The 54,383-nt window shown below is 49.7% G+C and carries 49 protein-coding genes and 2 tRNA genes; 18 read left to right on the top strand and 33 right to left on the bottom strand.

The genetic code is table 11. The features are described 5' to 3' along the window. Positions 1-934: 934 nt before the first annotated feature. From ACN4EG_RS13645 to ACN4EG_RS13665, 5 genes are all read right to left on the bottom strand, one after another. Positions 935-1,180 carry a hypothetical protein gene (locus ACN4EG_RS13645; protein ID WP_431630159.1) on the bottom strand — a complete coding sequence of 82 codons (246 nt, stop codon included), beginning with the start codon at positions 1,178-1,180 and terminating at the stop codon, positions 935-937. A gap of 12 nt (positions 1,181-1,192) precedes the next feature. Then, complete coding sequence (locus ACN4EG_RS13650) at positions 1,193-2,605, bottom strand: hypothetical protein (protein WP_431630162.1); 1,413 nt, start codon at positions 2,603-2,605, stop codon at positions 1,193-1,195. A 74-nt stretch (positions 2,606-2,679) separates the two neighbouring features. After that, the gene (locus tag ACN4EG_RS13655; RefSeq protein WP_431630164.1) at positions 2,680-3,492 is read right to left on the bottom strand and encodes a hypothetical protein; all 813 of its coding nucleotides are present in this window, start codon (positions 3,490-3,492) and stop codon (positions 2,680-2,682) included. Between the two features lie 12 nt (positions 3,493-3,504). After that, positions 3,505-3,987 carry a hypothetical protein gene (locus ACN4EG_RS13660; RefSeq protein ID WP_431630165.1) on the bottom strand — a complete coding sequence of 161 codons (483 nt, stop codon included), beginning with the start codon at positions 3,985-3,987 and terminating at the stop codon, positions 3,505-3,507. Then, positions 3,981-4,358, bottom strand: a complete 378-nt coding sequence (locus ACN4EG_RS13665) for a syntaxin family protein (protein ID WP_431630167.1) — start codon at positions 4,356-4,358, stop codon at positions 3,981-3,983. Before ACN4EG_RS13665 ends, ACN4EG_RS13660 begins: the two co-directional genes overlap by 7 nt. Before the next feature lie 260 nt (positions 4,359-4,618). On the opposite strand from ACN4EG_RS13665, the gene ACN4EG_RS13670 reads away from it, so the two are divergent. The 4 genes from ACN4EG_RS13670 (at position 4,619) to ACN4EG_RS13685 (ending at position 8,979) form a co-directional block, all read left to right on the top strand. Next, positions 4,619-4,879 carry a hypothetical protein gene (locus ACN4EG_RS13670; protein WP_431630169.1) on the top strand — a complete coding sequence of 87 codons (261 nt, stop codon included), beginning with the start codon at positions 4,619-4,621 and terminating at the stop codon, positions 4,877-4,879. Between the two features lie 495 nt (positions 4,880-5,374). Next, positions 5,375-5,644: a hypothetical protein gene (locus tag ACN4EG_RS13675; protein WP_431630171.1), complete on the top strand. Its 270-nt coding sequence runs from the start codon at positions 5,375-5,377 to the stop codon at positions 5,642-5,644. Between the two features lie 160 nt (positions 5,645-5,804). After that, entirely contained in the window at positions 5,805-7,457 is a 1,653-nt protein-coding gene (locus tag ACN4EG_RS13680) for a virulence-associated E family protein (protein WP_431630174.1), read from the top strand. 373 nt (positions 7,458-7,830) lie between these two features. After that, complete coding sequence (locus ACN4EG_RS13685; RefSeq protein WP_431630176.1) at positions 7,831-8,979, top strand: tyrosine-type recombinase/integrase; 1,149 nt, start codon at positions 7,831-7,833, stop codon at positions 8,977-8,979. Positions 8,980-9,099: 120 nt separating this feature from the next. Here the strand turns inward: ACN4EG_RS13685 and ACN4EG_RS13690 are convergent. The 9 genes from ACN4EG_RS13690 to ACN4EG_RS13730 all read right to left on the bottom strand — a co-directional run bounded on the left by ACN4EG_RS13690 (position 9,100) and on the right by ACN4EG_RS13730 (position 15,573). After that, a tRNA-Thr gene (locus ACN4EG_RS13690) sits at positions 9,100-9,171 on the bottom strand. Between the two features lie 11 nt (positions 9,172-9,182). Then, positions 9,183-9,264, bottom strand: a tRNA-Tyr gene (locus ACN4EG_RS13695). An 84-nt stretch (positions 9,265-9,348) separates the two neighbouring features. Continuing rightward, positions 9,349-10,986: an NAD(P)H-hydrate dehydratase gene (locus ACN4EG_RS13700; RefSeq protein WP_431630177.1), complete on the bottom strand. Its 1,638-nt coding sequence runs from the start codon at positions 10,984-10,986 to the stop codon at positions 9,349-9,351. Between the two features lie 48 nt (positions 10,987-11,034). Next, positions 11,035-11,184 (bottom strand): hypothetical protein, encoded by a 150-nt coding sequence (locus tag ACN4EG_RS13705; RefSeq protein ID WP_431630179.1) that lies wholly within the window; start codon positions 11,182-11,184, stop codon positions 11,035-11,037. A gap of 783 nt (positions 11,185-11,967) precedes the next feature. Next, positions 11,968-12,324 carry a hypothetical protein gene (locus ACN4EG_RS13710; protein ID WP_431630182.1) on the bottom strand — a complete coding sequence of 119 codons (357 nt, stop codon included), beginning with the start codon at positions 12,322-12,324 and terminating at the stop codon, positions 11,968-11,970. Positions 12,325-12,891: 567 nt separating this feature from the next. Then, positions 12,892-13,455, bottom strand: coding sequence for a CPBP family intramembrane glutamic endopeptidase (locus ACN4EG_RS13715; RefSeq protein ID WP_431630184.1), 564 nt, complete (start codon positions 13,453-13,455; stop codon positions 12,892-12,894). 301 nt (positions 13,456-13,756) lie between these two features. Then, positions 13,757-14,854: a DUF3326 domain-containing protein gene (locus tag ACN4EG_RS13720; RefSeq protein ID WP_431630185.1), complete on the bottom strand. Its 1,098-nt coding sequence runs from the start codon at positions 14,852-14,854 to the stop codon at positions 13,757-13,759. Positions 14,855-14,861: 7 nt separating this feature from the next. Continuing rightward, the gene (locus ACN4EG_RS13725; protein ID WP_431630187.1) at positions 14,862-15,107 is read right to left on the bottom strand and encodes a hypothetical protein; all 246 of its coding nucleotides are present in this window, start codon (positions 15,105-15,107) and stop codon (positions 14,862-14,864) included. Positions 15,108-15,249: 142 nt separating this feature from the next. Next, on the bottom strand, positions 15,250-15,573 hold the full coding sequence (locus ACN4EG_RS13730) for a 2Fe-2S iron-sulfur cluster-binding protein (RefSeq protein WP_431630189.1): 324 nt from the start codon (positions 15,571-15,573) through the stop codon (positions 15,250-15,252). 191 nt (positions 15,574-15,764) lie between these two features. On the opposite strand from ACN4EG_RS13730, the gene ACN4EG_RS13735 reads away from it, so the two are divergent. After that, positions 15,765-16,940: a transposase gene (locus ACN4EG_RS13735; RefSeq protein WP_431630190.1), complete on the top strand. Its 1,176-nt coding sequence runs from the start codon at positions 15,765-15,767 to the stop codon at positions 16,938-16,940. A 191-nt stretch (positions 16,941-17,131) separates the two neighbouring features. On the opposite strand, the gene rsgA is transcribed toward ACN4EG_RS13735, so the two are convergent. The 5 genes from rsgA to grpE form a co-directional block, all read right to left on the bottom strand. Next, complete coding sequence (gene rsgA / locus ACN4EG_RS13740; RefSeq protein ID WP_431630192.1) at positions 17,132-18,214, bottom strand: small ribosomal subunit biogenesis GTPase RsgA; 1,083 nt, start codon at positions 18,212-18,214, stop codon at positions 17,132-17,134. Next, a complete protein-coding gene (locus tag ACN4EG_RS13745; RefSeq protein WP_431630193.1) occupies positions 18,211-18,462 on the bottom strand; it encodes a sulfurtransferase TusA family protein in 252 nt (83 codons plus the stop codon). The genes rsgA and ACN4EG_RS13745 overlap by 4 nt, the downstream gene beginning before the upstream one ends. Continuing rightward, complete coding sequence (gene dnaJ / locus ACN4EG_RS13750; protein WP_431630194.1) at positions 18,459-19,592, bottom strand: molecular chaperone DnaJ; 1,134 nt, start codon at positions 19,590-19,592, stop codon at positions 18,459-18,461. Before dnaJ ends, ACN4EG_RS13745 begins: the two co-directional genes overlap by 4 nt. Positions 19,593-19,764: 172 nt before the next feature. Continuing rightward, positions 19,765-21,789: a molecular chaperone DnaK gene (dnaK, locus tag ACN4EG_RS13755; RefSeq protein ID WP_431630196.1), complete on the bottom strand. Its 2,025-nt coding sequence runs from the start codon at positions 21,787-21,789 to the stop codon at positions 19,765-19,767. Positions 21,790-22,311: 522 nt separating this feature from the next. Beyond that, positions 22,312-23,043 carry a nucleotide exchange factor GrpE gene (gene grpE, locus ACN4EG_RS13760; protein WP_431630198.1) on the bottom strand — a complete coding sequence of 244 codons (732 nt, stop codon included), beginning with the start codon at positions 23,041-23,043 and terminating at the stop codon, positions 22,312-22,314. A 306-nt stretch (positions 23,044-23,349) separates the two neighbouring features. On the opposite strand from grpE, the gene ACN4EG_RS13765 reads away from it, so the two are divergent. The 4 genes from ACN4EG_RS13765 to ACN4EG_RS13780 all read left to right on the top strand — a co-directional run bounded on the left by ACN4EG_RS13765 (position 23,350) and on the right by ACN4EG_RS13780 (position 28,697). Beyond that, the gene (locus tag ACN4EG_RS13765) at positions 23,350-25,344 is read left to right on the top strand and encodes a GspE/PulE family protein (RefSeq protein ID WP_431630200.1); all 1,995 of its coding nucleotides are present in this window, start codon (positions 23,350-23,352) and stop codon (positions 25,342-25,344) included. 147 nt (positions 25,345-25,491) lie between these two features. Beyond that, positions 25,492-26,598: a type IV pilus twitching motility protein PilT gene (locus ACN4EG_RS13770; protein WP_431630202.1), complete on the top strand. Its 1,107-nt coding sequence runs from the start codon at positions 25,492-25,494 to the stop codon at positions 26,596-26,598. A gap of 213 nt (positions 26,599-26,811) precedes the next feature. Next, entirely contained in the window at positions 26,812-28,032 is a 1,221-nt protein-coding gene (locus ACN4EG_RS13775) for a type II secretion system F family protein (protein WP_431630204.1), read from the top strand. Between the two features lie 59 nt (positions 28,033-28,091). Then, positions 28,092-28,697 carry a hypothetical protein gene (locus ACN4EG_RS13780; RefSeq protein ID WP_431630205.1) on the top strand — a complete coding sequence of 202 codons (606 nt, stop codon included), beginning with the start codon at positions 28,092-28,094 and terminating at the stop codon, positions 28,695-28,697. An 18-nt stretch (positions 28,698-28,715) separates the two neighbouring features. Here the strand turns inward: ACN4EG_RS13780 and ACN4EG_RS13785 are convergent, their stop codons facing one another. From ACN4EG_RS13785 to ACN4EG_RS13795, 3 genes are all read right to left on the bottom strand, one after another. Then, complete coding sequence (locus tag ACN4EG_RS13785) at positions 28,716-29,201, bottom strand: ferredoxin (RefSeq protein WP_431630206.1); 486 nt, start codon at positions 29,199-29,201, stop codon at positions 28,716-28,718. Positions 29,202-29,340: 139 nt separating this feature from the next. Further along, complete coding sequence (locus ACN4EG_RS13790; RefSeq protein ID WP_431630209.1) at positions 29,341-29,727, bottom strand: DUF1257 domain-containing protein; 387 nt, start codon at positions 29,725-29,727, stop codon at positions 29,341-29,343. Positions 29,728-29,839: 112 nt separating this feature from the next. Beyond that, complete coding sequence (locus ACN4EG_RS13795) at positions 29,840-30,049, bottom strand: DUF2997 domain-containing protein (RefSeq protein WP_431630210.1); 210 nt, start codon at positions 30,047-30,049, stop codon at positions 29,840-29,842. A gap of 716 nt (positions 30,050-30,765) precedes the next feature. Between ACN4EG_RS13795 and ACN4EG_RS13800 the strand changes: the two genes are divergently transcribed. After that, on the top strand, positions 30,766-32,379 hold the full coding sequence (locus ACN4EG_RS13800) for a protein kinase domain-containing protein (protein WP_431630212.1): 1,614 nt from the start codon (positions 30,766-30,768) through the stop codon (positions 32,377-32,379). A gap of 119 nt (positions 32,380-32,498) precedes the next feature. Here ACN4EG_RS13800 and ACN4EG_RS13805 read toward each other — a convergent pair whose 3' ends face one another. The 4 genes from ACN4EG_RS13805 to ACN4EG_RS13820 all read right to left on the bottom strand — a co-directional run bounded on the left by ACN4EG_RS13805 (position 32,499) and on the right by ACN4EG_RS13820 (position 36,089). Further along, positions 32,499-32,990, bottom strand: coding sequence for a hypothetical protein (locus ACN4EG_RS13805; protein WP_431630214.1), 492 nt, complete (start codon positions 32,988-32,990; stop codon positions 32,499-32,501). A gap of 65 nt (positions 32,991-33,055) precedes the next feature. After that, positions 33,056-34,462, bottom strand: coding sequence for a DUF4335 domain-containing protein (locus ACN4EG_RS13810; protein ID WP_431630216.1), 1,407 nt, complete (start codon positions 34,460-34,462; stop codon positions 33,056-33,058). 2 nt (positions 34,463-34,464) lie between these two features. Then, positions 34,465-35,142: a DUF3038 domain-containing protein gene (locus ACN4EG_RS13815; protein ID WP_431630217.1), complete on the bottom strand. Its 678-nt coding sequence runs from the start codon at positions 35,140-35,142 to the stop codon at positions 34,465-34,467. Positions 35,143-35,396: 254 nt separating this feature from the next. After that, positions 35,397-36,089 (bottom strand): diacylglycerol/polyprenol kinase family protein, encoded by a 693-nt coding sequence (locus tag ACN4EG_RS13820; RefSeq protein ID WP_431630219.1) that lies wholly within the window; start codon positions 36,087-36,089, stop codon positions 35,397-35,399. A gap of 139 nt (positions 36,090-36,228) precedes the next feature. Here ACN4EG_RS13820 and thyD point away from each other — a divergent pair, with 139 nt between their 5' ends. Then, the gene (gene thyD, locus ACN4EG_RS13825) at positions 36,229-37,155 is read left to right on the top strand and encodes a thylakoid membrane protein ThyD (protein WP_431630221.1); all 927 of its coding nucleotides are present in this window, start codon (positions 36,229-36,231) and stop codon (positions 37,153-37,155) included. A gap of 125 nt (positions 37,156-37,280) precedes the next feature. Here the strand turns inward: thyD and ACN4EG_RS13830 are convergent, their stop codons facing one another. Next, positions 37,281-37,526 carry a hypothetical protein gene (locus ACN4EG_RS13830; protein ID WP_431630223.1) on the bottom strand — a complete coding sequence of 82 codons (246 nt, stop codon included), beginning with the start codon at positions 37,524-37,526 and terminating at the stop codon, positions 37,281-37,283. A 296-nt stretch (positions 37,527-37,822) separates the two neighbouring features. Between ACN4EG_RS13830 and ACN4EG_RS13835 the strand changes: the two genes are divergently transcribed. Continuing rightward, positions 37,823-42,274 carry a S8 family serine peptidase gene (locus tag ACN4EG_RS13835; protein ID WP_431630226.1) on the top strand — a complete coding sequence of 1,484 codons (4,452 nt, stop codon included), beginning with the start codon at positions 37,823-37,825 and terminating at the stop codon, positions 42,272-42,274. Positions 42,275-42,468: 194 nt separating this feature from the next. Here ACN4EG_RS13835 and ACN4EG_RS13840 read toward each other — a convergent pair whose 3' ends face one another. Together ACN4EG_RS13840 and ACN4EG_RS13845 are read right to left on the bottom strand one after the other, a co-directional pair. Next, positions 42,469-42,888 (bottom strand): tetratricopeptide repeat protein, encoded by a 420-nt coding sequence (locus ACN4EG_RS13840; protein ID WP_431630228.1) that lies wholly within the window; start codon positions 42,886-42,888, stop codon positions 42,469-42,471. A gap of 236 nt (positions 42,889-43,124) precedes the next feature. Then, positions 43,125-43,478, bottom strand: a complete 354-nt coding sequence (locus ACN4EG_RS13845) for a HesB/IscA family protein (RefSeq protein ID WP_431630230.1) — start codon at positions 43,476-43,478, stop codon at positions 43,125-43,127. 487 nt (positions 43,479-43,965) lie between these two features. On the opposite strand from ACN4EG_RS13845, the gene ACN4EG_RS13850 reads away from it, so the two are divergent. Continuing rightward, the gene (locus tag ACN4EG_RS13850; RefSeq protein ID WP_431630232.1) at positions 43,966-45,588 is read left to right on the top strand and encodes a DUF6930 domain-containing protein; all 1,623 of its coding nucleotides are present in this window, start codon (positions 43,966-43,968) and stop codon (positions 45,586-45,588) included. Positions 45,589-45,784: 196 nt separating this feature from the next. Next, positions 45,785-46,981 (top strand): Coenzyme F420 hydrogenase/dehydrogenase, beta subunit C-terminal domain, encoded by a 1,197-nt coding sequence (locus ACN4EG_RS13855; RefSeq protein WP_431630233.1) that lies wholly within the window; start codon positions 45,785-45,787, stop codon positions 46,979-46,981. Between the two features lie 16 nt (positions 46,982-46,997). Here ACN4EG_RS13855 and ACN4EG_RS13860 read toward each other — a convergent pair whose 3' ends face one another. The 3 genes from ACN4EG_RS13860 to ACN4EG_RS13870 all read right to left on the bottom strand — a co-directional run bounded on the left by ACN4EG_RS13860 (position 46,998) and on the right by ACN4EG_RS13870 (position 49,030). Continuing rightward, positions 46,998-47,573 carry a Uma2 family endonuclease gene (locus ACN4EG_RS13860; RefSeq protein WP_431630235.1) on the bottom strand — a complete coding sequence of 192 codons (576 nt, stop codon included), beginning with the start codon at positions 47,571-47,573 and terminating at the stop codon, positions 46,998-47,000. Positions 47,574-47,747: 174 nt separating this feature from the next. Next, on the bottom strand, positions 47,748-48,425 hold the full coding sequence (locus ACN4EG_RS13865) for a Uma2 family endonuclease (protein WP_431630236.1): 678 nt from the start codon (positions 48,423-48,425) through the stop codon (positions 47,748-47,750). Positions 48,426-48,463: 38 nt separating this feature from the next. After that, complete coding sequence (locus ACN4EG_RS13870) at positions 48,464-49,030, bottom strand: NADAR family protein (protein ID WP_431630237.1); 567 nt, start codon at positions 49,028-49,030, stop codon at positions 48,464-48,466. Positions 49,031-49,811: 781 nt separating this feature from the next. Here ACN4EG_RS13870 and ACN4EG_RS13875 point away from each other — a divergent pair. The 4 genes from ACN4EG_RS13875 (at position 49,812) to ACN4EG_RS13890 (ending at position 53,397) form a co-directional block, all read left to right on the top strand. Then, positions 49,812-51,782 (top strand): PAS domain-containing protein, encoded by a 1,971-nt coding sequence (locus tag ACN4EG_RS13875; protein ID WP_431630240.1) that lies wholly within the window; start codon positions 49,812-49,814, stop codon positions 51,780-51,782. Positions 51,783-51,887: 105 nt separating this feature from the next. After that, positions 51,888-52,019 carry a hypothetical protein gene (locus tag ACN4EG_RS13880; protein ID WP_431630242.1) on the top strand — a complete coding sequence of 44 codons (132 nt, stop codon included), beginning with the start codon at positions 51,888-51,890 and terminating at the stop codon, positions 52,017-52,019. Then, a complete protein-coding gene (locus tag ACN4EG_RS13885) occupies positions 52,004-52,393 on the top strand; it encodes a RidA family protein (RefSeq protein ID WP_431630243.1) in 390 nt (129 codons plus the stop codon). Before ACN4EG_RS13880 ends, ACN4EG_RS13885 begins: the two co-directional genes overlap by 16 nt. A 116-nt stretch (positions 52,394-52,509) precedes the next feature. After that, a complete protein-coding gene (locus ACN4EG_RS13890) occupies positions 52,510-53,397 on the top strand; it encodes a nuclear transport factor 2 family protein (RefSeq protein ID WP_431630245.1) in 888 nt (295 codons plus the stop codon). On the opposite strand, the gene ACN4EG_RS13895 is transcribed toward ACN4EG_RS13890, so the two are convergent. Beyond that, positions 53,359-54,138: an MOSC domain-containing protein gene (locus ACN4EG_RS13895; RefSeq protein WP_431630246.1), complete on the bottom strand. Its 780-nt coding sequence runs from the start codon at positions 54,136-54,138 to the stop codon at positions 53,359-53,361. The two genes, ACN4EG_RS13890 and ACN4EG_RS13895, sit on opposite strands and share 39 nt — an antisense overlap. Positions 54,139-54,383: the final 245 nt, after the last annotated feature.

The raw sequence follows: 54,383 nt of genomic DNA on the forward strand, positions 1-54,383 counted from the left end.
TCGGGGCGCTATCGCAATCGCAGGAAGCGGTTTGGACTCCGGCTCAATTTGATTGCGGGTCTACTCAATTTTGAACTGGCACAAGCCACTTGATTCATGCAGGAGGTCTACTAAAAAAACATGAAGCCCATGACGAGGATTGAACTCGTGACCTCACCCTTACCAAGGTTATGCTCAATCCTTGCTTGGTGCGGGTTTCAGTCGTCGTATTTCGGGACTGCCCGAAATCTGCCCGTTATCGGCTGAGAAAATAACTGGCGTGACCTGTTTAACAATGTACCCGATGGGGTGTCGTGGTTGGGGCATGGTGCCGATAGAACCCCACTTTTTGCAACCGGACTCATATATCAGTCCGGCAAATTCTTGTAAGGACTCCAAAGTCGCTCCAGTTCCCGGCATTCGTCACTTTTTGCAACCGGACACCTTAGGTCTCCGGTAAATTTTTGTCACTGCTGGCAATCTGGGGTTCTGGATGCCCGTTGTCCTGTGCGGTTTGTCGTCACTTTTTGCGTTTGGACAACCATGGTTGTCGTAACAATTTTTGTCGTAAGCGGTGGACTTCCTGTCTGTCTGTCGGGCTACGGGCCTATAGGTGCGTAGACTGCGAGGCGATAAAACAACACTTTTTGCAACCGGACAACCATGGTTGTCCCGACAATTTTTGTCGTAACTTGCGGTGGGTTCATAGGTGGGTATGTACCCAGCAAACCGCGATCGTCGTTACCAGTTTTTGGACACCTTATGGGTCTACGCATAATCAGGCCGACCAGAGAGAATCATTATCAATTTCCCCGGCCTTTAAAGCCCGTGTGCACCGTAGGACAGCGTAGGACAGCGTAGGACACCGTAGGACTGTAGGACTGTAGGACGGGCGTAGGACACCGTAGGACACCCCCGTCCTACGCCATCAATCGGGTGTCCTACGATCGCTGTCCTACGATCTGTCCATATCTGACTCGGGTTTCTGTTCGGTGAGTGTGGCGTGTAGTTCCTGTACCAGTTCATCCAAAGTAGGGACAAGGGTGTCTAGTTTTTCCAGGGCAAGGTCTATCCCACTCATTGCGGGGTGTTCTCCCCAGTTGTTCTCCATAGAGAGGATCCAGTTCATGAGTCGGTAGAGTTCCCTGACCTGGGTAACATTATCGGCAATGTCGATCGCGATGTGGCTTGGTTTTCTCATCCTGTCCCCCCGTCACGGTTGCAAATTGGGATTGTGGGTAAGCTTGCCTGTCCCATCGTCTAGGAGACAGCCAACCTCTACCGCCGTCGCTAAGTACTGGTCAAACTGGTCACGGGTTAGAGTTCCGGTGATGGACTTGGGGCAATCGTTCCACAGTTCCCGGCCTGTCTTGCCTGCGGGGAAGCGGGTTAGTTTCTGCCATGCCCATTCCCAGACCCGAAATTCAGGGTCATCCTTGCCACTAACAGTACGAACCCTAGGGTCTGTACTTGTTGTGACCGCCGTTCTCTGTCCATCACTCAGAACCTTATCCGGTGTCAGTGTGGGGACGGGGTAACGGGGCACGGCAGCCCAACCGTTATAGGCAGAGTGATAGGCGAGACATCCCACGGGCGATCGGGCGTAGTCCTCCGGCGTGGGAATGGATTTCAGGCTGGATAGGGACTTCTTGGCTGACTCCAAGTGTTCCTGGGTATCGGCCTTTTGCAGGGTCATGAAGGCAAACGCCGATCGGTTCCCCCCACTCATCCCCAAGTCACTGACTAAGGGAGATTGGGTCATCAACCAGAGGAACCGCCGATCGGTCTCCCCACTTGACCCCTCTACCAGACATTGCGGAATCAGAAAATCCTTGTACCACTTGGGCTGCATGGCCTGAAGTTTGACCAGTTCATCAATGATGAGCAAGACCGGGCGATGGGCTTGGGCACGCCATTCTAGGAAAAACTCAGTCAACTGAGTCGCTACCGTCTCGTCATTCTTATCGAAGTCTTCTAGGTTCAGACCCAGGAAGCGATCGCACGCTTGCCAGTATCCCAACTCATCCGGGTGAGGTTTGGGCTGAATCATCCAGACCATGACCCCATGCTGTTGTTTTGCAAGGTGGATGGCGTGACTGGTAATGATGCCTTTTCCCACTCTGGGACGGGCACTGATAATCAGGGGTTTCAGGTTGTGAGCAATGGCACGCGCCACATCAATGACCTGTATCCCTTGCTGTGTCTGGTTTTGGGTTAGCGTCCTGGTCATCACCTGGGCTTGAGGGCTGATATAGGACGGTGGAACCGCTTGCTGTGTCTGAGTTTCGGGTAAGAGTTCCTCAAACAACTGACGATCGTCGTCGGGTAGATACTCAAAAATCTTGCCTTGGGCGATGAACTTGAACCGCTCTAACCGTTCCCGCCGTTGTCCCATGTAGGTGTCCCAGGTGAGGAAGGCCACGGCGATCGGGATGACCAAACTTCCCCCAGTGATTGCCCAGGACAACCCGGTCAGGACGATTCCCGTGATGAGGGTTTCAGAGTAGGTTTCTGATTTGGCGGTATGGAGTTGGGCGATTCTGCGGGCGGCTTCATTGTGGTCAATCTTGCCGTCCTGTAGTTCCTGAATCAGTCGTAGTGTGGTTGTAGACGGTAAACTATTCATGGCTTCACCTAAGAGGGTGGACAGCCTTTTTGGGGGAACCCGTAGACACTCAGCGCCTACGGGTTCTTCCCGTTTTAGGCTTGATTCTGGCTATGGGCTTCAGACATGACCTGAACGGCCATTCTCAGCAGTTTGGAGACGTAGTAGAGAACTTCTAAGCCAAACATCGTGGCAATGGCGGCGGCAATGTTGTAGAGGTCTAGGTCTTGCCAACTGGGAGCAACCAGGAACACGCCTAATCGATCATATCCACCGACGATTGGGGGATAGAACCCGAAGCAAAGTACAGCATCTAGGACATACGCGATCGAACGGGCTTGTTGCAGTTTCTCTATCCATTCCAAGGGGATGTTATTAAACCGTTCCTTGAGCTTCCGTAATAGCGGGGTATCGCTATTGCGATAGCTGATTCCTTTGAACTGGTAAACCCACGCCATCAGAACCAGCAACGCTTCTGGATCATCCATGATGATGACGGGTAACATTTCCAGCCCTTGCAGCAATGCCCACAGGAAGAAACCGGAAACAAACGCGGCGGTCATGCCTGCGTTAGTGAGTAGCCATGCTAACGGCGGGAATGCGGAAACGGCTTGAACGAACTGGACATCGGCAAGCCCTTTCCCTATCCAGATTGAGATATTGATATAGGGCTTGATGTTGGCAATCATCAGGCATCCAGCCACAAAGAACAGACAGAACTGAATGAACTTGACGAGGGCACGGTTACGACGGGGTAGGGGGATGGATTCCGCCTGTGCGGTGGTTTCGTTGTTGGTTTCAAACCCACGGGTTTCTGGATTGGGTGTGGGTTTACGCTTGAACTTTGCGGCTTCTGTCTTAACTTGGTCACTGACTTGGTTAAACCAGTCTTGAAAGGTATTCGCCATGGTGAGTTCCTGTTATTGATTAGGCATGGTGTAGCGGGTTCCCCGGTACCGCTGGACGGCTTTAGCCACGATCGTGCGGTCACTGGTGAAGGCGGTATTGCCTACGACGGGTGTCTTAGGGTCTGAGGGATTGGGTATGATTTCCCCTGTCAGTCCATTGGCGTCACAGACAATATTTCCGACCGATAGCGGAACGTTTCGAGCGGAATCTGTGACGGGCTGACCCTCGGTGATGGCGGTTAGTTTGGTTTTGTCGCTGGAGCTAACCACCATCACACAACCGGATTCATACCGCTGACGGGCGATTTGGTCTTTCTGCTTTGCTGCGTCCTGGGACAGTTGCAACCGGGCTTGTTCCTGCTGCTGCTGGGAACGCTGTTGGCGGTTCGCTTCCCCTTGGGTCTGGAGTTCCCGTAGGCCACTGAACCCACCGCCAAAGAACTGCTGGACGGCAAGGGCACCGCCTAGGATGAGCAAGTTACGCGGGGTTAGCATAGGATTTCCCCCTCTAGGGCTAGGTTGCCGTCGTTCTGACTGTCCGATGGGGGCAAGGAAGGGGATACCGTTTCCCCAGAACCGAAAAAACGGGGCAGTATTAGAGCCTTAATCCGTTGTTCTGCCTTGGTTTGGGCTTCTCTCAGACCTTGCTCGACGATCGCACCGGCGCGATCGGCAAACTGGTCTGAGAGTTCATTCATCCGTTGTTGGAGTCGGGTTAGTTCCTGTTCATGACGGTCAATCGCGGCCTGTAACAGGGCTGACGGTTCCTCTGACGGGGTTGGGGTGTCTTGGATAGGGGTTTCTTCCTGGGACGGGATAGACGGGGTTTCCGTGGCTTGTGGTGCCTTAGTTTTGCGGGTAGTCATGATGCCATCTCTAAAATGAGGGGAATAGAGTGTCGATTAGTGAATCATAGTATTGCATCTGAATTAATGTTGCAACACTTTGAATTCATTAAAACTTATGTCTAGAAACATGCTTTCAAAGTACCTTAAACCCTTTTCTGAAGATGCTATAAGCGCTGTTTTTATTCACAAAAAATGATATGCGGCACTTATATCCGTTGCAACACGTTGATTAAAATGTTTAGATGGTTTCTGAATCTAGTTTTTAATGGAGACGGCTTATGACCTGTACTTTAGATATGCGGAAAACAAAAACCTTCCGACTAGAAGAGAAGCTGTTAACAGCACTAGATGAACTGGCTGAGAAGTCGGGTAGGACTCCCAATGCGTATCTAGAAGAATTGTTGTTCCGTCATTGCCAAGCGCAAGGGGTTCTATCTCTATCAGAGGAACCGCCAAAGAACCAGCGCGGCGGCAAGCGGCCTGGGGCTGGTAGACGTAAGACTAAAAAGACCGACGAACAACCGGACACCGATAATTAGGCAACCACGGGGAAAGTATCGACACCCCGATCAACCAATACGCTCTACAACCATGACCTAGACGGGTTTAAGGGATGGTGTCGTAATTGATTACGGAACCATCAGTATCACCCCATATACACCCCAACTCTAGACCCATCCACACTTACAACGCTTTTGGATTTATCGACACCATCACAAAAGTATCGACACTGCAATTAACCAGTTACCGATATCCTCAGTCATTTTTCTCCTATAGGGGTAATTCTCTCTATTCAGATAATAATCATTTTAGGGCACAGTCTAAATGGTTTATCGATATAGGGCTATCCCTTTCCCCGTATGGACTTCAAGTATTTCCTTAGAACTCATAGATAGGTTTTCTCTAGTAATTTCCCTGCATTTATTCACACGTTGGAAATTTTTTGAAAAACCGCTTGCAAAATGCAAAAAATGCTCTATGCTTTTTAACCAAAGGGCACTGATACAACAGCACTCCATAAACGGTGAAACCCCATGAAATACATGAGTACAACCGCAACGGCGGCGCATTTTGGCGTACCGACTCACACGCTGAAAAATTGGAGACTTGGCAGTCAACACAATCCCCCATTGCTACAGGAAGGCGTTCACTGGGTGAGACGGGGCAAGCGTCACATCCTCTACAACGTGGCACTGCTAGAGGATTGGATTCTGAACAACGAAACCAACCCAGCAGCGCACCAACGCGCGATCGATTCCTTCCTAGAATCACTCCCATCCAATGCAGGATGGGACGGCACATAAACAAATCCCTCAGCGTTTAAACACCGAGGGTAGGAGTAAATAATGGTTTTTGGGAATTCGGACAGAATCAGCATGACTATCACAACGGAACAATATTCACATCATGAACAGCCAAGGAGATTCCATGAACCAGATAGGAAAAAACAACGCTTTGGAAACAATGCAACCAACTTTAGCCGAGTCAGTACAGAACGCTGTTGAAACCCGTGCGATTATTATGACAGAAAACGCTGAAAACCGCAACAGTTCAGGGTCTTTTGACATTCGTGACCACATTGATAAACTCACTCCCGCAGAAGAGAAAGGCAGGTATATCTGCCCTGTTTGTGGTGGTAAGAATTTTTTAATCCATCCTAAAAAGGGTGCGTACAAGTGTTTCTCTAACCACTGTGACAGTGCGGCTATCCGCAACGCGATCGCGCCCTTGACCCCCAAGGCAAAGCGGGAATACCGTCAGAGGAAACACATCCCTAGAACGAAGTCAGAACTGGATGTTAACGCACTCAATAAGGCAATCCACATCGAACTCAAGGTAGATGAGATTTTTGAACTGGTCTTGAAGGGACTTCACACTGAGGGACAAGCTGAAGTTGAGTTAGCAACTTGGTGCAAAGAACACGGAGCAGACAAATTTGCCGCTAGCAAACTACTTCGGGAACGGGTCAAGGAACTGAAGCAGGCTAAGGAAGACGCCATAGAACGGAAGCCTAGACTTCTCAGGGAGTATGAACTAATCCGGTCAAAATATGGCGATCAATTGCGATTCAACTTTCTTAGGAAGCGTATTGAGTTGAACGGGCAAGAGTTCCCGGTAGAAACGGCCAAGGTTGAATTCGTCATTGAACACGGCCTAGACCTCAAGTCCAACCGCCAAGACATCACCGATGTCACCGTCAAAATCGCCAAACAGAACACCTACAGCCCGGTTGTGGACTACCTTGACCGCGTAGCCTACCAGTACGGCCCATCCACCGCCATCCTAGAAGGCATTGCCGATCGCTACTTTGGGACATCAACCCCCATCCACCAAATCACCCTGGTTAAGTTCCTCATTGGGGCGGTAGCACGCGCCTACAACCCCGGTTGCAAACTGGACACCGCGCTGATTCTCCAAGGGGCACAGGGGGCGGGGAAGTCTAGCTTCTTTCGGGTTCTCGCTTCCCAGGACTGGTTTGACGATTCTTTCAGCACATCCTCAGACAGGGACGAAAAAATCAAGATTCATGAGACTTGGATCGTCGAATGGGCTGAACTAGAGACGCTATTCAAGCGAAAGGACATCGCCCAAGTTAAAGCCTTTATGTCTAGCCAGATAGACCGGGTTAGGCCAGCCTACGGGAAAAAGACTGAGGAAATGAGACGCGCTTCTGTCTTCGTCGGAACCACCAACCAACACGACTTCCTCACTGACAGCACGGGGAACCGTCGTTTCTGGGTTGTCCCCATCCAGAAGGACATTGACATCGAATTGCTGAACAAGGAACGCGATCGGATTTGGGCAGCGGCGGTAGCGTCCTACAAGAGGGAGGTCAATTGGTGGCTAACCAAGGAAGAAGAAGCCACCATGGGATTTCTGAGACAAGCCTTTGAGTATCGCGATACCTGGCAAGACGAGATCGCCACATTCGTCAACTCACTGGAGAGAGTAGCTATCTGGGAAATCCTAGAGACTCTCTTCAAGATTGAGAAAGGACAACAGACCAAGCAGCTTCAGAACCGGGTGAGAAATTGCCTACTCAGTTTGAAGTGGAGTCCCATTCCAGAACCAGTTTGGCACCTTGGGAAAACTTGCCGGGTCTGGGTCAAACAATAACAAGCTTTTTCCTAATCTACTGTAAGGTTGTAAGGTTTTATCTAAAAGTATTGATATATAAGGTTTTGAGTACCTTACAGTCTACCCTTACAGTAGCCTTACAGTGAGAAGTCTTGTAAGGTTTTAGCACTGCTTACAGACACCAAGAACCTTACAGAGATTTCGCCTAGACTGTAAGGTTCTAGAACCCTTGCTGTATAAGGGTTTTAGGACAAAACCTTACAAACATTACGGCTTACAGTGAAGTCTCAGACTATTTAAAAATCTCTCTGTTTTTTGCGCCTCAAATCGCTGTAACCTAGGCCAGTCAAGGTTTTCACTATTTACATCACCATCGTCTTATCAGGTATAAAAAGTTACAGGCCGTACGGATATGGGTAAGCGTCAGTTACGCGGGAAAAAAGGTTCAGTCTCCATCAATGAGCGTCGGGGAATGCTGCGTTTACGGTGGACTTACCAGGGAAAACAGTACCAACTCTCCCTAGGACTCCCTAACAGTCCCCTGAACCAGCAATCGGCACGGGCAAAGGCGGCTGAAATCGAACGGGATATTGCCCTGCAACAGTTTGACCCGTCCCTGACTAAGTACCGTCCCCTTCCCAATGCCGATCTAGAACCCCCACCCCGTCCTGGGACTGTGGAACTGTGGCAACGGTGGATGGATAAGCGCCGGGATGATGGGGTGTCCCATCAGACCTTGGTCAACCGTTATCAGACTCTCTCTAATCTGCTGACTCAGTTCGGTCGCAACATTGAAACCCCTGAGGATGCCCGTGACCTGATGGCCTATCTCTCTACCCGGCAATCCCCGGCCACGCTAAACCGGAACATCAAAATGTTGTCCACCTTTGCCGATTGGTGCCTAAACCAGGGATGGCTGACCGTCAACCCGTTCTCTACCCTCAAGCCCGTTAAGGACACTTCCCCCCGTGAGCCAAACCGCAAGCCCTTCACTCTCCCAGAGATTCAGGTCATCCTGACCACCTTCAGAACCCATCCCCACTACTACGCCTACCACGACTTCGCCCTAGTCCTATTCACCCTAGGCTTACGTCCCAGTGAAGCGATCGGGCTTCGGTGGAAACATATCGACTTCACCCAGCGCACCGTGACGATCGCTGAGTCACTCAGTCGTAGCGGGAAAGGGTCACGACGGGTGAGACGGGGCAGAAAGAACGGCGTCACGACCGTCCTGACCTTGCCCGATGAAATCTACACCATGCTCCAAGGGCGTTTTAACCCGGCATTCAACCCTGACGCCCTGGTGTTCACCACAACCACAGGCAAAGCGATCGACGATCACAATTTCTCCCAGAGAATCTGGCGGTCAATCCTGACCCAAGCAGGCATTCCGCACCGTCCCCCCTACGCTTGCCGTCACAGCATGGCCAGTCATGCCATTGACCAAGGGGCAACCTTGCCCGATGTGGCCTATCTGATGGGGCACCGGAACACGGCCATGGTCAGCAAAGTTTATGGGCACGCGGTTAAACGTCCCAACCTACCCAAATTAGGGCTGTAAAAACAGTGCCCTTAATCTGCCCTAATTTTTACTCCCAAACTTACCTAAACTTGTCCAAACTCACCCAACCAATATTTGGAGTGAATCGCTAGAACTCAGTAGTAGAGCGCTGAAACCTAAAGCCCATGACGAGGATTGAACTCGTGACCTCACCCTTACCAAGGGTGTGCTCTACCACTGAGCTACATGGGCAAATTGTGGAATGGGCCGGGCTAGATTCGAACTAGCGTAGGTGTAACCAGCGGATTTACAGTCCGCCCCCATTAACCACTCGGGCACCGACCCTCGTCTTCCACGAGTTCTTATAGTAAAGACTTTCTTCAGATTTTGCAAGGGGGGTAGCTAAACTTTTTTGAAAAAAGTTTTCGACTACCTGGATCCAATGAATTGCACGATCGTTTTGAGTAAGTATTGCGTTAGTATTTCGGGATCCACTCCAAGGTCAGATCGCTCACTTGCCGCCAAAATTCCGGCTTGGGCGTGCCACCAAGCGGCTGTTTGGGCAATCTGCAAGGGATCTACAAGATTTGAGACAGAAGCTGAAGATCGATGGGCTAATCCGATCGCCTGCGCCCACAGCCCCCCCATCAAGCCCGTCAGGACATCTCCACTGCCGCCTCGGGCCAGAGCGGGGGTGCTGGCCGGATTGATTCGGACCTCGCCCTCGGGATTCGCGATCGCTACCCGTGCGCCTTTGAGTAAAACCGTTGCTTGGCAGGCTTGGGCCGCTTGCTGGACCGCTGCGGTGGGATCGCTAGCTTGCTTGAGTTGCCCCGGCCAGAGACGCTCAAATTCGCCGCTATGGGGCGTCAAAATTGTGGGGGCTTGCCGTTGGGGTAGTCGTGCCGTCGCTCGATCGACCAAGCAGTTGAGTCCATCGGCATCTAGGATTAACGGGCGATCGCAGGCCAACAGGTTATCCACGACAGGTTGGGCATCCCGGGTCAGGCCACAGCCCACCGCGATCGCTTGATATTTTGCCAGTTGGATTTCTGGCGGGAACCCTGCGATCGCACCACTGTGGGTTTCAGGACAAGGGATCACTAAGGCCCCAGGAATTTTGGACACGACCCAGAGCTGTAACGAAGCTGGAACTGCGATCGATACCATGCCTACTCCACTAGCTTGGGCGGCTAAACCCGCCAAGATAGCTGCTCCTGGGTAGCGCTGGGAGCCAACCACCAAGAGCAAATGCCCCAAGTGATATTTATGGGCGGTCAGGGGTCTAGGCAGGCACAGGCCCGCTAGGGCACTTGTGGGCGTAATGCGTTGAATGATTGGATGGGCTCCCAGCACTGCTTGGATATCAGGCTGGGGCAGACCAAAATCAATCAGTTCGCCTTGTCCGATATAGGGGATTGCTCTATCCTGTAACAGCCCTAGCTTCCAGAGTCCCAAACAGAGGGTGTGGGTAGCTCGAATGGCGATTCCAAGTATGGCTCCGGTATCTGTATGAATGCCAGACGGTAAATCGATGCTTACCACGGGGCGATTTTGCTGATTAATCTGCGTTATGGACTCAGCTAATTGTCCCGAGATTGCTCGATCGAGGCCAAAGCCAAACAAACCATCAATCCACACATCACAGTTGGGCATCTCCGAAATCTGGTGGTGACAGGGGATGCCGAGACTGAGAGCATAATTCAGATGGGTTTGAGTCAGGTCTTTGAGTTGAGTCATGGGACAACACAAAAACACCTGATACCCCTGAAGGTGCATTTCCCGTGCGACGACCAAAGCATCGCCGCCGTTGTGACCGGAACCGACTAAAATCGCAACGCGCGGGAATTGGGGTTGGGGGTACCGCTCCATCACCCGTTGAGCAATGAGTCCCGCAACTTTTTCCATCAACGCTGCAACGGGCATTCCCGCTGCAAACACCCGTGCTTCGATCGCCTGCATTTGAGCCGCAGTGACGACCACTCGGTTTAAAACTTCATCTCGCCCTAGCTCTTCCTGACCCTTCAGCCCTGTGGTTGGAACGCGATCGTTCTGCACAATATCCATGGCAAATTCTTAGAACAGACTTTCAGATCTATTCTGCAACGACTGGGCCTAGGGACTTTTCGGCTCCATCATCTTGAGGTACCACAGAGTGGCCACTACAAAAAAGGGCACAAAAAACCACTCTGGAACATTGCAATACAGCCAAAACATAAGCACAAACCAGAGTAACAAGCTCGTACCCGCAAGAAAACCTGGCATAACGATCACCAAAGCTGAGTTAGAAGGCTGCTACTCGTTTCCAGCGATCGTGGCTAGGTTCCGGTCATTCCATGCTAAGAATCCATAATTTTTTAGTCAGAGCCAACGGAGCATGAGGTAGCGGCTTTCCGCTGACTTGCTCAAGTACGGGGTGGGTAGGAAGTATTAGTTTTTCTTGCAAATGCTTAACTCCGATCGAAAGTTGCGAGCCCTCTCAATCCAGAGCAAGCTTCGACAAATCCACAACTTAGGAGGAAATCAACAATTTTGCATACTCCTTAAGTTGTGAAACAACTAAAATTACATTTTGATTTTTTGAAAACAAACTTTCAAGGATTAAAGTGATGAAAAATAAATTATAAGTTTTAGTTACTTTGATAATTTCTGAAACTTAAAAGTTCACTAACCTTACTTCTAAAAAACAAAATAACCACTCAACCATTAAGTCAGTAATTAGCTCAGAGATTAGTCTAGCTCAGCTTAACAACCAGCCGTTCCTTTTACCTTTGAATTGAAGGGAAAGGTCAAAGTGGATTGTAGTTTGACAGTATTACTAGAGAAAACTTGGATTAGGCCAGAATCGCTCAACGGGCAATTTCTAGAACGATCGATGGGTGAAGCGTATCCCCAAATGCCTATTCTGTAGGGAACTTTAGCCGAATAATCTGGGAACGTGGATTAACGCAAGGTCTTCAATCAACGGAAGCCACGACGGATAGGTAATAAAATTCAGTTAACGAAATACTGTTAACAAAATATAGCCGCCTAACGCAAGGAACACCGCTAGGCTAACGAGAGAGAGATTGGACATTGCAAGCTCTGGAGCAGCGCTTGATATTCTGGAGAAGAAATTTGGTTGGCTTGGTGTAGCGATTCTAGGACTGACGAAATTGCTTCATTAACAGCAATTTGGTTAACCAATCGTCGCGCTTCTAGGAGCGCCTTCGATTTTGAGCGATAAACATGGCCGGATTCAAACCAACAACTGCCTCGATCGGGTGGGGCTACAACGTCCCAAACCCAGTCCTCTCCCTCAGGATAAGCTCGGATGAGCCACCCCCGATATTCTGAAAATGGTGCAGCTTCTAGCCAGGAATGAAAGAGCCAGGATTGCTGCGCAATATCCTCACTGTTGTACATAGACATCTAGCAATAAAATTCTTGTGTATGTATTTATTTGCCGGGTATTGATAACTACCCAGCAAATCTTCTCATAAATTTGTATTTTCTGGGTTGTATAAAAACTCGCTTTACATAAAGTCAATGGAGAAGTTCCTCTACCTAAATATCCCAATTGGCTCAGCCATCTATCATGACGGAATTCTGTTAGCTTGAACTCTCTAAAGACAGGTTATTCATTCCTTTATATTTAACTTCTGTAGGAATCAGGAAAGCTTTTAAAAAATAGAGAGTCTTCAAAAAAATGAGTGTTTAATTTATTCGATGACATCAGTATTTACAACTAAGTTTAAGTGATTTGAATCACGGGGCCTCGTTGATGATTTTGGTTCGATCGAAGACATTGGACTACGGAGAAATCAGAGAATCATAGAAAATAAAATCAGAGAACCATGAGAAATAAGGAAAACTCATCAAATATCATGATGAGTGCCCATTTACCCAATATTCAGTGGGCGTAATTATGCAATTTATGGGATGGATTTGCGCGGAGACTGCATTTATGGTTGGAAGTTTGTGGCTGGGTGCTTAGGGTACATTCTCCTGGGACGATCGATGGCGAAACTTCCAAATCAACCCAGATAGAATATTCGTGAAGACATGGGCCACGATCGGAATTAATAAATTACTTGTCTGAATTGCACTGATGCCTAAGACAATGCCAATGATGCTAGCCCACACCACATAGGCCCAATGTTTGAGGCTAGAGAGATGGAGAATCCCAAAACAGACACTGGAAAGAGTCAGACCTTGCCAATTCAGACCAAATTCCGGCAACATAATGCCACGAAATAAAAGTTCCTCGCTCAGGCCCGGCAGCAACCCCAGCCAAATCAAATCAATGAGTACCAGTGGCTTAATAATCAGTTCAAGATAATAATCCGCACTCCGTCGATAGTCTGCCCAGACTTGGTAAATCAAAATGCTTGCTAGACTAATCCCCAGTCCTAACAAAATTCCCTGAACCACTGCTGGCCCAGTAATCTGGACGGCCAATAGATTCACCGTGCTAACCTGCATCCAAATTCGAGCGACTAAGAGCAACCCGATCGCCGTTACCGCCATCACGATCAGAATTTGAGTGCGGGTCATGGGCTCCAAGTTGGGAGAGTTGGGAGAGTTGGGAGGATTTGTCACGATCAATAGAGCTTAGGTGGGCAACTGGAGCATTCGCCGAGCAAGGATTGTCCAGCAAGATGGGCTAGCCATGTAAACTGGCTTACATCCACGATCGAGACAATACCAAAATTTAGGGACAACGGGCTACAAGCAACATATAAGGCAAAATTCGCTCAGGCAGAATCCGGACATTACACCCTGCCAATCACACAGAACTAATAAGGCACTCAGAACTCACAAGGCCATTAGATAGACTTTATCCTCTAAATGTAGATTATACGAGGCGAAGTGGGGGTAGGATCTCTTGTAGAGAAGGGATTGAGGAACTCAAAGCCGTTGGACTCACGCCCGCTCGATGGGCCGCGATCGCGCCGATCGCTTCTAAGTAGGACTGCACCGATAGGGTCTTCAGGCCAAGCGATTTCGGACAAGCTTGCATCCGGGTGGAGTTTTCTCGAACGGTAATAATTTTAGTGCGAGCTTGGCTTAGGTGTAAGGTTGCACTGCCTCCGCAGGCAGTTTCCGGAACAATTAGGGCATCCAGTTGATCTCGCCAGATGCTCTCAGCCAAGGAACCAGTTACGGCGGAACTGGCTATCTGAGATCGATCTACCAATTGGGGTGCCCGACTCAAGCCCGCTAGTACACAGGGCAAAAACGTATAGCCAATTTCTTCAGCTGCCGATTTAGGAGACAGGCTAGGATCCAATGGTAAAGGTTCTAAGGCGGGAGCATGGGCACAGGGAATCCGAAACTGGCGTACGACTAAATGACTAATGACAGCTTCTGCACCTGCAAGAGGATCCACGCCTTGACCATGACGATAATTTTGCAAAGCTTCCGCGCCAGGGTCATCTGGGAAGCGAGCAATCACCGCGATCGCATCGGCTTTCACTTCATGGATTAGGCGATGGGCTGCTCGCAAAAGACTATCAGGGGCTTGAATGGTTCCCCAAGTAGCGCCGGATGGGGCAGTGCGCAGTTCCACACCCAAGGGTTGATCCGTGACGACATAATCTGTCAGTTCTAGGCCCAGAGTGGCCCGTGCTGCATCCGCCACTTGCAGATGACGCCAGCGTAATTCCGGCTCGATCGCTGCGTCCAATACTAGGCCAATCCGATTTTGATGGACGGGCTGTAATCCCCACTGGCCTGCTGCAAACTGATCAAGGGCATAGCCTTCTACATAGAGCGCATTGGCAATGGGCCAATAAAGTTGAGCACCATTGAGGACATTGGGATGGGTAATCAAGCGATCGCAAACCTGGGAAAGTGCCCTTGCAACCGGTAGCGCATCTCCAGCATAGCCCCCGACAGACGCGCCAATCCCCGTTGGAATAATTAGGGCAACAGTATAGGGTCGGTTCACCATGGCAGTGTCAAACAGTAACAATCGCTTCAATCATTGCCTTGGCGGGTAGGATAGCCTGGGCAGATGGAAGTGGTAGCTGGGTTGATGTGGTCACACTACTCACAGCCACCTCAGAGTCGGATGCGGGAACGATTGTGGTAATGGCCCAACGCAATGGTTCACCATAGTGGCGGAGAGCCATTTCAATTGCCGCTGGAAGATCCCCAGGATTGGCTGGAACACTGACATCCAAAGTGATAAAAGCTGTGTTCATACTTTTCCCCGCAACCTAGGAGTAGACGAACCCATCGCGCGATCGTTCGTGAGTTGTTTAGTCCCAGATTGAAATAGCACTGATGACCAAGGCAACGCCAATTACCCCAATCCACACAACAACGGCCCCAGTGAGGGTCAGCTTATTGTTGATATTGGCCGAATTGTAAATGGTAGACTGTTTCTTCTTTTTCAGTTTCAATTTTGAGGTTAGAGCGAGCATAGGAAACGCAGAGCAACGCATATCCCTCGGCCTGCAATTCAGCACTAATCCCTAAATTGTCTGCCTGATCGACCTTTCCTTCCAGGATCTTAGCTGCACAGGTAGTGCACACGCCAGCAGTGCAAGACACGGGCAAATCCAATCCCATTTCATTGGCAACTTCTAGAATGGTGCGATCGTCTGGCACCTCAATTACCTGGGTTTGGCCTTGATGTAAAATTTCTACGCGGTAGTTAGTCGCCATGTTCGAAACCGATGAATCCCCTGCTGTGAGCAACATGTGCCCTAAGCAACAATTATCCTAACCATTGTAGGAGAATGTGTGTCCTGTTCTACCTGCTTGACTGACAAAAGTATTGAGGAATAAAACGAAAGCGGGACGGGCGTTGGAGTCTGGTTTAGGCTAGAAGTTACCACACAACCAGTCGAACCATCATGACTCCAAGTACCCATTTGTATGATGCGCTGAATGCCTATTTGCGTCAATGCCAAGATCTGTGGCGGGATGTGCGTCATCTCCAAAGCGTTGTCTGGATGATGTTGGGGATGATCCAGAGTGAAAAAGTTCATCCGAGCGGCTTTGGGGTTTATGTGTCAGGTCGAGCCAAGAAAGCCCAGTCGAAGCAACGGCGGTTTCGGCGCAATCTCTCGAATCGGCGGATCAATTTAGCAGGTGTGCATCAGCAACTGATGGGTCAAGCCCTGTCTCAATGGGGTCTGCAACGATTGTATTTGAGCTTGGATACAACGATGCTATGGAACTGTTTCTGCGTGGTTTGGGTGGGTGTGGTCTACCGGGGTCGAACGGTACCGATTGCGTTCCGGGTGGTACCACACAAAAGTAGCAGCATCCGGCTGTGGTATGTGCAACGGGTACTACGACAAGTCGCTTCGACCTTGCCTGAATCCGTCGAAGTCTTCTTGCTGGCGGATCGCGGCTTTGCCGATGGCAAGTTGTTGAAATACCTGCAACAGACGCTGAAATGGCATTTTCGGATTCGGATCAAAAAACGGTTTCAGTTCCAGACCGATGATGGGCGGTGGCATCAAATCAGCGAAATCAACTTGAAAGCTGGCGAAGCCTACTTTACGGGTGCAGTGCAATTGGGCAAAACGAGACCCTATGGCCCAGTCTATCTGGCCTTTGCCCATGATCAGCCCAGTGGAGAGTTTTGGATGATCGCCAGTGATGAGCCGACGAATTTGGCCACTTTTGAGCAATATCGTCTGCGGTTCCAAATTGAGGAAACCTTTTTGGATCTAAAATCTAGTGGGTTTCAAATGGAAGCCTGCCGGATTCGCGACACATTTTCCTTGACTCAACTGTTATGGGTGGTGGCTTTGACGATGTTATTTCTCGTCCTGCAAGGTACGGCAGTCGTCACTCAGGGGCTGCGTCAAGCAGTTGACCCACACTGGAAACGGGGTATGAGTTATCTCAAAATCGGCTGGAATTGGATTCGGTTAGCGATGACCGAACAATCTCAAATTAGGGTGTATAAATTTTTATCCAGTGCTCCAGACCCTGAACCCACTATGGCTTCATACCGTCAATCGGAACAATCCTTGCAGCGTGAATTCACTGTCCTCAAGCACATTCCGGCTTTCTAGTTTTGTCAGTCAAGCAGGCTGATAACTCACAGTCTGTGCAAATCGTCTGTATACAGAGCTACTCTTTAAGATGCGCTTACCCTGATATTAAACGCTGCTTAGGTGTTGAGTCCGCGACTAGGCAGATTCAATGTTCGGATGTTGATGAAGTGAGCATGTTCATTGAAAAATTGAAGACCCTTTTGCTTCAACTAATCTTCTTCCGCAATGAGCCAATCTTCCAAACGTCCCTTCACCACTTGCATCGATTGTTTTTGAGTTTTTCTAGACTCTTGGCGATATTTAGCTGCAAGGCGAGGTTCAAATTGCACTTCGCCCTTGCGTTTACTTTTTTGTTTCAGGGCTGCATCAGGATCTGATTGCTGATTACGATCGATCTGTTGCGCGATCGCGTCTTCCAAAAAATTTAAATAGAGCCCGTAGCGCTCCCAATCTCCGCGCACCGCACACCCCGGTTCATCCCGGTGCAGGCAATTATGGAACTGGCAATGGTCAGTGGCCAAGCGCGATCGAATTTCTGGGAAATAATGGGCTAATTGATCGGGGCCACAAGTCAAATCCGGCTGATTAAATCCAGGGGTATCCGCTAATGTTCCGCCATCGGGAAGCTCAAACAACTCCACATGGCGCGTCGTATGTCGTCCCCGTTCCAACTTCCCAGACACCGCCGACACCCGTAGCGTGGCATCGGGAATCAGTGCATTAATCAAGCTGGATTTTCCCACCCCCGACGGGCCAGAAATCACGGTTACCGACTGGCGTAGGCGATCGGCCAGGATATCTAAACCTGTCCCTTGATACACACTCAGCAAAACCGGGCTATAGCCCCAACTGCGAATCCGATCGCACCAAACCTGCTGCTCTTCGATCGGCAACAAATCACACTTACTGAGCGCGAGGCAAACCGCTAACCCGGTTGATTCCGCCTTAACCAAAAAGCGACTGAGTTGGGTCACATCGAGGGACGGTTGAGCTAGGGCAGTAACGAGAAGAATTTGATCGGCATTGGCCACCGGAGGCCGATCAAGTTCCGAGGTGCGCGGCAACAGTTGGCTAATGGCACCCCGCTTACCTTCCCAGTCAGGCGTATCCACCCTGACCCGATCGCCCACCATGACCCGCTGACCAATCTTTTTCAAGCGCGAACGGCAAGTACAGAGCAAATCTCCCTGGTTGCCGTCTAACCGAACAAAAGAGTAGTTGGCTTGAATAGCCACCACAGTTCCCAAAAGTGGATGCCCATCTGAAGTTAGTTCTGAGAAAAGAGCCCTCATTCCAACTCCAGCGGACGCCGTACCCGCAGAGAAAAATACTCCGATAGGTTTTCGATGCTCTCCACTTGATAGCCTTCCATGGTTAAGCTATCGGGCACCTGCTCGATCGGTTCACCCGGATCCAGCCAAACTTCCAAAAGTTCGCCGGGAGCCATTTGCTCAAGCTTCAGCTTGGTGCGTACAAAATTGATCGGGCAGGGGGTACCCCGCAGATCCAATTGCAAAGTAGGCTGAACCGAGTTACTCATGTGCCAAAAATTTTCCCAAATAAACCTTCAACACCACCCTTACCGACACGATCGCCCCGCAGCTTGGCCAATTTCTCTAACAGTTCCCGTTCTTCGGTACTCACTTTGGTGGGAATATCCACCTGTACCGTAATCAAGTGATCGCCACGACTGACCGGATTCCCCAGGCGAGGCACCCCTTTATTTTCCAACGTCAATACGGTGCCGGGTTGAATCCCAGGAGCAATGCCAATTTCTTCGTCCCCATCCACGGTTTTCACATCTAAACGGCAGCCTAAAATGGCTTGCAGGTAACTGATTTTAATCTCCGAAAGAATATTGATGCCATCTCGCTGAAAATCAGCATCCTCATTCACAAAGAGATAAACATACAAATCTCCAGAAGGGCCACCCCGCATTCCCGCATCTCCTTCACCGGAGACCCGTAGCCGCGTACCGTTATCAACCCCCGCAGGCACTGTAATCTTGAGCTTCTTTGTCTTTTGGTGCTGGCCGCTGCCGCCACAAACCTCACACTTATCCTCAATCACCTGACCCGATCCGTTACAGGTGGGACAGACCGAAACTTGGGTAAAGCTGCCGAAGGGGGTTCGGGTTGCTCGGCGCACTTGGCCACTGCCAGAACAGGTGGAACAAGTCCGAGGACGGGTTCCGGCTTTCGCTCCAGAGCCACTACATGCATTACAGGTCTCTAGATGGCTAATGGAAATTTCCTTTTCCTTGCCAAAAACCGCATCGCGGAAATCAATCTTCAGGTCTAGCCGCAGATCATCTCCACGAACCGGGCCGCCCCGTCGCCTTGTCTGTTGCGCACCAGGAGCTCCACCAAAGCCACTGAAAAAGCTTTCAAAAATATCGGCAAAACCGCCCATGTCGCCAAAATCTTGGAAGCCCCCAGCTCCTGCAGCCCCACTGACCCCAGCTTCACCAAAGCGATCGTAGCGGGCGCGAGCTTCGGGTTCAGACAAGACTTCGTAGGCTCGATTGATTTCTTTAAACGTCTCCTCTGCCCCGGGTTCCTTGTTGACATCGGGGTGATATTTGCGAGCTAGGCGGCGAAACGCCCGCTTAATCTCTTCTTTGTCGGCATCGCGGGAGACGCCCAAAACTTCATAGTAATCACGCGCCATAGATCGTCGCTAATTTCGGGGACATAGAGCTAGGATATTGGACAAAGGCACCCAATTGAAAGTTGGCTTTCGGGGGGAAAACCGATCCAAAAGCGAGTGCCCATAGATCACGACTTGCATTTAAGCAAGAATTTTGAAAAAAGCATCAAAACGACGATCGCTCTGGATGACCCTAGTCGATCGCTTCATAGTCAGCCGTAATCGTAGCATCACTATCGAAATCAAATTCCTCAGCAAACGGATTCGCATGGTTTACCCGCACTGTTTCTTCCTCCAAAGCACTCAAGTCATCTAGAGGATCCACACTACTACTTGAAACTGGGGAAGCCTCTGCTGACGGAGGGGAAGAGGCCGGTACGGCTTCACTTGCACTTGACCCCGAACTCACGCCTGCTTGATAGACAGCAGCCCCAATCTCAAAAAGAATCTGCTGCAACCCGTTCAGCCGCGCGCTCATCTCTTCTAAGCTGATGGCTGGATCGTCGATCGCGGCCCGCAGTAGCGCAACATTTTCAGCCGCTTCCATTTTCAAGTTATCGTTAATGAACTCTCCGTTATCTCGCAGGGTCGTTTCATAGCTGTAGAACAGATTATCCGAGCGATTTTTCAGTTCTGCAACTTCCTTGCGGCGCTCATCCTCATCGTTGAACAGTTCCGCTTCTTGACGCATCCGTTCAATTTCACTATCGCTCAAACCCCCAGTATTACTAATTTCAATACTTTGAGCTCGTCCTGTTCCCTTATCTAGGGCCGAGACCTTGAGAATGCCATTGGCATCAATTTCGAAGGCTACTTCGATTTGAGGTACGCCTCGAGGTGCAGGGGGAATGCCCGTCAATTGGAACTTCCCTAGGGTCTTATTATCCTTCGCCATGGCGCGTTCTCCTTGCAGCACATGGATTTCGACGGATGTTTGGCCATCGGTCGCTGTCGAGAAAACTTGGGATTTACTACAGGGAATGGTTGTGTTGCGTTCAATGATTTTAGTGAAGACTTCACCCAAGGTCTCAATCCCCATGGATAAGGGCGCAACGTCTAAGAGCAACAGGTCTTTAACTTCGCCCCCTAGGACACCCGCTTGAATGGCAGCGCCCAAGGCAACGGCCTCATCAGGGTTCACGGATTTATCCGGAGCCTTGCCCTTACAAAATTGCTTTAAAGCTTCTTGAACCGCAGGAATACGAGTCGATCCCCCCACCAGAAGAATGCGATCGATTTCATCGACCGTCATACCCGCATCCTTCAGAGCCTGCTCCATCGGGCTGATTGTGGATTTCACCAAGTCCGCAACCAATTCTTCAAATTTGGCACGGGTCAGTTCTGTCTCGATGTGCTTCGGCCCAGTTTCATCGGCAGTAATAAACGGCAGGTTAATCACGCTGGTAACCGTACCAGATAGATCAATCTTGGCGCGTTCAGCCGCTTCCCTCAGACGCTGGAGCGCCATCTTGTCAGTGGAGAGATCGATCCCTTCCTGTTGTTGAAAGGTCTCAATCAACCAGCGGACGATCGCGGCATCAAAGTCATCTCCCCCCAGGTGGTTGTTACCCGAGGTGGCTTTCACTTCAAATACTCCATCCCCGAGCTGCAAAATCGAGACATCAAAAGTTCCGCCCCCCAAGTCAAAGACCAGAACAATTTGGTCTTGATCTTGCTTGTCTAACCCGTAGGCTAGGGCTGCAGCCGTCGGCTCGTTGATAATTCGTAATACTTCTAACCCAGCGATCGTGCCTGCATCCTTGGTCGCTTGCCGTTGTGCGTCACTGAAATAGGCTGGAACCGTAATGACCACTTGTGTAACTTCTTCGCCGAGATAGCCTTCTGCATCCTGCTTCAGCTTTTGCAGAACCATCGCAGAAATTTCTTGGGGAGTATAGTTGCGTCCTCGAATTTGCACATCGACGGTATTGTCTTTCCCTTTGACACAGGTATAGGGAACCCGCGATCGTTCATCTTGCGTGTCTTCCCATCGACGTCCAATAAACCGCTTAATACTAAAAATAGTATTTTCAGCATTGGTCACCGCTTGACGTTTCGCCAGTTGACCCACCAAGCGATCCCCAGCTTTGCCAAAGCCAACGATACTGGGCGTAGTGCGGCCCCCTTCCGAATTCGCAATGACGGTAGGTTGTCCGCCCTCTAAAACAGCGACACAGCTGTTAGTTGTTCCCAGGTCAATCCCAATAACTTTTCCCATATCTAGCGGTGAATGTACGCAAGGTGAACCGTCAAACGAGCGCAAGGCTCACTTTATCTGCCCTATCTATAAAGCAATATTCCGCAAAAGTTCATAAACGCGATCAAGCTTTTCTGAAATTATGTCCGAATTTAGAGGGATTGCACGGCAGATTTCCACGAAACCAGTAACCAAATCTCCACTATTTCGTATCATTCTCACTAAATTGAGGGATGATGCCCTCAGCTCCACTACTCAACGTGGTTAGTGAGTATGGTTAGCTAGTGATGACAAGAGTGCCTGGAAAAGCACTGAAGCAATCAGGAAGCATCAAGAAGCAATAAGGTGAGGTGCAGCCCGACTCAGCCTCTGAGACAGGAGTTTCATCCTTACTGAACCTCCTGCCGTCCTGTTAGAGCGGTCCACACCTCACTCAATTTTGTCCAATGATCTCTGTTTCCAATCCCCCGCTGACCCCGTGCGGTGCTAAGGCATAGAAACTGGGGGATTGGTTAGAGTTGCGCTCCTGTGAACTTGTCAGCTTTAACTCCCGGCACCACTGCCCCCTTCAGCATCTTCAGGGGGAGCAGCCACTTTAACCATGGCATGACGCAACACTCGATCGCCGATCATATATCCCCGCACCAGTTCCTCAATCACCGTTCCTTCGGCATACTCTGCGGTCGGCTCTCTCAGTACCGCTTCATGCAGGTTTGGATCGAACTCTTTGCCCTCAGCTCGCATGGGAGCAACCCCAATTTTTTTCAGGCGATCGACCATGTCTTTATAGACGCCTTGATAACTTTTGTGAATATTCATCTCGGCGTCACTTTGAGGCTTGATCTGCGCCCGTGCCCGCTCAAAATTGTCTACCACTGACAGCAACTCGCCTAAAGTGGCAATCTTGGCCTGAACGTCTAACTTTTCCCGTTCTTCCTGAGTGCGTCTCCGAAAGTTTTCAAAATCTGCGGCTAATCGGAGGTATTGGTTTTGCGCATCATCTGCCTGTCCCTTTAGGGCTTCACATTCCCGCTCTTTAGCAGCATAGGTGGCCCGTAACTTCATAAACTCGGCTTCATAATCCGTGTCATCCTCTTCCATCGGGATGGAATCTGGAAGAGAGCTTTCCGCCTCAAGGTTGGCCTCTGCACCAACTGCGCCAGACTCTTGGGTGGCCTGTGCTGCGTCCGTGGGTGTGGTGTCAGCAGACTCTGATGTAGCACTGCTAGGGGTGGCCTGTGTGTCCCCGATCGGCTGGTTTTCTTCACCCATCATGTCTATCATCCCCTGTAAAACCTTCTGCGCATTCCCAGCAATAGACCAGATTGTCTATCATTAGCTTGCCGCACTCAGCCTTGAGTCCACCTGCTAGAAGTTCAATCTGTCATCGCTAACAACCCACTAGCATAGCTTGCTAGGTTCACTTTGCTCAAACTCCCGATCTGTTTTAATCAGAGAAAGGTATTCTTCTTGCATTGCTTGTTCCTCAAAATGATACAAATCTATACCCTGAGGATGGATATAGGGATGATTTGAAAAATTTGGGGCAATATCTATAGAAGAGATCAGTTTTTGTGAGCTATGACGAACTCTCCTTCCCAGCGGCGCGCCCTTGTTGTCCAGAATCATTTTTCGCCCTTTGGCAATAAACTCATCCAGGCGGGTTATGCCAATCAGGAGCAACTCCAGCAGGCTCTTGTAGAAAGTCGGCGTTCTGGAAAACCCTTAACAGAAGCGTTAGAGTTAATTACTGGGCAGCAGCTATCACCGGAGCTAATTCGCCAATACAAGAAACAGCAACTATTTGAACTTAAAATTCTTTACGGGGTTGAATCCCTCGATCCGGAAATCAACCAGGTTTCGACCAATCAAATTGGTCAGCTCATCGATACCTTGATTCCGATCGATCTTTGTCGTCGTTACAAGTTTGTCCCCCTATCCCAATCGGAAAGCCATGTTTTAGTGGCGATGGTGGAGCCCGATAATCTAGATGCTCAAGACGATCTCAATCGTATTCTTCGGGCTAAAAACCTGAGTCTCCAGCGCCTCGTCATCACCTTTGAAGATTACAACCACCTCATTTCCCAGTATCTCGATGAACGGATGCGTCGGGATCAGCAGGCTGAGCAACAGGCGCGGGTTGACGTTAAAGCAGATCTAGAAGGGCTAGAAGATTACGCAGAGCTTCAAGAGGATGATTCTAGCGATGTCGATCTCGACGCTGCGGCTGAAGCGGACGCCGCTCCGATCGTGACCCTCGTGAATAAAATCCTCATCAAAGCCCTCCAAATGGGCGTGTCTGATATTCATATTGAGCCCCAGGAAGAATTTCTTCGCGTCCGCTTCCGTAAAGATGGAGTCTTGCAAGAAGCCTTTGAGCCTTTACCGAAGAAAATCATTCCCGCAGTCACGGCGCGCTTCAAAATTATTTCTCAGTTGGATATTGCAGAACGACGGGCTCCTCAAGATGGGCGGATCCGTCGAATTTACGACGGACGTAAAATTGACTTCCGGGTCAATACCCTCCCCAGTAAACATGGAGAAAAAGTTGTATTACGGATCCTCGACAACTCAGCGACCCAGTTAGGACTGGATAAATTGATTCAGGATCCTGAATCCTTGCAAATTGTCCAAGAAATGGTACGACGCCCCTTCGGATTGATTCTGGTTACAGGCCCTACTGGATCGGGGAAAACCACAACGCTATATTCTGCCTTGGCTGAGCGTAATGAGCCGGGAGTTAACATCAGTACTGCTGAAGACCCAATTGAATACTCCCTGGCAGGATTAACTCAGGTACAGGTAATCCGGGAAAAGGGGATGGACTTTGCCGCAATTTTGCGGGCCTTTTTGCGGCAGGATCCGGATGTGATTCTGGTGGGGGAAACCCGTGACCGGGAAACGGCAAAGACCGCGATCGAAGCTGCGCTGACGGGACACTTAGTGTTAACCACCCTGCACACCAACGACGCCGCTGGGGCGATCGCGCGATTGGATGAAATGGGGGTTGAGCCTTTCATGGTTTCTGGGGCACTGCTTGGGGTGGTAGCCCAACGGCTCGTCCGTCGCGTCTGCGATGAATGTCGCATTCCCTATAATCCCGCTCAGGAAGAACTGGCCCGATTTGGGTTTACCAGTTCGCAGGACACCCACATGACTTTGTATAAGGCCAATACCCTGACTACCCAGGAAATCCAAGAGGCCAAAGCGTCAGGCAGCCTCTGTCCCAAATGTGGCGGTGGCGGCTACAAAGGACGCTGTGGGGTCTATGAAGTCATGCGGGTGACTGAGCGTCTACAAATCCTGATCAATGAAGGAGCCCCTACCGAACAGATCAAGGAAGTTGCGGTTGAGGAAGGAATGCAAACCCTTCTAGCCTATAGTCTTAACCTGGTTCGCCAAGGGTTGACTACCCTCGACGAAGTTGAGCGCGTCACCTTCACGGATACGGGGCTAGAAGCAGAACTTCGCGCCAAGCGGAAAAGTGTTCTCTCTTGCCGAACTTGTTCAGCCGAGCTGAAGCAGGAATGGCTAGATTGTCCCTACTGCTTAACACCGCGTTTTCAAGATTCGTAAGGTTATGGTTTCAGGTCGATCCCTCAGGCCAGACTTTACAGACGGGTTCCCGTCGCTTGGGACGATGCCTGTTCGACGATTTCGCACCGAACAATTTTGCACTTATAACCTAGAGATTAAGAGCCCTTTGTATCAGGAGAAAGCAACATGGAACTCATGATTGAAGACTTGATGGAGCAATTGATTGAAATGGGGGGATCGGATTTGCATCTCACAGCGGGGTTGCCTCCCTATTTCCGCATCAGTGGGAAGCTTCAGCCGATCGGTGACCAAGCTCTCAATTCTGAAGAATGCCAACGGCTTATCTTTAGCATGCTGAATAATACCCAGCGGAAAAACCTGGAACAAAACTGGGAATTAGACTGTTCCTACGGGGTACGGGGATTGGCTCGGTTCCGGGTCAATGTTTACAAAGACCGGGGCACCTATGCAGCCTGCCTCCGGGCATTAAGTTCCAAGATTCCCAACTTTGAGAAACTCGGCTTGCCTGACGTTGTGCGGGAAATGGCGGAGAAACCTCGGGGCTTGATTTTGGTGACGGGGCCAACTGGTTCAGGGAAAACCACCACCCTAGCCGCCATGATTGATTTGATCAATCGCACTCGTGCAGAGCATATTTTGACTGTTGAGGATCCGATCGAGTTTGTCTACGAACCCATTAAGAGCCTCGTGCATCAACGGCAACTGGGGGAAGACACCAAGAGCTTTGCAAACGCCCTCAAGGCAGCCCTTCGGGAAGATCCAGACATTATTCTTGTGGGGGAAATGCGGGACTTAGAAACCATTTCCTTGGCGATTAGTGCAGCGGAAACAGGGCACTTAGTTTTTGGTACTTTGCACACCAGTTCAGCCGCCCAAACCGTTGATCGGATGATTGATGTATTCCCTGCCGATCGCCAAACTCAAGTGCGCGTTCAGCTTTCCAACTCTTTGGTAGCCGTTTTCAGCCAAACCCTAGTTTCCAAAAAGAGTCCCAAGCCTGGTGAATACGGTCGGGTTATGGCACAGGAAATTATGATCGTCACTCCTGCTATTTCCAACTTGATCCGGGAAGGTAAAACAGCTCAAATTTACTCCGCCATTCAAACAGGCGGGAAATTAGGGATGCAAACCTTGGAGAAAGTTTTGGCTGACTATTACAAGCAGGGAGCGATTACCTACGAAGCGGCTATGTCTAAAACCTCCCGCCCTGACGAATTGAACCGTTTGATTGGGGGAGCCCCCGCAGGAGCCACTGCTGGATCTGCACACTAGAACCGAGCTAATTGGTGAAATAGGAGAGAGCTATTGAATCGAGATCCCATCTCTCTCCGCTCTCCGGACTTTCTGGAACCGTTGCACCTCTCAAAAACTCGACTATGATTGGTGCAAGTTTTAGGATCTCACTCTAGAGCTGCTAATTCGCCAATTTCGGGGCTTCACAGTCCATTGTCTTAACCACACTACCTTGGGTCTGATTTTTGAGCCATGCCTACCTACGTTGCCCGCGTTCGTGATGCTAAAGGAAACGCAAAAAAAGAGAAAATTGTCGCTCAATCCCTAGGGGATGCCCGCTCCGCCCTCCGAGATCAGGGACTCTTTGTTCAGGAGTTGAAAGAGAGCGAAGGACTCGGGTCATTGGATCTGAAAAAACTTCAGACATCCATGGCCAAGATCACCGTCAAGGACAAAGCACTTTTTTCACGGCAGTTTGCAGCCTTGGTGAACGCAGGTGTGGCGTTGGTAAGAGGCTTAGGTGTTCTTTCTGAACAGTGCACCAACCCAAAAATGAAAGTCGCTCTGATGGATATTAGTTCCGAAATTCAGCAGGGAACTAGCTTGTCCGATGCCATGCGTAAGCACCCAGACTGTTTCGATGGTCTTTATGTCAGCATGATTCAAGCAGGCGAAGTGGGGGGGGTGCTAGATGAGGTGCTGAACCGACTAGCAAAGCTGTTAGAAGATGTGGCACGCTTGCAAAACCAAATTAAGTCTGCTATGGCCTACCCCGTTGTCGTGGGTATCTTGGCAACCTTAATTTTTCTGGGCATGACCATTTTCCTGATTCCCATTTTTGCGGGCATCTTCCAGGAACTAGGCACTGAGCTACCCGCCTTTACCCAAGCGATGCTTAACATTAGCCAATTTTTGAGAAGTCCGAATGTGCTGATTTTGGTGGTTTTAGTTCCCCTGGTTAGCTTTGCCTACAAACAGTACTACAACACACGGGTTGGACGGGAAACCATGGATCGCTTCTTCCTGAAAATGCCTTTGTTTGGTGATTTAATCCAGAAGACAGCAACCGCTCGCTTTTGTCGTACCTTTGGCGCATTGACCCGTTCGGGTGTTCCCATCCTGACCTGCTTGGAAATTGTGCGCGATACTGCGGGGAATCAAGTTATTGCCAATGCGGTAGACGAAGCCCGCCGTGAGATCCAAACTGGTGGCATGATTAGCATTGCCCTGCAAAAAGAGCAGGTTTTCCCTTTGATGGCCATTCAAATGATCAGCATTGGGGAAGAAACGGGGGAAATTGATGCCATGTTGATGAAGGTGGCGGATTTCTACGAAGATGAAGTGGAACAGGCCGTAAAAGCCCTCACAAGTATCATGGAACCTATTATGATCTTGCTGTTGGGGGGCATGGTTGCTTCTATTCTCTTGGCAATGTATCTGCCAATGTTCAAGGTTTTCGAAAAATTGGGTTAAGCAATGGCATGTCTTCTTTGCATTGTCGAGAGGGGCTGATTCCAGAAGGATTGATATTGATGACTATTCAGCAAGCAGACTATGAAGAACTGTTGGCCACCTATAGTCAAAACTGTGAAGCGATCGCGCTCTTGCGACGCTATCGGCCTTATTTGGAGTTAATCCCTAGTATGCGTCGGCCTGAGGATAGTTTAATTACGATTCCTCTGCCGATCGCCAAGCTTCGCTATACGCAACCCTCGCCAAGTGGACACGGCAATATTACCAGAGCGGAGGCCGTTCCCGTTCCCTGCGAGATTGCGATATTGATGTGCGATCCAGAATGGAAAGTCAAAACGGGTCGTGAAATCTTCGTCTTTATTCATCGTCCAGAAGAAGATTTTTCTGAACTCCTAGGACGTTGGCGACAGACCCAAGTTTTGTTAAGTAAAGATTATGAGTGGTTAATGCCGCTCAAATATCAGCACATCTTGAATGATGGGGCAGAAAAAATTTATCCACTTTTTGTATTGTTCGAGCAATCTCCAGAGCGATTGAGGCGGGGACTGAAAGGTGCAAATTTACCCTGTGTCATTGCCTCTAGGACTGATCAAGAGGAAACAGATACAGAAACATCCAGTCAAGAAACATTAGAAACGCCTCCTTACAATCGTCTAGAAGATTGATCTTCTTGACAATGAAGATTAAGGTTTACGCTTTCGGGGTGGCTTACGGTGACGTTGCTGTGACGTCATCATTGCACGATCCATGGGGAAGCCCACAGGTTGTAGAACTTGATACTTACGGTCTTCCTCAAGCTGTTTGAGTTCTGTGTAATCCACCCAATGGATGCAGTCCACAGGACAGGTATCGATCGCTTCTTGAATCAAATCCTCAGAATCTCCATCCTGACGAATTACCCGTGAACGACCATAGTCTGGCTCAATGTAAAACGTATTTCGAGCTACATGGGCACAGTACCGACAACCAATGCAGGTAGTTTCATCAACATATACCCCCCGCTGTCGGAACATCCCCCCCAACTCAGGTTCTAGACCCGAACGGTGATCGTCTTCGCGTAAACCACCTCTCAATTCCGGCTCTAGACCAGAGCGATGATTTTCTAAGGAAACGATACCTTCAGTAAAGTGAGCTTCAGAACCCCTAAGCGGTTGAGGGGAATCGGTCATGGGCTGACCTCCATAGGATTCAAGTCCGACACTATCTGACACTAAATTGTTGAATGTTGGTTGAGTGCCGCATTAAGCGTTAAGCAATGGTTGAGACGCTGGGCTTAGCTAGTCAAAACAACCAACCGTGCAGAACCTGCTAAGCGCCCCACCGCTGGAGCACCAACCGAAGGGAACCATCTTCCTGACGCTGCTGTTCAGCTACTTGAAATCCTTGGCGATTCCCTTCATTCAAAATAGTGTGATAGGCATAGCGTTGGGTAACTTGCTTGAGGAAGCGATCGACAGAGCCATTCTGCTGCCAAAACTGTAGATCTGTCACCAATGCATACTCTTTACCATCCCAAGCAAATCCGATGTCGTAACCATTTTGTTGCTCGATCACGACATCTGCATTGTGGGTTAAGCCTTTATAACCCCGCACTTTTGATGGGCCAGCTTTCCAGTCCATTCCCAGGTCACTCAATGCAGACTTGAGGGAATCTAAGTTACGGATTTGAGTCTTGATTTGACTAAAGTGAGACATGGTGGTTCCCGGTTAAATGACAACAATGGTTGCTTAGAGGTTGCTTAGATGAACCTAATGACCGAATCGTCAGAGCATTGATCAGCAAGCGACCAGTCATGAGCTCCTTGGCTTACCAATCACTAAACGTTGTGTGGGTGGTTGCTGTTTGGCTGTGCTGAACAGGCTGGGCAAAAAACTCAGCCATAGTTTCCTGTTGAAGGACAACTCCTAGCTGCTCTTCGATTGCGGCAGTCACCTCCGCACAGGAAGCACCGACAATACCTGTCACCTTTTCTTGAACCCGACCATCTGGATAGATGATAAATTCCAGTGTTTCCATCCTGCTCGCTCACCAGATTTTGCAAGGGATCTAACCGAACGACGTAGCTTTAGGATCGGCCAGCCTAATTTAAGGCACTTAATTAACCAATCTTGATCAACTGCATCGAATTGACGCGGAACGTTACAAAACTTATTAATTCCATTAAGTAACGCCTCAACTATCTGTCAGTGTCGCTTAACTTATCTGGGCCGTCAAGAGACCAGGACTGATCAAACGTGATTGAGGAAACTCTATGGATGTTGCCATCTTTACCCTACAACTGACCGACTTCGTCTATGTCCCGCTACTTTGGAACGGTCACTTGGCCTTTAATCACTTGGCCTTTAAGAAGTCCTTAAGACAGTCTTTAGACAGTCTTTACAGCCCACATCTTAGACATATTTCTACACAGTCTATGTCTACGCAAGATTTGCAAAGCAGGGTAGAGGAAATTTGAACTGTGTATGTGAATGGCCTAGGGTGACAGTAAATATAGGGATCCAGCGCTATGGGCTAAAGTCTCAACGATCGCAGCGTTCCGGCAGGATTACGGATGAGTTTCGACAAGATCAACTGGTGTCATCCGAGATGTCAACCATTGGGAGTGAATACCGTGAGGGGTGATACCCCGTAGAAGTTCGCTGGTTAACTGAGTTACCAATGATACATCAGGGATTGCATCTACTACTGAAACATTGCCCTGATCCAACTGTTGAATCCCCGGTGTATTGATCATGGCTAATTTAATTCCCATTGGTACGCTCGTTAGGCAACGTTATTTGATCCAACAAGTTTTAGGTCAGGGCGGATTTGGTAGAACTTATCTTGCCCTGGATCAAGAACGATTTGGGGAAGGGTGTGTCCTTAAAGAGTTTATTGTGCCCTATGCAGATGAAGCCTTGCTAAAGAAAGCGAGAACGATGTTTCAGCGGGAAGCTAGTACGCTGCATCAAATCCAGCACCCCCAAATTCCACAATTTCAGGCAGCGTTTGAGAGTGACGATCGCCTATGGCTTGTCCAAAGTTTGATCCAGGGCAGTACCTACCGTACTTGGTTAAACCAGCGGAAGGCCGAAGGCCGTACCTTATCTGAGTCAGAAGTGTTGCTGCTGTTGGGGCAATTGTTACCTGTTTTAAGCTATCTCCACGATCGTCGCATTATCCACCGTGATATTTCTCCAGACAATATTATCCTGCAACCCCAGTCATCCTCACCTGATTCAGCCTCTTTGCAGGGTACCCCTGTACTGATTGATTTTGGTGCAGTGAAGGAGGCAACGAGTGGTTTAGCCCTTGTGTCTTCTATGACTCGCGTTGGTAAAATTGGCTACGCGCCCCCTGAACAACTCCAAACAGGCAGTGTCCATCCCCACAGTGATCTCTATGCCCTAGCGGCAACTTGTTTAGTTTTACTGACCGGTCGGGAACCCCAAGATCTGCTCGATAGCCATAATTTGACTTGGCGTTGGCAGCCTTATACCCAAATCAACGATCGCTTAGCTCAGGTGTTACTCAAAATGTTGTCCTTGCATCCGGGCGATCGCTATCAATCCGCCCAGGACGTTTGGGTCGCACTTCAGCCTATCTTAACGGGACTGCCCATTACCCAAATGGTGGTTCCACCTGGCACCCAGCCCAATCCCCCCAAGCATCCCTCAACGGGTTCTGCTAGCTGTGCCACGGCTTCAGTCGCGCAACCCAGGACGCCATTCCGCCGTCCACCGTTCCAAATGCCACGGGTGTCTTCAATGTCTGCCGTTTTGGCGAGCCTGGTCGTGGTGCTGGGCATGGGAACTTGGATTTTCCGGTTGCCGATCCCCAGTGGCACAACCCATACCCTCCAATCTGATGCAGTGGCTTCCACGGTTTCTGCCGATCTGGCTCTGAATGCCAATGGAACCCAAACCATTTTGTTTAAACCGGGTGAAATTTCTGCCTTGGTGCAAGGCAATCTCCAAGATAAACCCACACAGACCTATCGCCTCAGAGCCGCTAAAGGTCAGATCATGAGCGTGATCTTGGATGGGTCGGGGGTGGTGATGAACTTACTCAAGTCCAACCAAGAGCCGATCGATAGTGCGTCTCAACAAACGCGGAGTTGGACAGGACAACTCCCGCTGGATGATGAATATGAGTTACAGATCACAGGGTCGGGCTCCTATGCCATCGATGTCTCAATTACGCCCTTAAGTCGATCGGAGGCAACGGAATCCCAACAGACAGAACTGGAAAAACAGCAACCTAATACGCCTAAAGCCAACAAAGGCCGATCCAAGGTTGCCGCTAAACCGATCGTTAAACAAGTTGCGGCCAAGCAGCGCGACCTCGATCGAGATCGCACTCAATAGTGAAATGAGTCAGAAGTGAAATGAGTCAGAGTGAAGTTAGTTAAAAGTTACGCACTTCAACCAAAAATTAAGGATTTCGGACGCTGGTTCAGAGGCTAAAAGCTTGAAAGACCGTTCAATTAATCTGATTCAGCAATCCCGGACAATCTCAACACAATTTCTTGGGTATCGAGGATGAGTTGAACCCGATCGCCATAATGTAGATCGGGAATGAGAGGAGCCACAATCTCTAAGATGGAAGGATCCTGAAAGTGGTCAAGCTTGGTTTCAGGATGGGGATAGTAGACCCAGCCAGAATAGAGACTTTCTCCAACCACAACCCAACTGTGACAGAAGGAAAAGGTTTCACTGGCAAAACCTTTTATCCACTGAACCTCCGTAAAGGTATGGGCGGGCTGGCAAATTTCAAAGATATGGGGCGCGATCGACACATTCAGTGTCCCCAAAAAGCAATCGGATAAATCTAAGCCCCGTGCCTGAAAAAACGGTAATTGCAACTCCAGTGTTCCAGCGGGATAGGGACTGGTCGGGGAGCGTCCAGAAGCCACTTGATATCCCGGCATGATGATCCCTGCAACTGTAAAATGCTGACCTGTAGTCCAGTCCACCATAGTTGATTGTTTCGCGAATCCTGACAACAGAAGTGGGATAGGTAGGGTAAGTGGGACAGGTGAGATTAGGGCTGTTGTTTAATGGCACTCACTTTGCCATTGGGGTCTAACCGTAGAAAAATAATACTCTTCTTCCCATCAGCAGAGGCAGGCGCGATCGGTTCTCCCTCAATAAGTCCTGTGCGATCGCGATATTGAGTAGCCGCCTCATTGCGGGGCGTCACCGATTTCAACTCTCCAGCCGGATCGACCTCCAGTACATATTCCAAGCCCTCGGATAACCCCTCTGGTGGCTTCCAGCGACTTTGAAAATATTTTTCTACCGCTTCAGCTTGGGAGGTATCTAGTACTGGAGCGGCTGGAGCCGACTTGCGGGCCGCAGAAGCTGAGGGTTGACTCACTGCGCCTGCCTCATCACTGGCTATATTGCTAGAGCCAATTTGATCGACGATCGACGGTACAGGAACTGCTTTTACAGAAGGGGGCTGTTTGCCTGTTTGGGCGGCATTTGGCACATTCTCCGTTCGAGCAACCCCCGAATTGGCAGCCCCCCCAGGATTTTGGCTCACAATCACTGGCCCTGTTGTTGCAGAATTATTGCCGCTTGTGCCTGCTGGGTTCCCGCGAGGTGTCTCTGAAGGGGTTCCCGCTGTCCCCGTGGGTGGTGTCGTGGTCGTGATGATCGGCGGTGGAGGCGAACCGGGGTTAATGGTGGCACTTGGGGGTAACGTTCCCGGCGGTGACAGTAGCGGCGAGGGTGAAGGCGAAGACTGCGGTGGTTGTAGGGCAAGGCGTTGATCGCTGCTGCTGGCAGTCTGACTTGCCGTTTGAGGATTATTGTTCGATCGGCTCAGGCCATTGAGAATAGAGGCAGATAACCCAACCGCTACTAAAGCACCGGCGACCACTCGGCCCCAAGCTGCCGGAGACTTCATCCAGGCTGGTTGATTCAGTGTAGGGAAGGCTGTTACATCAGCAGCATATTCATCTAATGCGGCTGCTAAATCGGCCAACTGGGTTGAAGTCAGATGAATTTCTGAGCCGGATTGTTCCGTAGCCAATGCCCCTAGGGTCAGGGTGTGGGATAGGAGTCCTTTGGGTTGCAGGGCAAGACCATAGGGATTGGTCGGCGCAGCGAGGGTTGTGGTGAGGGGTTCGATCGTGGCCACCAGCCCCGTTCCCACGCCTGCCACCTGGGGCAGCAAATCACTGGATTGGTTCAGAAAGCTCTGCACATAGGTGGCAACGACATCGGTCAACGCTTCCAACTGATTGCGATCGCCCCGTAACGTCACCCACTGATCTTCACCGACACGGGGATCATCAAAGCTCAACTGAAACCGCACATTTTTTAACGCGGTATTCCCAATCCACTTTGCTAGTGGAGAAGGTTTCGCGGAAATTTCCAGCGTGCAAGTGGGAGGGGTGTACTTGCGCAAAACAGTGCTGTTAACGTTGGCTTGGGTCATCATGGTTAGGATGCAGAGGTCGGACGAGCAGTCGGGCGATGGGCTAAGGAGCGATCGAGCAAAGCAGACCACAGACGACGCGCCCCTTGATTCCCCCCGTAAAACATTAAATCAATCAGGAGCTTCAGGGCGAGGTGGGTCAATCCCTCTGGTGAGGCTTCATCCCCTTCATCCATCCGTTCTTGGTAGGTATTTTGGAAGGTGTCCAAGTAGTCCCCCAGTAAGGCCGCTTGATGGGGGGGCTTATTTTGCTCCGTCAATTGTTCTAACAAAGACACTGCGCGACGGATCAGTTCTTGGTGTTGTTTTGCCAAGTGGCAACTGATTAGAACCAAGGCACGGGCTTCTTCAACATCCAGCTTCTTTCGGCCCCCTTGGCCTTTGCGCAGGGGGCTGGCCTGCCGCAGTCGCCATAGGGCTACCCGATCGGCCACAACGGATTCCAGCCCCAGTTGAGTTGCTGCTTGCAGCATGGCTTCAGACCCAATGTCTGCGATCGCCTCTAGCGCTAAGAGCACGAGATCGAGTTGCGCTTTGATATTGTCAAGCTGTTCTGGGTCAGGTGGCTGGGGCAGAGACAGTTCTGCGAAGGAGGGGGCAGCGGTGATGGGAATGACGGTGGAGTTCATAGGCGGCACAGGATGCAAATTCGAATGCCCAGGGTCGATAGGTTGTGGACTCATGACGCAGTGGAAAAGTTTCTTGAAGATCTGTGCATTCTTGGCCTGTCTCGCCAACCAGTCACTCGCCAACCCGCGTCCAAAATCTAGGTGCAAGGTTGCCGCTCGCACTAGGTGCAGGAGGTGCAAGGTTGCTGTTGGCACCGGGTGCTTTGGGAAAGTGCTTTGTGAGAATTCCGCCCGAATGCCTTCAGGGTATCATTTCCCAGGCTGAGCGTGGGATAGGCTGAGCGCGTCGAAACACTGAATCCGACAAATTAGCCCAGAATCACGCTCATGGCATAGGCCGTGGCAGCGCTGCCTAGGGGAACTGTGACATTATCAATCCCCAGCCTAGAAAAGGCTTCTAACCCTGTAGCCACGATCGCTACTAAGAATGCAGAAATGATCAATGGACTGAGGGCCGTGCCCACGGAGGCCAGCACGAGTATCGTCATCAATGCACTAATCAGGGCCATGGTGAGAGATCCTTCCCAACTTTTTTTCATCCCCCCAAGGTAGTAGGTGTGGCTCCCAAATTGACGACCGATCAATCCCGCCAGCCCATCGCCCCAGGTCATGATCAGAATCCCTAGCACAGCAAATTCTGGTAAATTTTGTGGCCAGAACCAGGCTGCCAGCAGGCCAATACTGAGGGCATAGAAAAACGTCCCCAAACTTTTGCGCCCAACACTATCAATACTGGGCAACAAGGGGTAGAAAAAGGATGCCAGGGCGATCGTGCCAAACAGAACCGCCGCCGCCAGAATTACCCAGCTAGGAAGCGCCATCCACCAAGCCAGCAGAATAATGTTGCCCGTGCCGATGTGAACCACCTTGCGCACGAGTTCACTATCAGCGCGGGTGAATTGTTTCACCAACGTGGCGGCTATGCCCACCAAACCCAACCAAAGTGCAGCGATCGCGACTTTTTCTCCCAGGGTGTCAATTGATGCAAACCACTGAATCACAGCGTTTTTGGCCTCCTTGCTCCCAGTTGGATGGATGATCTTTTCCACAAATACTTTTTCACAATACTGGACAGACTGGATCGGTTCGTAGGAATTCATCCCGTAAGATGAACGGTGGAGATGATTGAGCAACACCACCATGAAAGTAGCTGTAACGGGTGCCACGGGGTTTGTCGGCAGTCGATTAGTCGAACAATTGCATATGGAAGGCCATGAGGTGATTGTTTTAACCCGCAATGCAGAGCAAGCAAATCAACGATTTCCTAACCCGGTTTTTACCAGGGTTACTGTAGTTGCCTATAACCCCATGGAAGCCGGAGATTGGCAAGGGGCAATTTCTGGTTGTGACGGGGTAGTGAATTTGGCGGGGGAACCGATCGCCGAACACCGCTGGACACCGGAACATAAGCAGTTGCTTTTAGACAGTCGGGTGCTCACAACCCAGCACCTAGTGGACGCGATTAACCAAGCGAATCCCAAGCCATCGGTGTTGGTGAATGCCTCGGCGATCGGGTTCTATGGCACCAGCGAAACTGCCAGCTTTGATGAAACCAGTCCAGCAGGGAGTGATTTCCTCGCAGAGATTTGTCAGAAGTGGGAGGCGGCAGCGCAGGGGGTGACCGCGAGCGGAACTCGGCTGGTGATCTTGCGTTTGGGCATTGTCTTGGCCATGGGCGGAGCGCTGGGTAAAATGTTGCCACCCTTTCGGATGTTTGCTGGTGGGCCGATCGGGTCGGGTCGCCAATGGTTTTCCTGGATTCACCGGGATGACTTGGTGGCTTTAATCATGCAGGCACTCACCCAACCCGAAATGCAGGGAATTTACAATGCAACGGCTCCCAATCCGGTACGGATGGAAGAACTCTGTCAGACTCTGGGGCAGGTACTCCAACGCCCGTCCTGGTTACCGGTACCAAGTTTCGCCCTAGAAGCGATGTTGGGTGAAGGGGCAAAGGTGGTTCTGGAAGGCCAGCAGGTGTTACCCAAAAATACATTAGCCAGTGGGTTCCAGTACAGTTATTCCACCGTGAAGCCTGCATTGGAACAGGTGTTGGCAGCGGGATAGACTAATTTGACGGTTTATTCTACCTGTCTTGTTTGGCTGTTGCTAAGGTTTGAGCTGTCTTGACCGATCGCGTATTCTACAGGATTACAGGCAGCGATCGGTCAAGTTGGCATCGGCCAAGTTTACTAAACGTCTGGATTCAGTTTCTTCGTAATCCAATTTACAACTCCGATCAGAATGGCTCCGGCCATCAATAACCCTAGGGCTGGTTGCATAACGGGTTCCCAAAGGGAATACCAGAGATCAAATCCGAGGTTGATCTGATTGTTGCGACCAATCAAGGCAACGACAAACCAGAAGAAGCAGAAAAGAACAAAAAATAAATCTAACATCAGGATAAAGTTGAGACTTTTAATAATCTGGTCTTTCATAGCGAAGGGTTGATCCGTTTGTGGTGAAGGGGAAACAACGTATTGCAGCCGGTTCCCCAGGAAGGTCAATCGTTTTTCCTGAATCCGTGACGATCATCTTGAGTGATCGCCTGCTCAACTCAAGCGCGGAACAGGAACATATAAGTGTGGAAAAGTGGTGATTTCTAATCTAATTTTACTATGAGTATTCCTGGTTTTCATGACAGGTTGACAGGAAATTTTCAGTAAAAGCACTGCAGGAAAAAACGCTAGATTTCGCCCAGAGTAAGTTAGCCCTTTCTAACCTCAATTGAGATATGCTGACAGATAACGCAGGCAATACTTTAAGCACAGCGCGGGTGCTATCGGTCAACACTGGCAGCTATCATCAAAGTGTAATCGATCGTGTCGATATTAGTGACTCTTTAGATTACTATAAATTTCAACTCAGTGTTAGGACGAGTATTAGTACTTCTGTTGACAACGTTACTGCAGATGTAAATCTTGATCTGATCCAAAGTAATGGTACGGTTCTACGATCGAGTCATAATAGTCAAGCTGCTTCAGAACTGTTAACCATTACCTTAGAGCCGGGTACGTACTACTTACAAATTACACCCAATACCCCCGACAATGCAGCGAGTGACTATACGCTGAATTTTTGGAGTAATAGTAATCCTCAAACAGAAATTCTGTGGCGACATCAAACTGCAGGATTCAATGTGGGCTGGCAGATGGCGGGCAATTTAGTTGTTAGTGGAACCGCTTTAATCCCGATCGCCGATCAAACCTGGCAATTGGTCGGATCAAGCGACTTCAATCGTGATGGCCTCTTGGATTATCTCTGGCGAAATCGGGTGTCTGGGATGACGCTGATTTGGCAGATGAATACTAATGGCAAAACCGATGTCATGTTACCCACCGTTGATTCAAGCTGGCAAATTGCGACGCTTTGTGATCTGAACAATGATGGTGAAAGTGATATTGTTTGGCGACATAATACGGGCGTCAATGTGGTTTGGTACATGAACGGTACGACCCCGATCGGAGGTGCAAATTTAATTACTGTTACCGATCGCTCTTGGCAAATTGTAGGCGGTGGAGATTTTAACAACGATGGTCGAACAGATTTATTTTGGCGGAATTCCGTCAGTGGAACTAATGCAATTTGGTTGATGAATAACGCCCAGTGGCTTGATAATGCTTATGTTGCCCCTGTAGCAGATAGTTATTGGACGATTGCAGGAATTGGCGATTTTAATACGGATGGGAAGTCTGATATTATTTGGCGACACAAGACTGTAGGGATCAATCAGATTTGGTTTATGGATGGAACTACGATTGTAGGCTCGACAATGTTGCCAACCGTGGATAGTGGATGGCAAATCGCTGCTGTGGCCCAACGCAGACAAGATCCTACTGTCATTGACCTGCCTGGAAATAGCCTCAGTACGGCTTTTGATCTGGGTAGTTTGCAAGGCTTTAATCTAGAAACTGGAAAAGGTCGCTTGCAAGTGAGCGATCGGGTGGATGCCGTAGACAAACTGGATTACTATCGCTTCAGTCTCAACCAAGTCACCGATGTTAACGTATCGCTTAATTCACAGGTTGGACTAGAAATTTTAGATCAAGCGGGCAACACGATCGGGCGATCGAGTTCTTCTAGCAATGCTCTTCACACTTGGACACAGACATTACAATCAGGAACCTACTATCTTAAGGTTAGTTATGCGAATGTTCCAAGTACTTATAATCTCGTGCTGTTAGCTCAGGAACGGCCATTAACTAAATACTCATTTATCTACTACGCTAACGGATTTAATAATGAACTTGATAGCTATAGTGGCTATGTATACGGGTATTCAAATCAATATCAGGTTAATAGCTATTATGATTTAACAACTCAGAACAACGAAATATTACTAAATGGACGCTATTACATTACTGACGCTATTACGGCAGGAATGACCACCGATCTCGGTAAAGTTATTGTAACTAGCTACTACGATCGGGAAACTAATCAAACCCTGCTGCCCTACAGTGGCAGTGGAACCAACTTTCTGGGCAGTGAGATTGGTTACCTTACCAGTACCCTGAAGCCAGAAGAAAAATTTGGGCAAGATTACTATGTGGCTGACTTTCCTTATTTACGAAATGCTCAGCTAGGTGGATTGACTAATGTACTCGTAGGAAATGCTTATAACCTGACTTGGGAGGATAACCTGAGTGAAAATGTTAAAATTGAACTCCTTTATCAGAATTCCCTAGGCCAAGATCAAGTCTACACAACGGTTAGCCTATCCACCGAAAGCGATGGAACTTACAGTTGGTTGCCCGCTCTCAACCTACCTACTAGTAATACCTATCGCCTTCGGATCACTAGTTTAAGTAATCCGAATTTATTCACAGAAACGAATACTTTCACGACCTCGACCAATATATACAAATACAGTTTCACGTATTTTTACAACGGGATTAGTACAGGTGCTGATTACTATACAGGCTGGGTTTACGGAGATGCGGGTAAATATGGGCTTGGGAGTTTTGCAGATCCCAATTCTGGATTAAATGAAACCGGAGCCAATGGCCGTTATCAAATTAACAATGCTATTTTAGTGGGCAATAGTCTTGATCCGATCGCCCAAGAACGTGGCAAAGTCTACATCGATCGCTACTATGATGTAGATGCTAGTAACCAATCCTTCTTGACCTATAACTTTGCCCGTAATTTAGCGTCAGGAACGAATTACCTGGGTACAGAGCAGGATTTCATTGATGGGCATCTTAATGATAGTGACTATGATCTGAGCGGTGAAGGGAAAGAATTTGATGCACTGCCTGATTTACGGGGTCAAAGTTTTGATGTTGTACCCACGAGTGGGATTGCCGGAAATAACGTGCAGGTCAATTTCCAAATTGAAAATCTTCAGCGCATGCGATCGAGCGCTTTCCGAGTCTCCTTCTATCTCTCCGACGATGCCACTGTAACCCTCAGTGATTACTTATTAGGATCTCAGGAACTGCCTAGTCTCAGCAGCGCCACCAGTACAGGACTCCTGAGCCAAATACTGACCTTGCCCAGTGCTACCAATCCCGTTTGGTTGTCCAATGGGACTTACTACATTGGCATGGTTATCGATAGTACCAATGGAATTTTAGAGTTCCGCGAGAACAATAATGCAAACCAAGGGCAGGGTCGCGACTGGGATAGCGTCAGTATCATGCTACCGTCAGTCTTTACAAACTTTACAGTGGGAGATGCGTCGGGCGATGGTACCGCCAGTGTAGTTTTTCAACAGGGAGCCCTGCAGGTTAGTTGGAATAGTAGTGGCGTTATCTCCAATACAAAACTCTATGCTCGATCGAATACGACGGGAAGCACAAGCCTATTGGGTAATGTGATTAGTGGTAGCTTGCTAAATCTAAATGGAATCAATCTGGCGGCTGGGACCTATTGGATCTATGCTGAAGGCACGGATAACACCGGGGGGATTACCCGATCGAGCGAATCTCTCATAGAATTGTTAGCTTTTAGTTCTACCAGCAACCAAAGTGTTGTATTTGGCGATTTCACAAGTAATATCCACAGCTTCTCTGGGATGACTAAGGGGTCTGTCTTCCTTGGTCGCGGTGGCAAAGATACGTTGAATTTTCAGAATATTAATTTTAATGATGTAACATTTAGTGCCAATACCCGATCGGTTTTTGGTGGGACGACCTTTGACTGGCTACGGATTAACTCAACGGGCTATGAAGTTTATTTCCAAGGCTATGAGACCCTACAATTTAGCGATCGTAGCATTTCCCTAGGCATTACCCCTAACGATCCATCTTTTAACCAACAATGGAACCTTCAAATGATGAATGTTTCCGGAGCTTGGCGCTTTACTACAGGTTCAACGAATGTGGTATTAGGCATAGCAGATAGTGGATTAGAGATCGATAGCAACAACAATCCCAACAATAGTGATCTGAATGGAGGCCGAACGCTGACTAGTTCCAATGACTATGATGCAGATTGGGAAGGCCATGGAACTAAGGTCGCTACTATTTTGGCAGCAGATACCAACGATGGGGTAGGGATTGCTGGAATCAACTGGAATAGTGCGATCTACATTTCCAGAGTCTTTGGTAGCAATGCTATGAGTTTCGCTGAAGCTGCCTTGGAGCAAATCCAATATGCCCAAGCCCGTGGCAAGAAGCTGGTGATTAACATGAGTGGGGAATATACAGAAAATTATGTTGATACAGCGTTGGCACAGCTCATGCAACAGTACGCTGATACCGTTCTATTTGTAATTGCCTCCGGTAATTCCGCCTACCATCCCGTCAGTGAAGTGTCACAACCTGCGGATTTTGCAGGCACTTATGGCAATGTGATGGCGATCGGCGCGGCGGGAGGTAGCAATGGTGCAACTCTCGATCGGCATTGGTATTCGCAGTATGGGCCAGAACTCACCCTTGTCGCTACGTCTGGTATTCTGGCAACCACCATTAACGGTGGACAGGAAACCGTGTGGGGTACCTCTTTTGCAACCCCCAGCGCAGCAGGTGTAGCGTCACTGGTCTGGAGTGTGAACAATGGGCTAACCGCTTCCACGGTACGAAATATCTTGCAAGCGACTGCCTATCGTCAGTTTACAGCCTACAACGTCAATGAATATGGCGCGGGCATGGTAGATGCAGAAGCAGCAGTGCGACGGGCAGATGCCTTGGCCCGGAATGCAGCCCTTGCCAATCTCTACAACCATCGTGGGTTATTCATGTAAGCCGATCCCACCCGTCTTGTCGCAAGCCCCTCAGCAGAATTGCAGCAAAAAAATCGAGGGTGACCTGACCAGCCACCCCTCTCACAATTTAGAATTCATGCAGAATCTACCTTAGAATACGCCCCTAGAATAGGCATTCCAAGACATCGTTATTCGTCAAACCGATAGCTCTAGTTGTGAGAACATCTCCAGCTTTATTCCATCAGCCATTGCTTGACACGTTCCATGCTTTTCCAATCCGGCTTGCGAGTGAGGCCATCTTCAATATTGTGCATGACTTCATCCTGCAACTCTGAAACTGCCATACAAATTTGCTGGGCAATTTCCACGTGGGGCCGCACACCAGCTTTCTTAGTCTCCAGCATCGCCAAAGCCAAATTGATCCGGGCTTGGGGATCCTGGGGATTGAGCTTCACAGCTTTTTGGGCAGTGGTGAGGGCGGCAGCCGGCTTATCCGCTAACAGGTATAGCCAGGATAGACAAGTCCAAGCCGCACTCGTCTTTTTGGAGCGATCGCAGACTTCTTGAAACACGGGAATTAGGGTTTCCACAGGTTCGCCTGCTTTATATCGTTCCAGGCCACTATCGAACAGTTCTTCAACGGTTTGAGTCATAAATTCAGCTCAGTTCAACCCTCTTTAATTCAACCCTCTGGGCGCGATGACCACAATCACCATGGTTCCCCATCCAATCCAGTTCCCCAGGCAATCCAATGGTCAACCTGTAGATATTAGCTTGGGACGGGATCGGGGATCAACGGGATCTTGGCACGATCGCCCCCCTGCGGATTTCAGTCAATTCGCAGGACAAGGGCTACCGGCTGAACTTGGCTCGGACGGTCACCAACGCCCTAGGCCGAGAATGACTTGCCACAGCCACAGGTTTGATTCGCATTGGGATTCGTGAACTGGAAGCCACCGCCAATCAGGGCATTGCTGTAATCCAGTACAAGGCCATAGAGATAGAGCAAGCTTTTTGGATCGCAGACCACTTTAAAGCCCTCGTAGTCATAGACCTCATCATCAGGCCGAATATTTTGACTGTCTTCAAAATCCATCGTGTAGGACATCCCTGAGCAACCGCCCCCTCGCACGCCCACTCGTAGGCAAAGATCCTTCCCCTGCTGATCTCGCAACATTTTGACTTGATTGAGGGCAGTTTCCGTCATCTGAATGCCCTTCTGGGATTGTGTCACTTGTGTCATGGACTATTCCACTCCCTATCGCTGGCTCTCACAGGTTTGTATCACAAAATTACATTTTGATGCATTACATCCTGATGCATTACATCTTGGTGCATTACATCTTAATGAATGCAAGGTTTTAATGCCTTGCTAGCATTCTATCGTAGGCGTTTGGCCGATCGTCCATCATCTCTTTGCATTCTCTGGCTTGAGATCTGGAAAATTGAATGATTTCTGGCAATTCCAGCGATTTAAGCGCCTATGAATTGTTCAGATCTGTTATGAAATCTTTCTATTCTCGGGATGGCATGCACCAGTGGAGAAGGCAAGAAGTAAGATATAGTCTACTGTCTGACTTCTCGATGATGACTTCTGAGAGGAGTCCTGTTGAGTGACAGTTGCATCGACAGTTCATTGGATTGAACTGATTAGATTGATTGAACTGATTAGATTGATGGGTCAATCGATCGCTTTTCGCCGCAGTTTTACCCCTGGGATTCGTGACTCTATGACTGCTTTGAACAATGCTACTCAACGCCGTCTGCTCAGTTTGCCGCAGATTCCCAGCGTTTGGGAAGGCGATCGTCGTCCGCTGGGGGCGGCAGGAAGTCGCTTATTATCTTCGGACAATGCTGCCATGGGCAGTAGCCATGCTGAAGGGGATTGTGTACTGTGGGTAGATGGATCCCAAGGGATTGTACGCGCCATGGATATGGTTCCGCCAACGGCAGGCCCTGAAACGGTTGTAAGGACGCTGTTGCGGGCGATCGAATATCCCCACAGTCCTGCCCAGTCCGCACGGCCTCAAAAAATTGTGGTGCGCGATCGGGAAATGCAATTCTATCTCCGGGGAATTTTGCAGGAACTCGACATTTCCTTGGAGTATGTTCCCGATCTGCCGCTAATCGATGAAATTTTCCAAAGTTTTCAAACAGCGATCGGCGGCAAGCCTCCCAACCTGCCGCCCCAGTTCACCGAGGACCTTCTGAACAAGGCCCAGCAACTCTGGGACGATGCTCCTTGGTCATTGCTAGCAGATCACCAAATTCTCGCGATCGAACTGAACCAATGGGATTTAGGCACCGTCTATGCCTCCATCATGGGGATGCTGGGTATGGAATTTGGTCTTTTGCTCTACCGATCGTTGGACTCCCTCCAACGCTTCCGGCAGCGGGTGCTGGATGATGACTCTATGGAACGGATGGAAGAAGCGTTCCTCAGTCAAGATTGCCTATTCCTCACCTATGAAGCCCAAAGAGAGCAAGATTTTCCCCCTTCAACTATGTTGCGGGTCTTTCCCCCCGTAGAAGACTACGAACCCGTCTTTGGGAGTTTGCATCCATTAGAAGGGTTACGATCGTCCCTGTATGAAGAAGAGGCCCAAGCTTTTGCGGTGGTGTTGGAAGCGCTGCATCGCTTTTTTAAGCAGCATCACAATAAATTGCAAGATGGGCAGTTCCCGGAACTCTCCAGTCGCTACAAAATTCCAGGGTTAGGCGAACCGGAGCAAACGATTGCTGTCAAGGTATCCACCTTGCCCGACCTCGCAGAAGAACTGTTTGCGATGGCAGAGGATGAACCTGACCTGCCCATGATTCGCGATGATTTAATTCCGGAAAATGCTTTTCTCAGTCTAGGGGTGATGCCTTGGGATACCCTAAAACTTGTGCGATCGCAGGTGAAGTATCATCAAACAGCGGAGATTGCTGAGGCTGGGGAAGGGTTACCCGTGGTGTTGGTGCAAACCTCCCAACCTAAGGCCAAGGCTTTGATTCAAGAACTCCAAACCTCCGGTGGCTTGCGGGGCATTGGTTTCAACCCCGGTGCGGACTCCATGATGGGGGAGAAGTACGACCTAGGGCTCTTCCAAGCAGAAGATGACACGTTGTTCCTGTTTGGAGAATTTGGGGGTGACGATCCTGTGCATGTCCAAGCTCGCAAAAAGTGGGATCAGCGCTGCAAGAAGACCAAGGGCTACTGTGGCCTGTTAATTGCTAAAGGTGTGACAGGTAGCAGCAAAGGTCAGCCTAAAATTACCGATATGATTGGCTTGTTTGAAGTGCATGCCCTTTCTGCCAGTGATCTAGGACTGGGTGTTTTGGAGCGGCAATTTGTAGCGGATTGGTTTTAATCCAGTTTTGTGTTAGGGATTTGCAAAGAAATAATATCCCCTCTTCATTTCCCTACCCTCCTACCCTTTTACTCTCCTACCCCTACCCAATTGGGATTTTATTTATGCGCTGCTTGGGAATGGAGTGAGGATAGGTTTTACGGTATTGTGAAACATGTATTGTGAATTTCACTGCTGTTTTTAGCCCTGTTTTCCCATGACCCTGGCGCAACCTCACAAAAAAGCAAAGGCTCTCAAACCCAATAGCCGTCGCCCTGCCAAGGATTTATGTAGTGAGTGTGGTCTCTGCGATACCTCCTATATTCACTATGTCAAAGAGGCTTGTGCCTTTCTGAACCAACAGTTCGATCGCTTGGAAACCTTGGTGCATGGGCGCAGTCGTAATTTGGAGTCCGATCGCGAGTTGTACTTTGGGGTGCATCAGGAGATGATGCAGGCGCGGAAAACAGAACCGATTCCTGGGGCACAGTGGACAGGCATTGTCAGCACGATCGCGATCGAAATGTTGACCCAGGGTAAAGTGGAAGGCGTGGTCTGTGTGCAAAGCTCAGCGGACGATCGCTTCACCCCCGTCCCCATCATTGCGAAAACACCTGAGGAAATCCTAGCTGCACGGGTGAATAAACCCACCCTCTCACCGAATTTAAACATTTTAGATTTGGTAGAACAATCAGGATTAAAACGCTTACTCGTCATTGGAGTGGGCTGCCAAATCCAGGCTCTGCGAGCGGTTCAGGATAAGATTGGCCTGGAAAAACTGTATGTCCTAGGCACTCCTTGTACCGATAACGTTAGTCGAGCTGGGTTACAGAAATTTTTGGAAACCACCAGCCGATCGCCGCAAACCGTGGTGTATTACGAATTCATGCAGGACTTCAATGTCCATTTCAAATACGAAGACGGCTCGACGGAGCTGGTTCCGTTCTTCGGATTAAATACAAAGGAGTTGAAAGATGTCTTTGCACCTTCCTGTTTAAGTTGTTTTGACTACACCAATGCCCTTGCAGATTTAGTCGTAGGCTATATGGGTGGGGAATTCGGTTGGCAATGGATTGTGGTTCGCAATGAAACAGGCCAGGAAATGCTGGATATGGTGCAAAACCACATTGAAACAAAACCTGTGATTTCGAAAGGCGATCGTAAAGCTGCCGTCCAGCAGGGCATTTCTGCCTATGACCAAGCGATGACATTGCCGATGTGGGTAGCCAAGCTAATGGGTGTGGTGATTGAAAAAGTGGGGCCAAAGGGCTTGGAATATGCACGGTTTTCGATCGACTCCCACTTCACCCGCAACTACCTATTTGTCAAACGGAACTATCCTAAAAAGCTGGAACAGCATGTCCCGGAATTTGCCCAGCGTATTGTCGCCCAGTACAAACTTCCGAAATCCTAAGTTTCGACGGCAACTGTTACTGGAAAATTTCAGCAACATTCGTGTTAAAACCTGGCAATAGGGGAGAGGTTAGGATATCGTTCGCTAAAAGTGTCGTCTCCAGTTGCAAAATTCCCTCGCGGTGGCGGTAGACCGCGATCGCTTGCTGTTGCCAGTCCGCAATCCAATATTCCTGTACACCATGGCGGGAGTAGAGTTTGAGTTTCAGTTCCCGATCGCGCTGCTGATTTTGTTCACCGGGGGAGAGAATTTCGATAATCAATTCCGGGGCGACGATGAGGTGTCCAGACTCGTCTAATCCGTTGGCTAAGCGATCGTGACTGATCCATACCACATCTGGAATCACAGCATCGGTCGGAGTAAAAATCACCCCTGGGACTTGATAGGGTTTTCCCAATTGGGTTTTACGCGACCAAGCTTCTAACTCAAAGTGAAAATTTCCGCTAGCACCTTGATGCCGGATGTGGGGAGCACGGGTCACGTAGAGTTCTCCATCAATGATTTCATGGCGTACCCAGCCACCGTCATCGGGCATGATGGTGAGGTCACGAGTTGTCCACTTGAGCGCGTTAGGAACCGTGTTGGAAACCATGATTGGGCACCAGGGTAGACCGCTGAGCAGGAATTGCAGAGCTTCACTTGATTGTAAGCGATCGCTTTCAGTGAGGCGACCAGCGCGAATTGGCTAAAGCAGGATGGAGTCATGCAACCATCGGCAGCAGGGGAATGAACAATTTTTGCAATCGACGGATGTTAGGCAACATGACTATTGGAAAATTTCAGCAACATTCGTGTTAAAACCTGGCAATAGCGGAGAGGTTAGGATATCGTTCGCTAAAAGTGTCGTCTCCAGTTGCAAAATTCCCTCGCGATGGCGGTAGACCGCGATCGCTTGCTGTTGCCAGTCCGCAATCCAATATTCCTGTACACCATGGCGGGAGTAGAGTTTGAGTTTCAGTTCCCGATCGCGTTGTTGGTTTTGTTCCCCAGGTGAGAGAATCTCGATGATTAGTTCCGGTGCAACGATAATATGTCCAGAATCGTCTAGTCCGTTGGTTAAACGCTCGTAACTGATCCACACGACATCCGGAATAACGGCATCAGTGGGAGTAAAAATCACGCCAGGAACTTGGAAAACACGGCCCATCCCTGTTGTGGCTGACCAAGTTCCTAGAATGATATTGAGTTGGCTAGCTACACCTTGATGCCGAATGTGGGGAGCACGGGTCACGTAGAGTTCTCCATCAATGATTTCATGGCGTACCCAGCCACCGTCATCGGGCATGATGGTGAGGTCACGAGTTGTCCACTTGAGCGCGTTAGGAACCGTGTTGGAAACCATGATTGGGCACCAGGGTAGACCGCTGAGCAGGAATTGCAGAGCTTCACTTGATTGTAAGCGATCGCTTTGAATGCGGCGATTGACATCAGAAGCCGTAATCATCCTTCGTGACTATCCCAACCGTGAGCCGTTGACGCCCTCTAGGATGCCCGCAGTTGCTCACGGACTTGCATGAGCGCGAACCCCAGCAGATTGAGTCCTGGCCATTTGGCGGGATAGGATGCATCGGGGGAATGACGATCGAGGCCAATGCCCCAAATGGCATCCACTGGACTTGCTTCCACCAGGATACGATCGCCGGTCTGGAGGAGGAACGCTTTTAAATCTGCATGCTGGCTGAATTTGTGATAATTACCTCGTATGACGATCTCGCTTCGATGTTGTTTCCAAAGTTCGTCGTTGAATCCTTTTGCTTGACGACCGAGGTCTTTGGCTTGCTTAGGATGGGTAGCAGCAATGATTAAGTTAGCGGTTTTTTGATCTCCAAATAGACGAGCTTTTTCTGCCATCATGTAATGCTCTGCCGTCACATAGTTAACATCATTGACAACAAACGGCGATTGCTCCCACCATTGGCTAAAGCAAGATTGAGTAATGCTGCCATCAGCGGCAGGATGGTGCCCCCAGAAAAAGAGATATTTGTAAGGATGACCTTGATCGATCGTAGTCTCGATCGCGGCAATCAGTTGTTCCTTCGTTGCAAACATAATGACATCCAGGAATGGCGGGTACAGATTATTCTTCAGGATAGCGCTTATACAACTCGTAGGCGTCCGTAGGCACTATCCGTAACGAGGGTCAGGTTCCATCGTCTCTGCCAAGCCAAACTGGGTCAGATCAAAGGTTGAGCAGGCAAGTTTAAACCGACATTTGACCGAGAAAGTGCTTAACCGGGGGGCTGCAGACAACGGTGATCGTGACGCTGAGCCGTCGCTCCTGCGTGAAGAGCCTAACGTTATGAGCGTATTTTTAGCGAAGCCAGAAAAGGTGAATTTGGGGGGCATAAAGCTGGAATTCTGAAGGTTTAGGTGTCATCGCGGCCAATAGGCATTGCGTCCAAAAGAACTCTATCGTAAAGTCAGGTTAGGCGTGAGTGACTTGTTAAAGATGATGAGAGTCTTCTCAATTATTGTGACAATCATGACCCTAATTTAAAATCCTGAGTTTAGCCTGTATAGTTTAGCTGCATCTCTGACTCCATTTCAGATTGGTCGCCACAGAATTGCTGCATATTTGCTACATATTTGCTACATATTTGCTACATGTTCGCACTACGTTCCGCTACGTTCCGCTACGTGTGGGTTCCGTTCTATGTTGGTTCTGCCGCATATGAATTTCGCTACGTGTGAGTTCCGCTACCTATAGGTTCGCTGCATAGCACTAAATTTCTATCACGAAAGTTGCTTAATTTCATCACCGTTGCCCCATCCTTGGTGATGTACTCTACCCTGACCCCGTGAACGACTCCACTAACCCTAGGGAAATGCCATGGCAGAACTGATCGAAATGCTCTTTTCATCGGGCTCTTTTATCCCCCATGGGCATTGTTATCTTTGGCAAACCAATCTGGTTGGGCTGCACGTTATATCGGATGCCATGATTGCCTTAGCCTATTATTCAATTCCGATCACGCTAATTTATTTTGTCCGAAAGCGAAAAGATCTCCCCTTTGATTGGATTTTTTTATTATTTGGTGCGTTTATTATTTCCTGCGGTACGACTCACTTGCTAGCAATTTGGACGCTTTGGCATCCCGCCTATTGGTTGTTAGGGATTCTCAAAGCAATGACTGCTTTGATTTCGTTGTATACCGCGATCGCTCTAGTGCAATTAATACCCCAAGCATTGTTGTTGCCGAGTCCCGCTCAGTTATCGGAGATAAATCAGCAACTTCAACAGCAAATTCACGATCGTCAGCAGGCGGAAGCCCAAGTACGCCAACTCAATCAAGCCCTGGAAGCGAAGGTGGCCCAACGGACAGCGGATTTGGAACAGTCCATGCACCAAGTGCGAGAATCGATGCAACGGGCAACGTTGGCTATGGATGCGGCCAAAATGGGCTCCTGGGATTGGGATTTAAGCACTCAAACCATTATTTGGAGTCCCTATCATGAACGCTTGTGGGGGTATGAGGCAGGGACGGCAGAGCGCAGTTATGAGGACTGGGCCAGGAGAGTGTATCCGGAGGACTTGGCTCGGGTGGAATCCGCGATCGAGCAGGCTCGGGTGGGAGAACGTGATTTTTCAGAAGAATATCGAGTGGTCTGGGACGATGGGTCGATGCATTGGGTCGCGGCCTTTGGTCGGTTTTATTTTGATGAACAGGATCAACCCTTTCAAATGATGGGGATGGTGCAGGATATTGATGAACGGAAGTGCACAGAAGCCGCATTTTTGGAGAGTGAGTCGCGGTTCCGCACCCTGGCTGATAACATTTCGCAATTGGCTTGGATGGCGGACTCTAACGGCTGGATATTTTGGTATAACCGCCGCTGGTTTGATTACACAGGCACCAACTTAGACCAAATGCAGGGGTGGGGCTGGCAGCAAGTGCACCATCCTGACCATATTGATCGGGTGGTGGAGCGCTATCGCCACTGCATTGTTGAAACGGGGCAAGTTTGGGAGGATACCTTTCCGCTGCGGGGCCAGGATGGAAGCTACCGTTGGTTTTTATCGCGGGCGATTCCAATTATGGACGAGGATGGCAAAATTCTGCGCTGGTTTGGCACCAATACCGATGTGACTGATCTCAAGAATGTGCAAGACACTTTGGAAGAACGCAACCATGAGTTAGATAGTTTTGTGCATGTGGTGTCCCACGATCTCAAAGCGCCGCTGCGGGCGATCGCGAATTTGTCGGAATGGATTGAAGACGACTTAGACGGAAAACTGGAAGAAGATACACAGCAACAAATGGCACTGTTACGCAGTCGTGTCTATCGCATGGAAGCGATGATTAGTGGATTGCTCAGCTATGCACGGGTGGGACGGGTAAATTTTGAACTCGAATCCGTTGCAGTTGCCGATCTGTTGCTAGAAGTGATGGACTCTCTAGCAGTTCCATCTACGTTTACCGTGAAGATTGCGCCAAATTTACCGACAATTTTGACGAAACGTTTACTCCTGTTCCAAGTGTTTGCCAACTTGATTGGTAATGCTGTGAAACACCACGATCGCTCCGATGGCCTGATTCAGGTTTCTGTCATTGATCGTCAGGAATTCTATGAGTTTGTGGTGGCAGATGATGGGCCGGGGATTGCACCGGAGGAGCAAGCCAGCATTTTTACTATTTTCCAGAGCAACAGTTCCCAGAAGAAAGATAGTACCGGAGTTGGTTTGGCGATCGTCAAGAAAATCATTGAATCGGAAACTGGAACCATTCGCGTGGAATCCCAAGTGGGCCAGGGCACGACCTTTTACTTAACTTGGCCTAAGCAACCCAGGGGGCAGGTGTGATGGAAGTTGAGGGTGGAGCTTCGGGAACAGCGTATACATCAAATCCTAAGGGGATGGGTGGATGGGTAGGTGGGTAGGTGGGTAGATGGGTAGGTGGGTAGGTGAATGAATCGGAGATATTGTTTCTTCACAGATCCTTTAGCAGGCCGAGTTGCATTCTGGTCAGCAAAGGCTGAGACCCTGCGGTACAATCTGACGATTGATGTGTTGGAAGAATGGTTATGTCACGATCGGTAATTCACACCCAAGCTGCTCCTGCGCCCGTTGGCCCCTATAACCAAGCGATCGTGGCTAGTGGACAAATGGTGTTTGTGGCGGGACAGATTGCCCTGGATGCTGCTACGGGAACGCTGGTCGGTGGTGATGATGTAACCGTGCAGACGGAAAAGGTGATGGCGAACCTGCAAGCGATCTTGGCGGCAGCGGGGGCGACCTTTGCGGATGTGGTGCGGACAACGGTTTTTTTGAAGGATATGAATGATTTTGCGGCGGTGAATGCTGTCTACGGCCAGTATTTTGACGAAGCAACGGCTCCGGCTCGGGCCTGTGTAGAGGTGGCGCGATTGCCGAAGGATGTCTTGGTGGAAATTGACTGTATTGCGGTGATTTAGGGAGATTTTAAGGGGATGTAGGGTGTAATGGCCACGATCGGGCGAGGGGCGTTGCGGTCATCGGTCTCGCCCTCGCCTATACTAGTCTCAGCCCTTCAAGCACGGAAAAACCCGGTATGCGTCGTTTGTGGACAAAATTTCTGCCTGTTCTGCCCGTTGCAGTGGTTGTAATTGGTTCGGGGGTGGGCGATCTCGCGATCGCGGCAACTCCGCAGGAACTGATGGGGCAACTGGATGCAGCCTCTACCCGTAAGGATGTCAAGGCAGTAATGCGGTTTTATAGCCCGAATTTTTCCAACTCCGATGGCTTAACTGCAAGTTCCTTAGAAAAGTCCTTAACGCAACTCTGGCAACAGTATCCCAACCTGACCTATCGCACAGAGGTGAAGTCGGCGACGCCAGTGGCCTCGGGGGTGCAGGTGGAAACGATGACCTATGTGACGGGGCAGCAGGAGCGCAATGGGCGGCAGTGGACGATCGAAAGTACGCTACGAACCAGGCAACAACTTCAGGGCGATCGGATTGTGCGGCAGGACATTCTGGCGGAACAGACGGTGCTGAAGCTAGGGGAAAAGCCGCCGACGGTGAAAGTGAACTTGCCAGAGTCGGTGCAGGTGGGGCAGAAGTTTAATTTTGAGGCGATCGTTCAGGAACCTGTGGGTGACGATTTTCTCATGGGGACGATCGTGAGTGAGACAGTGCAGCCGACGCTGTTCGCGAGCCAGAAAACAATGCAGATTGAGTTTCCCTCGATTGCAGAATTGTTGAGCGATCGGGAACTGAGCCGACCGGTGTCTACGCCGCCTACGGTGCAACGGCTGAAGCTGCAACGGCTCCGGGCAGGGGGATTTTTTAAACAAGGTCAGGCAGCCAAGATGCCGGAAACGCGCTGGATTTCGGCAGTACTGGCGCGCCATGATGCCGGAGTGACCATTACGACGCAGCGGTTGCGGGTGGTCAGTAAGTCAGAGGTGAACCGGACGGCAAGTTTGCCCAACTTGTAGAACTTTTCCGGTCTGCGATCGCGGGATTCGAGTATTCACCGCGAGGCGATAGAAGTGATTGAAGCGGCTGGCAGTGGCCCAAGGGGGTAGGGTTGCCTGCCGTTTTTGAATGAAGGTTTTTTGGAATTGGGGGAGGGGCGTGCCGGATTGGCTGTCGCGGGTGGGAACGATGCAGCGCTGGCAGGGGTTGATGCCGTGGAATTCGATGTCGCCGATCGTAAAGGGGCAAGGTTGGCTGGCTTCGCAGTAAAGCTGGTCTTCCCAGAAGGGCTGATCGGTGGCGAGTTCCAGGTTGGTGCGGAAGCGCGATCGCACCTCTGGTAGGGGCAGGTGGAACCAATCGGCGATCGTTTGCAGGGTGGTGGTGGCAATGATGGTGGGGCCGGGGGAGTCAGGATCGTCAGGAAATCCGGTTTCGAGGTTTTGTTCTAAGTGGACAGGTTCGTCAAAAAAGTCGCTAAGCCACTGATTGAGGGCGGGCTGATCGTCGTCGAAGTGGAAACTAGTGGTTTCCAGCGTTGGGGCGGCGAGGGTGACGCGGCGCTGGGAACTGTCGTAGGTGGCGCGGATTTGGTGGATTTTGGTGGTGCGTTTGCCGTTGATCCATTTGCCGTAACGATCGCTGATGACGAATTCCCGATCGCCGACTAGGGATCCGCCGGGTGCGATTTCTGCTGTGGTGACTTCAAGGCCGTCGAGGGATTTGATGGGAAAGATGAGGATGCGATCGAGGTGTGCCATAGGAAGCAGAGGCTGGGGTTAAAATGCTAGGCCAAGAAGAGCTTAATAAGAAAAGAGTTTAATTCAATTCTTCAAGCAAGTTTGGGAGCATATAAAGGAATGCCTTTATGTAACAATACTCCGGACAAAATTAAGCGGCGATGATGCCGTGTTCACAGAGGGTTGAGTAGTTGGGATGTGATTTAATCGAAGTCGGGTCAAGCTCTAACTTGTGAATAAATTGATTGAGAAGGTATTCATTGAAG

It is taken from the genome of Alkalinema pantanalense CENA528 (genome assembly GCF_050753345.1).
In the GTDB taxonomy this organism is placed as follows: domain Bacteria; phylum Cyanobacteriota; class Cyanobacteriia; order Leptolyngbyales; family Leptolyngbyaceae; genus Alkalinema; species Alkalinema pantanalense.

Excerpts from the sequence above, each read along its gene's own strand:
- ACN4EG_RS13645 (WP_431630159.1), bottom strand. The coding sequence starts at position 1,180 with ATGAGAAAACCAAGCCACATCGCGATCGACATTGCCGATAATGTTACC.
- ACN4EG_RS13650 (WP_431630162.1), bottom strand. The coding sequence starts at position 2,605 with ATGAATAGTTTACCGTCTACAACCACACTACGACTGATTCAGGAACTA.
- ACN4EG_RS13655 (WP_431630164.1), bottom strand. The coding sequence starts at position 3,492 with ATGGCGAATACCTTTCAAGACTGGTTTAACCAAGTCAGTGACCAAGTT.
- ACN4EG_RS13660 (WP_431630165.1), bottom strand. The coding sequence starts at position 3,987 with ATGCTAACCCCGCGTAACTTGCTCATCCTAGGCGGTGCCCTTGCCGTC.
- ACN4EG_RS13665 (WP_431630167.1), bottom strand. The coding sequence starts at position 4,358 with ATGACTACCCGCAAAACTAAGGCACCACAAGCCACGGAAACCCCGTCT.
- ACN4EG_RS13670 (WP_431630169.1), top strand. The coding sequence starts at position 4,619 with ATGACCTGTACTTTAGATATGCGGAAAACAAAAACCTTCCGACTAGAA.
- ACN4EG_RS13675 (WP_431630171.1), top strand. The coding sequence starts at position 5,375 with ATGAAATACATGAGTACAACCGCAACGGCGGCGCATTTTGGCGTACCG.
- ACN4EG_RS13680 (WP_431630174.1), top strand. The coding sequence starts at position 5,805 with ATGCAACCAACTTTAGCCGAGTCAGTACAGAACGCTGTTGAAACCCGT.
- ACN4EG_RS13685 (WP_431630176.1), top strand. The coding sequence starts at position 7,831 with ATGGGTAAGCGTCAGTTACGCGGGAAAAAAGGTTCAGTCTCCATCAAT.
- ACN4EG_RS13700 (WP_431630177.1), bottom strand. The coding sequence starts at position 10,986 with ATGGATATTGTGCAGAACGATCGCGTTCCAACCACAGGGCTGAAGGGT.
- ACN4EG_RS13705 (WP_431630179.1), bottom strand. The coding sequence starts at position 11,184 with ATGCCAGGTTTTCTTGCGGGTACGAGCTTGTTACTCTGGTTTGTGCTT.
- ACN4EG_RS13710 (WP_431630182.1), bottom strand. The coding sequence starts at position 12,324 with ATGTACAACAGTGAGGATATTGCGCAGCAATCCTGGCTCTTTCATTCC.
- ACN4EG_RS13715 (WP_431630184.1), bottom strand. The coding sequence starts at position 13,455 with ATGACCCGCACTCAAATTCTGATCGTGATGGCGGTAACGGCGATCGGG.
- ACN4EG_RS13720 (WP_431630185.1), bottom strand. The coding sequence starts at position 14,854 with ATGGTGAACCGACCCTATACTGTTGCCCTAATTATTCCAACGGGGATT.
- ACN4EG_RS13725 (WP_431630187.1), bottom strand. The coding sequence starts at position 15,107 with ATGAACACAGCTTTTATCACTTTGGATGTCAGTGTTCCAGCCAATCCT.
- ACN4EG_RS13730 (WP_431630189.1), bottom strand. The coding sequence starts at position 15,573 with ATGGCGACTAACTACCGCGTAGAAATTTTACATCAAGGCCAAACCCAG.
- ACN4EG_RS13735 (WP_431630190.1), top strand. The coding sequence starts at position 15,765 with ATGACTCCAAGTACCCATTTGTATGATGCGCTGAATGCCTATTTGCGT.
- rsgA (WP_431630192.1), bottom strand. The coding sequence starts at position 18,214 with ATGAGGGCTCTTTTCTCAGAACTAACTTCAGATGGGCATCCACTTTTG.
- ACN4EG_RS13745 (WP_431630193.1), bottom strand. The coding sequence starts at position 18,462 with ATGAGTAACTCGGTTCAGCCTACTTTGCAATTGGATCTGCGGGGTACC.
- dnaJ (WP_431630194.1), bottom strand. The coding sequence starts at position 19,592 with ATGGCGCGTGATTACTATGAAGTTTTGGGCGTCTCCCGCGATGCCGAC.
- dnaK (WP_431630196.1), bottom strand. The coding sequence starts at position 21,789 with ATGGGAAAAGTTATTGGGATTGACCTGGGAACAACTAACAGCTGTGTC.
- grpE (WP_431630198.1), bottom strand. The coding sequence starts at position 23,043 with ATGATGGGTGAAGAAAACCAGCCGATCGGGGACACACAGGCCACCCCT.
- ACN4EG_RS13765 (WP_431630200.1), top strand. The coding sequence starts at position 23,350 with ATGACGAACTCTCCTTCCCAGCGGCGCGCCCTTGTTGTCCAGAATCAT.
- ACN4EG_RS13770 (WP_431630202.1), top strand. The coding sequence starts at position 25,492 with ATGGAACTCATGATTGAAGACTTGATGGAGCAATTGATTGAAATGGGG.
- ACN4EG_RS13775 (WP_431630204.1), top strand. The coding sequence starts at position 26,812 with ATGCCTACCTACGTTGCCCGCGTTCGTGATGCTAAAGGAAACGCAAAA.
- ACN4EG_RS13780 (WP_431630205.1), top strand. The coding sequence starts at position 28,092 with ATGACTATTCAGCAAGCAGACTATGAAGAACTGTTGGCCACCTATAGT.
- ACN4EG_RS13785 (WP_431630206.1), bottom strand. The coding sequence starts at position 29,201 with ATGACCGATTCCCCTCAACCGCTTAGGGGTTCTGAAGCTCACTTTACT.
- ACN4EG_RS13790 (WP_431630209.1), bottom strand. The coding sequence starts at position 29,727 with ATGTCTCACTTTAGTCAAATCAAGACTCAAATCCGTAACTTAGATTCC.
- ACN4EG_RS13795 (WP_431630210.1), bottom strand. The coding sequence starts at position 30,049 with ATGGAAACACTGGAATTTATCATCTATCCAGATGGTCGGGTTCAAGAA.
- ACN4EG_RS13800 (WP_431630212.1), top strand. The coding sequence starts at position 30,766 with ATGGCTAATTTAATTCCCATTGGTACGCTCGTTAGGCAACGTTATTTG.
- ACN4EG_RS13805 (WP_431630214.1), bottom strand. The coding sequence starts at position 32,990 with ATGGTGGACTGGACTACAGGTCAGCATTTTACAGTTGCAGGGATCATC.
- ACN4EG_RS13810 (WP_431630216.1), bottom strand. The coding sequence starts at position 34,462 with ATGATGACCCAAGCCAACGTTAACAGCACTGTTTTGCGCAAGTACACC.
- ACN4EG_RS13815 (WP_431630217.1), bottom strand. The coding sequence starts at position 35,142 with ATGAGTCCACAACCTATCGACCCTGGGCATTCGAATTTGCATCCTGTG.
- thyD (WP_431630221.1), top strand. The coding sequence starts at position 36,229 with ATGAAAGTAGCTGTAACGGGTGCCACGGGGTTTGTCGGCAGTCGATTA.
- ACN4EG_RS13830 (WP_431630223.1), bottom strand. The coding sequence starts at position 37,526 with ATGAAAGACCAGATTATTAAAAGTCTCAACTTTATCCTGATGTTAGAT.
- ACN4EG_RS13835 (WP_431630226.1), top strand. The coding sequence starts at position 37,823 with ATGCTGACAGATAACGCAGGCAATACTTTAAGCACAGCGCGGGTGCTA.
- ACN4EG_RS13840 (WP_431630228.1), bottom strand. The coding sequence starts at position 42,888 with ATGACTCAAACCGTTGAAGAACTGTTCGATAGTGGCCTGGAACGATAT.
- ACN4EG_RS13845 (WP_431630230.1), bottom strand. The coding sequence starts at position 43,478 with ATGACACAAGTGACACAATCCCAGAAGGGCATTCAGATGACGGAAACT.
- ACN4EG_RS13850 (WP_431630232.1), top strand. The coding sequence starts at position 43,966 with ATGACTGCTTTGAACAATGCTACTCAACGCCGTCTGCTCAGTTTGCCG.
- ACN4EG_RS13855 (WP_431630233.1), top strand. The coding sequence starts at position 45,785 with ATGACCCTGGCGCAACCTCACAAAAAAGCAAAGGCTCTCAAACCCAAT.
- ACN4EG_RS13860 (WP_431630235.1), bottom strand. The coding sequence starts at position 47,573 with ATGGTTTCCAACACGGTTCCTAACGCGCTCAAGTGGACAACTCGTGAC.
- ACN4EG_RS13865 (WP_431630236.1), bottom strand. The coding sequence starts at position 48,425 with ATGATTACGGCTTCTGATGTCAATCGCCGCATTCAAAGCGATCGCTTA.
- ACN4EG_RS13870 (WP_431630237.1), bottom strand. The coding sequence starts at position 49,030 with ATGTTTGCAACGAAGGAACAACTGATTGCCGCGATCGAGACTACGATC.
- ACN4EG_RS13875 (WP_431630240.1), top strand. The coding sequence starts at position 49,812 with ATGGCAGAACTGATCGAAATGCTCTTTTCATCGGGCTCTTTTATCCCC.
- ACN4EG_RS13880 (WP_431630242.1), top strand. The coding sequence starts at position 51,888 with ATGAATCGGAGATATTGTTTCTTCACAGATCCTTTAGCAGGCCGAGTT.
- ACN4EG_RS13885 (WP_431630243.1), top strand. The coding sequence starts at position 52,004 with ATGTCACGATCGGTAATTCACACCCAAGCTGCTCCTGCGCCCGTTGGC.
- ACN4EG_RS13890 (WP_431630245.1), top strand. The coding sequence starts at position 52,510 with ATGCGTCGTTTGTGGACAAAATTTCTGCCTGTTCTGCCCGTTGCAGTG.
- ACN4EG_RS13895 (WP_431630246.1), bottom strand. The coding sequence starts at position 54,138 with ATGGCACACCTCGATCGCATCCTCATCTTTCCCATCAAATCCCTCGAC.